The sequence below is a fragment of the Streptomyces sp. NPDC028910 genome (genome assembly GCF_055564955.1).
Genome location: NZ_JBVHVF010000010.1, coordinates 112,388 through 168,280, shown reverse-complemented (window position 1 = coordinate 168,280; position 55,893 = coordinate 112,388). Strand labels below are relative to the sequence as shown.

The window sequence follows — 55,893 nt, the reverse complement described above, 5'->3', positions numbered from 1 at the left end:
CCGGTGGGCCGACGCCGGCCGCACCCTGCCCGGCCGGCGCGACCCGGAGTGGTCCCGGCTCACGTCCTCCCCGGTCTGGCCCACCACCAGCAGCGGGCTGTACTAGCTAGGCCGCTCAGGACGGACGTGCTGCGTCAGGTCGTCCGGCGCAGGAGCAGGGTGACGAATCCGAGCGTGCCGCGGTAGCCGCCCAGCCACGCGCCGCGGTGGTCGCCCGCCGCGTCGAGGGCTGCGCCGCTGTCGGGGTGCTCGGGGTGCTCCAGGGCCCACCGGGACAGGCTTCCGGTCCAGGACCACTCGTAGTCGTCCCATTCCCGAAGGCTGCTGACGTGTCCGTAGAGGGGTGTCCAGCCATCGGCCACGATGCGGTCGACGGTGGTGGCGAGGTCGTCGTAGTCATCGACGGCGAAGCCGGCGTCGAGCGTCTTCTGGTCCGGTTCGCGTTCCCAGAAGCACGCGCCGAGGAGGATGCTGCCGCCCGGGGCGAGGTGCCGGCGCGCCGCTTCCAGCGTGGGCAGCAGGCCGCCGAAGGCGTGTGTGGCGCCGATGCTGAGGACGGTGTCGTAGAGGTGCGGGGAGGTGAACTCCCGGGCGTCCTGGGCATGGAGGGCGATCCGGTCACCGAGCCCCGCGTCGGCGGCGGTGGTCCGGGCCGCGGCTATGAGGCCGGCGTCGATGTCGACGCCGTCGGCGCGCAGACCGGGGCGAGCGGCCGACGCGCGCGCGATCCAGGTGCCTGCCCCGCATCCGAGGTCGAGGAGTCGTGCGTCTGCGCGCGGGAGGGCCCGGTCGAGGAGTGCACGCACGGAGTCGTCGCTGAGCGGAGCGGCGATGGGGTGGTCGGTGTGGGCGATGGCACTGATCTGTCTGCGGTCCATGGGGGCATCGTGCCCGCCGCCGGCCCCGTGGGTCTCCCGATTTCTGCCCGTGCGGCGGCCGCCGCCACGAGGGATCGCCCCCGCCGGGCCCGCCTGGGTCCCCGTTCGGCACACCGTCCGAGCCGCACGGGCGGCCGGTGGAACCACGCTCGCTGGAGGCCGGTCGCCGGCGGCGCCGAGTTCCTCGACGCGCTTGACGTCCGCCGCTCGACGGCCATCGTCCGGCCCGGGAGCCCCCGGCCCGGGCCGTCCGCACGGGCGGCGTGCCGGTGGAACCACGCCCGCTCGCGGGCCCGGCGCCGGGCGGCACCGGCTTCGGGCGGCACCGGATCCGGCGACGTCCTCGACGTCGGCCGTCCGGCCCGGGAGCCGATACCGCCCGGGCCCCGGCTGCCACCGCGGACTGCCGTCAGCGCGTTTCCGGACCCGCCAGGTGGCGGGCGATGACCATGCGCTGGATCTGGTTGGTGCCCTCCACGATCTGGAGCACCTTCGCCTCGCGCATCAGGCGTTCGACGGGGAAGTCCGCCGTGTAGCCGTAGCCGCCCAGGACCTGCACCGCGTCGGTGGTGACGGCCATCGCCGCGTCCGTGCAGAACAGCTTGGCCATCGCCGCCTGCCGGGAGAACGGCTTGCCCGCGTCCCGCAGCCGCGCCGCCGCGAGGTACAGCGCCCGGCCCGCCTCGATCTTGGTGGCCATGTCGGCCAGCATGAAGCGCAGACCCTGGAAGTCCGCGATCGGGTGCCCGAACTGCTTGCGGTCCAGCGCGTACGTCAGCGCCTCGTCCAGCGCAGCCTGGGCGACGCCGATGGCGCAGGCGGCGATGCCCAGGCGCCCCGCGTCCAGCGCGGCCAGGGCGATGGTGAAGCCCTGGCCCTCCTCGCCGATGCGGCGGGCGTCCGGCACCCGTACGCCGTCGAAGTGCAGCTGGGCGGTGGGCGAGCCCTTCATGCCCATCTTCTTCTCGGGCACGGCCGCGCTCAGGCCCGCCGCATCCCCGGGCACCAGGAAGGCCGTGATGCCCTTGGGGCCCTCGGCGCCAGTACGGGCGAGAACGGTGTAGAAGTCGGCGACCCCGCCGTGGGTGATCCAGGCCTTGGTGCCGGTGATGATCCAGTCGTCGCCGTCGCGCACCGCCTTGGTGCTGAGCGAGGCGGCGTCGGAGCCGGCGGCCGGCTCGGAGAGGCAGTAGGCGCCCAGCAGGCCGCCGCCGAGCATCGCGGGCAGGTGGGCGCCCTGCTGCTCCTTGGTGCCGTAGCCGGCGAGGCCGTGGCAGGCCAGGGAGTGCACGCTGACGCCGAGGCCGACGGTCAGGCGGGCCGCCGCCAGCTCTTCCAGGACCTGGAGGTAGACCTCGTACGGCTGCTCGCCGCCGCCGAATTCCCCGGGGTACGGGAGACCGAGCAGCCCGGCCTCGGAGAGCAGGGTGAAGACCTCTCGGGGGAAGCGTCCGGAGTCCTCCTCCTCGGCTGCCCGGGGGCGGATCTCCCGCTGGGCGATCTCGCGTACGAGCGCGAGGAGGTCGCGGGACTCCTCGGTGGGCAGCTGTCGGTCCACCGGCTGCGGGGCGCGGTCGTTCATGGCGGCGCTCTCCTCCATCTCGGGCACGGCGGCGACGCGCGAGGTGTGGGACGCGCCGCCGGGTCTCGGGCTCTCACAGCCGATGCTGCCCTTCCGGGTCACGAAAGGGGCTGTTCAGCGGCTGCGGCGGCTTGAGTATGCCCGATCAGGGGCTTCCCGTCACCGGGGCAAGATCATCGAGCTGGTCGAACGGCTCTTCGGCGGCAGGAGGTGCCGGACACTCCGGGACGAACTCCTCGATCACCGTCAAGGTCGCCCGCAGCTGGCGCACCAGCAGGGCCCCGAGTTCGGCGCGCCCCGGCTGGTCCGGGGCGTGCAGGCCGCCGATCCATTCCAGGGTGATCCCTTCGACCCCGGAGAGCCAGCCGACGAGGGCGAGCCGGGCGATCGGCGGGAGTGCGCGGTGCCCGTACGCGCCCTCGGCGATGGTGGCAACCAGTTCCTCGCGTACGGCGTCGCGGATGGCGAGCACCTCGGCGTCGGATCCGACGCCCCCGGTGACGATGGTGCGGTAGGCGGCGTGGTGGTGTTCGGCGTAGTGCAGGTAGCCGTCGATGGTGCGGCGGACCCGCTCCGCGTCGGGGAGGTCGCTCTCGCCGCCGGCCCGGGCGACGAGCTCGGCCACGGAGTCCTCGACGATGGCGAGGTAGTAGCCGCGCTTGCTCTTGAAGTAGTAGTAGATCAACCCCTTGGCTACGCCCGCCTGTTTGGCGATGTCGTCCATGGAGAGCGCGTCGTACGAGGTGTCGGCGAACAACTTGCGCCCGGTCGCTATGAGTTCGGCCCTGCGAACCTGCGATCGCCCGGTCGTTCCGCGCTGTTGACTAATATTCAAATTCAGCCCTAGCCTCGAACTGCCACAGGATGCCCGCAGTATGGCAGACCTGCGTGCCGAGCTCGTTTCGCACTTCCCCTGCGCACTGGACGACGTACGGGAGGAACAACATGCCCACCGGCAAGAGCATCGGACGGCCCGCCGAGGGCCGGGTCCACTGGAAGAAGGCGGCAGCCGTCGCCATGCCCGCGGTCGTCGCCGTCGGCGCGCTGGCCATGGTCATGGCGCAGGGCGCGCTCGCCGCCTCCTTCGCCGTCTCGGGGACCAGTTTCCAGGTCTCCTCCTCCAAGCTGAGCAGCAAGGGCCTGGCCTCCTACGTGCAGACGGACCGCTCCGTCGACGGCAAGGGGCATCCGGTCGCACTGCTCGGCATCGGCGAGGCCACCCTCACCGACATCTGCCAAGCCGCCGAGGTGGGCACCCCGCTCGGCACGGTGGTCTTCAAGCTGACCGCCGGCGGCCCGGCCGGGGAGGTCACGGCCAGCAATCTGGTGATCGACGGCGAGGACCTCGACGGCGACGCCACCTTCGGCACGGCCCAGATCGGCCGGGACGCCTCGACCCTGGACCAGGTCGAGGGGGTCAAGGGCGAACCGGGCAAGTTCGGCCTCCAGGCCGGGAACATCGAGGTGGTGGGCGTGAAGTCGCACGCCTGGTCCGCGACCGGCGGCAACTTCCGGCTCAAGGGCATGAAGCTGGACGTCAGCCTGGACGGCGAGAAGTGCTTCTAGGCGCGGGAAGCGCACGGAGCGCGGGCCTGGGCAGCGCGCGGAGCCTACGAGGCATACAGAGCTGCCTGCTCCGGCAGCGGCGGCTGCCGCTGCCGGAGCACCGGCGGCGGCTGCGCGTCTGGCGCCGGACCCGGCCGTTCTGGGGCGGACTGCTGGTGATGGCGGGCGGGACCGAGCTGCTGCTGGTCCCGCTCTCCCCGCTGACCGTGCTGGTCAGCCTGGGCCTCGGCGGGATCGCGGCCATCGGGATCGGCGTCGCGCTGATCCTGGCGGGTCTGTTCCTGTGGTTCCTGCCGCAGGCCAGGGCGTACGTCTCGCTGCACGCCCTGCTGCTGTCGGTGCTGTCCTTCGTGGCCACCAACCTGGGCGGGTTCCTGGTCGGGATGGCTCTCGGCATCGCGGGGAGCGCACTGGCCTTCGGCTGGACGCCGCTGCCCGGGGAGGACGCGGGCGAGGACGACGCGGACGAGGGCCCGTACCGGCGGAGCCCGGACGGCGGCGGCCCGCGGACGCTGGCCGCCGCGCTGCCGGTGGTGCTGGTGGCGGCGCTGGCGACGGGCGCCCCGCCGGCGAAGGCCGCGCCGGCCGCGGGGTCCGCGCCGGCGAGCTCCCCGGCCGTCGGCCCCCCGGTCCCGATGGCCGCCCGCACTCCCCCGACCGTCACCACCTCGCTCTTCGCGCCCCAGGGCTTCGCCCTCGCGGGCGTCACCCAGGTCCCCACCGTGGACGGCCCGCTGAAGGTGCTGGTGCTGAAGATGCGCGCGGCCTCCCTCCACGACTACCGGCTGCGCACCCGCGACGGCCGGGACGAGTACGGGCTCGCCGCCGACTCCCTCGATCTGCGCGGGGACGTGACCTTGTACCTGACGAGGTTCAGCGGCTGCATCGAGGGACTGCTGTGCGTCACCTTCAGCCCCGAGAGACTGCCCGCTCCCCCGGTCATCCCGCCGTTCGTCTTCATGACCCGGGTCACCGCGGAGCAGGCGCTGGTGACCTCCGACGTGATCGTCACCGACGGACTGCGGCTGGAGGCCTCGTGATCCCGGTGCAGGCGGCGCCCCTGTGGGCCTACGGCATCGGCGCTACCTTCGCGGTGGCGGCCGGGCGCCAGCTCCAGTGGTGGGCGCGCACGGTCCGCGACGAGACCGCCTCCTCAGGGTCACGCTCATGGCCACGCTCGTGGTCACGTCGTACGAGGAGCCGCGCGGCCGATCCGTACCTGACGCTCACCGTGCTCTACGCGGCCCTGCTGCTCGCCCCGACCGGAATGTACCTGCTCTGGCAGAATCCGGCCTGGGCCACCATGCACGTGGCCCGCGGCCACGGCGGAGTCTGGGCCGGCTTCGCGCTCTTCCACACGGGCTCGGTGGTGGTGGGCGCACTGCTCGGGTTTCTGGCGGCCCGGCCGTTCGTGCTGGTGGGAGCCGGGTACTGGGGCTACCTCCAGGCCGTGGCCGGGTACTTCCTGCTGTTCTTCACCCTGATCCACGGGTGGGACGGCACCGGGTACCGACGGCTGCTGAGCGCCGATCCGGGCACCTTCACGGGCTGGTCCGCGGACCGCGTGGTCAACCGCTGCCTGGACTTCGCGACCTCGGGGACCTTCCTGGCGCTCGTGGTCTTCGGCACGGCCGTGATCGGCACGATGCTGCTCGCCGAGATCGGCTGGCTGGTGGAGGGCTGGCGGCTGCCGGGTGCGGCGGCGGACCTCAAGGTGCCCCGGGCGGTCGCGGTGGTGATCGCGGGGGCGGGGGTGTACGGGCTGCCGTGCGCGGGGGCGCTGGGCGCGAGCGTCCTCGTACGGGTGCTGGGGTGGTGGCTCGGGCTCGGCCTGTTCGCCCTGCTGGCCGGGGTGGTGCTGCTGCCCGCGCGCTCGCCCGTACGCAGGTTGTACGGGCTGGTGGGCGTTCCGGACCGGCACTGGCGGGCGGAGCCGGAGGCGGGTCAGGAGGGAGCTAGAGCCAGCCGACCTGGGTGACGAACATGGCGACGACGACCACGAGGGTCCAGCCGAGCACGTGCTCCAGCCAGGAGGAGCCGTCCTCGGGGCCCCCGGTGCGAACGAGGCCGCGGGCGGCGGGGGCGGTGGGGGCGGCGCTGTCGGCAGTCATGGTGACCAATGTGCCAGCGTTCGCGGCCTTCGCGGTAGAGACGAGGGTCACTGGTGGCGCGCGTCACGCCGCCGGGCCCCGACGGTGGAGTCGGGGCCCGGCGGCCGGTTCGGGAACGGGTCAGACGCGGGACTCGCGGTTGCGTCCGGCCATCGCCGCCATGGCGAGGCCGAGGCACAGGGCGACGGCTCCGGTGATCACGTTGCTGACCACCGTACGAGTCGTGTCCATCTCACCGGCGATGACCCACGGGGCGACAATGGTCCACGCGCCGAGGGCGACCGCCGTCCACGCCATCGCGTGGGTGCGCTCGTAGGCGGAACCCAGACCGCCCATGCACAGGCAGAACGCCAGGCCGGCGATCAGGTTGTTGATGGCCAGTGGAGTCAGGAAGCTGAATCCTGCGATCCACGGCGAGGCCGCCAGGTACAGGCCCGTGACCAGGGCCAGTGCCTCCACGGCCTGCGCGGCTGGGGTGCTGGTCACCCGCTCGAACCGAGTGCGCATCTCGGCAAGGTCGGGGTGGTGCTCGATGCTGCTGGGATGAGTGGTCATGGTGGGCTGCCTCCTATGAGAAGCCTTATATGCCCTTTATGCCCATATTCCGCCGTTTAAGCCACTCCTACCAGCGGAGCTTTCTCAGCACACGCCGACCGCCCTCAGCGCCGCGATCTGCGCCGGGCTCGGGAGGGCCGGGACGTAGAGGTAGCAGATGCCTCCGGTGCCCGAGGTGACCTTGCCGGCGGCGCCCAGGCGCTTGGTCCGCAGCCAGATGTTCTCCCACTCGGCGCGCCGGTAGACGCGGCGGACGGAGGGGTTGTCGGGCGAGTGGGGGTCGTTGGCGATCACGTCCCCGGCGGCGGTGAAGCCGACGACGGTCATCAGGTGGCCGGTCGTGCCGTAGCCCGCTCCGGTGAGCTCCTCCGCACGGAAGGACTGGGAGGTGATGGCCGGGATGCCGGCCCTGACCAGGGTCTCCAGGTCGGTCAGGGAGGTGAGGCGGGTGACGACGCCGGCGAGCTCTCGGTAGGTGGCGGCGTACGCGGCGTTGAAGGGCCAGTTGCCGCAGCCCTTGTAGGCGGCGTCGTAGGTGGAGCGGGCCGCGTGGCAGACCTGCGGGTCGGAGTACCTCGGATTCACCCAGGCCAGGGCCGCGGCGCTCGCCTTGCGGCCCCAGTACTCGATGACCATCTGGGAGGAGGTGGGGCTGCACCAGGCCTCGCCGCCGTTGTCGTACTCGGGGTACCGGCCGGCGTGGGTCTCCTGCGAGTAGCGCGGGACCTTCAGCTCGTGGGCGGTGCCGGAAGGCGTGGAGGCGGGGACGGTGAACCGGTCCGGGACGTCGGAGGCCATGGCGCCCGCCAGCCACACGGTGGGGCCGCGGTCGGCGCCCGGCCGGCGGTGGAGCGTCAGACGCAGCTGCCAGCCCGCGATGCGCAGGCCGCCGGCCGCGGCCGGGGCGTCGACGGCCAGGGTGTCGGTCCAGACGGTGGACCTTCCGTCGGTCTGGCCGTCCACCGAGGTGCGGCGGATGTCGCCGTCGCCGGAGGCCCAGCGGCCCATCACGTACCAGGGGGTGGTGGCGCCGTCGGTGTAGATGCCGCGCAGTTCGATCTGGATCCAGGTGCCGGCCGGGGTGCGGGCGTTCCAGGAGGCGATGGCCTCGGTGGCGGGCACGGTGGAGCGGTGCACCGGGGAGGTCCAGGTGGCGTACTCCCAGGTGCTCTTCTTCCCGGTGTGCGGGTCGGCGTACTCGGTGCGGCCGGTGGCCGTTCCGATCTCCAGGCCGGGGCGGACGCCGGCGACGGCGGTGGTGCCCCGGTGGGTGCCGGCCAGCCAGTGGCCGTACGAGAACCAGAAGCGGTTGTCGACGGTGCGGCCGGCCGCCCGGGGGGCGGGCGGGGTGGCCGCCGAGGCGCTGCCCCCGGAGACGGTGGCCGCGGTGGCCGCGGTGGCGACCGCGAGTGCGGCGGCGAGTAGGGCCCGGCGTGGCGTGGGTGCGGTCATCGCGAGGTTCCCCCAGGGTGGGTCGGCGCTTCGGTGGCTTCACCCTTCCAGTTCCCGGCGGTCGTACGCCGAAGCCACGGGTCGTGTCGGGCTTGTCTACGCTGGTCGGGTGGAGCCGCACCAGTCACTTGAGTCACTCGCACGGGAGCTCGCCGCCTTGCCGCGCTCCCTCGGCCCGGTGCGCCTGATCGGGATCGACGGGCACGCCGGCTCCGGGAAGAGCACCTTCGCGGGGCGGCTCGCCGAGGCCTTGGGCGCTGCGCCCGTACTGCATCTGGACGAGGTGGCCAGCCACGAGGAGCTGTTCGGCTGGGAGGAGCGGCTGCGCGCGCAGGTGCTGGAGCCGCTCACCGCCGGGCGGCCCGCGCACTGGGCCCCGTACGACTGGGTGGAGCGCCGCTTCGGGCCGCGGCGGGTGCTGGAGCCGGCGCCGGTCATCCTGGTCGAGGGGGTCGGAGCCGGGCGGCGGGCGTTGCGCCCGCATCTGGCGAGGCTGCTGTGGATGGAGACGCCGCGCGCGCAAGCCTGGCTGCGCGGGCGAAACAGGGACGGGCGTGAACTTTCCGACTTCTGGGACGGATGGGAGCGCGCGGAGCGCGCGCACTTCTCCAGCGACCCTTCGCGCCCCTTCGCCGACACCCTGGTACGCCAGAGCGGTACGGGATACGAGTGGTCTTCCGGGACCGGTGCGACGGCGGGAACCGGCGCTTCTGTCACCGACGGTGACGGACTCCCCCGGGCCTGACCGGCGCCGGAAATCCGCTCCCCCGGGGCCTCGACCGACCTGCTTGACCGGGGGCCCGCACCGGCCTTACGTTCTCAATGCGCGGCCTTCACCGGCCGCCGCGGACACGAAGCCCCCGATTGTTCCCCCGTGATCGGGGGCTTCGTTCTGCCCGGGAAGGCCCTGCGCACCCGTGTCCCGGAGGCCGGTCCGCCCCGATCCTTCACCCTGAGTCACCGGGTGGGCGTGGGGCGCACACGCGAACCGGCCCCGTCGCGCCCTACGTAAGGTGTGAAACCGCAGGTACGATGCAGCCCTGATTTCAGCGACGCCAGCGGGGCACCGGACAACTCGCGCGCTCGACGCGGGAGTTGCCGCGCACCACGGGGGCAGGCTTGTGGGGGACGTGATGGATTTCGGCACGCCGGGCAGCATGCACGCCCCGGCCGAACTCGCCTGGCTGCGCGGAGTCGACGCCTGCACCATGGGCGCCTATCCGCAGGCCGAGGAGGAGTTCCGGGCGGCCGTACGGTTCGATCCCTCGATGGCCGACGCATGGCTGGGCCTGCACGCGCTGCGGGTCGACACCAGCAATGCCTTACTCCGGATGTACGCGCACCGGGACCGCTTCGGCGAACAGCGGGCCCGGCACCGGCGGACGCTGAACTCCTGGTACTGGCTGGGCTGGTGGGTGCAGCCGGTGCTGGAGAGCAGGCGGGACCTGCTCCTCGCCCACGCCTCGCACTGGCTGGACGGCCGCCACGTGCCCGAGCTGGACCAGGCCCTCGCCGCGCTGCCGCCGGTGGACACCGATACGCAGGTGCGGTTCCTGCACGCCTGCCGGGCCTATCTGGTCAAGGACTGGGAGCAGCTGGTCCGGCACACCGAGCCGCTGGTGAACGATCCGCTGCTGGGGATCGAGGCCGGCCTGTTCGGCGGGATGGCCCGGGTCCGGCTGGAGATGTACGGACAGGCCGAGCCGATGCTGTCGGCGGCGCTGATGCGGTGTCGCAGCGAACAGCCCCAGCGCAAGGAGCTGCGGTACTGGCTGGCGCGGGCGCACGAGGGCACCGGCCGCAGCGCGGCGGCGCTGCCGCTGTACCGGGCGGTGCACCGGGTGGATCCCTCGTTCATGGACACCGCGGCCCGGCTGACGGCCATCGAGGACGGCGACGACACCGACGGCATGGCCGATCTGGCGGGTCTGGCCGGGTACTCCGGGTACGGGGCCTACGGCGGGCACGGTCCGTCCCCGGCCGGCGGGGACTTCGCGGCGGTCGCGCTGGGCGGCGGGCCCGTCCAGGACATCGCGGCGGACGGCCAGGTGGAGCCCGATCCGCTGGCTCCGCCCACGCCCCCGGGGGGCCGGGTGGAGGGCGCCCGGCGCAAGGTGACCGTCCCGCCGCAGGGCGCCCCCGAGGGGCTGCCGGCCGGGCCGGCCGACCCGGCGGCGCTCGCCGAGGCCCTTGCGGAGCTGGAGCGGATGGTGGGCCTGGAGCCGGTCAAGCGGCAGGTGAAGGCGCTCTCCGCGCAGCTGCACATGGCGCGGCTGCGGGCGGGGCAGGGCCTGCCGGTGCAGCCGCCGAAACGCCACTTCGTGTTCTCCGGGCCCTCGGGCACCGGCAAGACGACGGTGGCCCGGATCCTGGGCCGGGTCTTCTACGCGCTGGGCCTGCTCGGCGGCGACCATCTGGTGGAGGCCCAACGGGCCGACCTCGTGGGCGAGTTCCTCGGGCAGACCGCGGTGAAGGCGAACGAGCTGATCGATTCCGCGATCGGCGGGGTGCTGTTCGTGGACGAGGCGTACTCCCTGTCGAATTCGGGCTACAGCAAGGGCGACGCGTACGGCGACGAGGCCCTGCAGGTACTGCTCAAGCGGGCCGAGGACAACCGGGACCACCTGGTGGTGATCCTGGCCGGCTACCCGGCCGGGATGGACCGGCTGCTGGCCGCCAATCCGGGGCTGTCCTCGCGGTTCACCACCCGGGTGGACTTCCCCAGCTACCGGCCGCTGGAGCTGACCGCGATCGGCGGGGTGCTGGCGGACGCGAACGGGGACCGCTGGGACGAGGAGGCCCTGGAGGAGCTGCGCAGCATCAGCGGGCACGTCGTGGAGCAGGGCTGGATCGACGAGCTCGGCAACGGCCGCTTCCTGCGCACCCTGTACGAGAAGAGCTGCGCGTACCGGGACCTGCGGCTGGCGGGCTTCGCGGGCGAGCCGTCGCGGGACGACCTGGCCACGCTGCGGCTGCCGGACCTGATGCAGGCCTACGGCGAGGTCCTGTCGGGCCGCGGCCCCCAGGAACGGCCCGAGCCGCCGGCGTTGTGACGCTGCGCGGGCCGCCGTAGCCGCTGCGCGGGGCTCACTGGGGCTCCGCCCCAGACCCCGCGCCTCAAACGCCGGCGAGGCTGGAACTGGCTGATGCCGTCCGTCCGGCGCGGCTGGCTTGCCGCGCAGCGGCACATTTCAGCCCCGCCGGCGTTTGAGGCGCGGGGGTCCGGGGGCGGAGCCCCCGCAAAGGCGCCGCAGGGCCGCGGCTACGCGCCGCGCACGTACGCCCGGTGTGAGGGGTCGCGGACCTCTCCGACCAGCATTTCGAGGACGTCCTCCAGGGCCACCAGGCCGAGGACCCGGCCTCCCGGATCCGCGACCTGCGCCAGGTGGGTGGCGTCGCGGCGCATGACGCCGAGGGCGTCATCCAGCGGGACGTCGGCGCACAGCGTGGTCATCCGGCGCCAGACCCGCTGCGGCACGGCCCGCTCCCGGTCCTCCAGGTCCAGTACGTCCTTGACGTGCAGGTAGCCCATGAAGGCGCCGCTGTCGGCACGGACGGGGAAACGGGAGTAGCCGGTGCGCACGGTCAGCTGCTCGATCTGCCGCGGGGTCACGCCGGGGCCGACCGTGACCAGGCGGTCCCGGTCGAGGAGGACGTCGGTGACGGGACGGCTGCCCAGTTCCAGGGCGTCCTCGAGCCGCTCCTGCTCGACCGGCTCCAGGAACCCGGCCTGCCGGGAGTCCTTGAGGAGCCGGCCCAGCTGGGCGGAGGTGTAGACGGCCTCGACCTCGTCCTTGGGTTCGACCTTGAAGAGCTTCAGGACGAGCTTGGCGCAGGCGCCGAGCGCGGTGGTCACCGGCCCGCAGAGACGGGCGAAGGCGACCAGGCCGGGGCTGAACCACAGGGCGGTCTTCTCGGGGGCGGCCATGGCGAGGTTCTTGGGGACCATCTCGCCGATGACCAGGTGCAGGAAGACCACGGCGGCGAGCGCGATGGCGTAGCCGAGGGGGTGGATCAGGCCTTCGGGTACGTGGACGGCGTGGAAGACGGGCTCCAGCAGCCGGGCCACCGTGGGCTCGGCGACCGCGCCGAGGGTGAGGGAGCAGATGGTGATGCCGAACTGGGCGGCGGCCATCATGCGGGGGAGGTTCTCCAGGCCGTGGAGCACCTGGCGGGCCCGCTTCGAGTCGGCCGCGAGGGGCTCGATCTGGCTGCGGCGTACGGACACGAGGGCGAACTCGGCGCCGACGAAGAAGCCGTTCGCGAGGACCAGGAGCAGGGCGAAGAGGAGCTGGAGCACGTTCACCGGGCGGCGCCTTCCAGCTGGGCCGGCTGGGACGGCTGGGCCGGCCGGGCGGCCGGGTCGCCGGGGCGGCCGGAGCCGAGCACGGCGGCGGTGTCGGCCCCGGAGGCCTGCCGGTACGGGCCGACCGCGGGCACCGCCGTCAGCCGGACCAGGCGCACCCGCTCCGCGCGGTTGCGGCCGACGCGGCGGACGGACAGCTTCCAGCCGGGGAGCTCCGCGCGGTCCCCGGGGGCGGGGATCCTGCCGAGCAGGTCGGCGACGAGGCCGGCGACGGTCTCGTACGGGCCTTCGGGCACTTCCAGGCCTATCCGGCGCAGGGTCTGGACCCGGCAGCTGCCGTCGGCCTCCCAGGAGGGGCGGCCGTCCTCGGCCGGTACGGCGGCCAGCTCGGGGGTCTCGTCCTCGGCGAGGTCGTGCTCGTCGCGCACCTCTCCGACGAGTTCCTCCACGATGTCCTCCAGCGTGACCACGCCGGCGGTGCCGCCGTACTCGTCGACGACCACGGCCATCGGCTGTTCGCTGCGCAGCCGCTCCAGCAGCGGCTGCACCGGCAGGGAGCCGGGCACCAGCAGCGGGGGGACGCAGATCCGGCTCACGGAGGTGCGGTCGCGTGCGGATTCGGGCACGGCGAGGGCGTCCTTGAGGTGGACCACGCCGGTGATCTCGTCGATGCGCTCGCGGTAGACCGGGAAGCGGGACAGGCCCGTGGCACGGGTCAGGTTGAGCACGTCGGCCGCGGTGGCCGTGTGCTGCAGGGCGCTGACCTTCACCCGGGGGGTCATGACGTGCTGGGCCGTGAGCTCGCCCAGCGAGAGGGTCCGTACGAAGAGGTCGGCGGTGTCCTGTTCGAGGGCGCCGGCCTGAGCCGAATGGCGGACCAGGGAGACCAGTTCGCCGGGGGTGCGGGCCGAGGCCATTTCCTCCGTCGGCTCCACGCCGAGCGCCCGGACGAGCCGGTTGGCGACGGCGTTGAGGCCGGAGATGACCGGTCGGAAGACGCGGGAGAAGGCGTGCTGGGGGCCGGCGACGAAGCGGGCCACCTGGAGCGGCCGGGAGACCGCCCAGTTCTTCGGGACGAGCTCGCCGACGACCATCTGGACGGCGGAGGCGAGCAGCATGCCGATGACGACGGCGGCGCCGGGGACGGCGCCCCGCGGGAGGCCGGTCGCGGCGAGCGGCCCGGCCAGCAGTGCGGCGAGGGCGGGCTCGGCGAGCATGCCGACCACGAGGGAGGTGATGGTGATGCCGAGCTGGGTGCCGGAGAGCTGGAAGGACAGCTCCCGCAGGGCCTTGACGACCGTACGGGCACGGCGGTCACCGTCGGCTGCGGCGCGCTCGGCCTCGGGACGCTCCACGGTGACGAGGCCGAACTCGGCTGCCACGAAGAAGCCGTTGGCGAGGATCAGGGTGAAAGCCGCCGCGAGCAGGAGTAGCGGGATGGTCATGCCGCCGCCCACGTGGGGAGGGCGGCGCGGGTATTACCGGACGATCCGTCCATTGCTGGAGGGAGTCACTCCTCAGGTAGCAGGTCACCCGCAGGCCCGGGGGGCCCCGGGGCAAGTGGGAGGGCGCACGGCTGCGCCCCGCCACCAGGGTAGTCATTGAGATCGCCGCCGCAACGGTACGCAGCGACGAGGTTCGGCCGCCTCAGTGGTCCTTCGTGCCGGTTCCCCGGGCCTCGGCGAGGGCGCGCAGGGCGCGGGCGTCGCCGATCGCCTGCTGCTTGGCGACACCCGGCTGGATGCCGAGGGCGGGCAGGCTGGTGCCGTCACTGAGGTCCAGGAACACCCACGGGTCGCCGGGGCGGAGGTTGACGCGCAGGATCTGCGCCCACTCCAGACGGCGGGTGGTGGTCAGGTTGACGACGGTGACGCCGGCCTCGTCCGCGACCACCTTGGGGCGGCTGAGCAGGACGAGGACGGAGGTCAGCAGGACCGCGGTGAAGACGAAGCTGATCCGCTCCCCCGTGCTGAGGGTCTCCAGCAGGAGCGCGATCGTCGTGATGGTGGCGAACATGGCGAGCCCGACGCTCAGCAGGACCGCCCGGGTGCGGGTCGGCCGGAAGGTGACCGGCAGGGCGGGCGGTGCGGGCGGGGCGGCGGGCTCGGTCATGAGGTGCGCTCGGTTCTGCGAGAGGGGGATCAGAGACGGCAGGCGTGGATCGACGTGGTGAGGATCGCGCGCGCGCCGAGTTCGTACAGGTCGTCCATGATCCGCTGGGCTTCCTTGGCCGGGACCATGGCGCGGACCGCGACCCAGCCCTCGTTGTGCAGCGGGGAGATGGTCGGCGACTCCAGGCCCGGGGTGAGGGCGACCGCGCGCTCCAGGTGCTCGGCGCGGCAGTCGTAGTCCATCATCACGTAGCTGCGGGCCACCAGGACGCCCTGCAGGCGGCGCAGGAACTGCTGGGCCTGCGGGTCGTCGGCGTCGGTGCCGTTGCCGCGGATGACGACGGCCTCGGAGGTGAGGATCGGCTCGCCGATGACCTCCAGGCCGGCGTTGCGCAGGCTGGTGCCGGTCTCGACGACGTCCGCGATGATCTGGGCGACGCCGAGCTGGATGGCGGTCTCGACCGCGCCGTCCAGGTGCACGACGGAGGCGTCGATCCCCTTCTCGGCGAGGTGCTTGGCGACGATTCCCTCGTACGAGGTCGCGATCGTCATCCCGTGGAAGTCCTCGGGGCCCTTCGCCGTACCGGGCTTGGTGGCGTAGCGGAAGGTGGAGCGGCCGAAGTTCAGCGGAAGGATCTCCTCGGCGCTGGCGCCGGAGTCGAGCAGCAGGTCACGGCCGGTGATGCCGATGTCGAGCTTGCCCGAGGAGACGTAGATCGCGATGTCCTTGGGGCGGAGGTAGAAGAACTCCACCCCGTTCTCGGGGTCGACGACCACGAGCTCCTTGGACTCCTTGCGCTGGCGGTAGCCGGCCTCATGGAGCATCGCCGACGCCGGTCCGGAGAGTGAACCCTTGTTGGGGACGGCGATGCGCAGCATGGGGCTTCCTTTGGTGCGTGGATTACGTGAATGCGGGCGGGGTGTGCGTGCCGGGGATCAGAGGTGCGCGTAGACGTCGTCGAGGGAGATCCCGCGCGCCACCATCATCACCTGGACGTGGTAGAGCAGCTGGGAGATCTCCTCGGCGGCGGCTTCCTTGCCCTCGTATTCGGCGGCCATCCAGACCTCGGCGGCCTCCTCGACGACCTTCTTGCCGATGGCATGGACGCCCTTGTGGACGAGCTCGGCGGTGCGGGAGGTGCTGGGGTCGCCGTTGGCGGCCTTGAGCTGGAGCTCCGTGAAGAGCTCTTCGAAGCTCTTGGAGGGTTTGTTCGCCATGATGGTCCTCAGAATACGGGGTTCCCCCACGCCACTCAGCGCCAGGGTTCGCTGACGGTCCGCAGGGTCATGGCGGTGGAGACGGCGGCGGTGACCGCTTCGTGCCCCTTGTCCTCGTTCGACCCCTCGAGCCCGGCGCGGTCCAGCGCCTGCTCGTCGTTGTCGCAGGTCAGGACACCGAAGCCGACGGGGACTCCGGTGTCGATCGACACCTGTACCAGGCCCTGGGTGACGCCCTGGCAGACGTAGTCGAAGTGCGGGGTGCCGCCGCGGATGACCACTCCGAGGGCGACGATGGCATCGTAACCGCGACCGGCCAGTACCTTCGCCACGACCGGGAGCTCGAAGCTGCCGGGGACGCGCAGCAGGGTGGGCTCGTCGATGCCCAGCTCGTGCAGGGCCCGCAGGGCGCCGTCGACCAGTCCGTCCATGACCTTCTCGTGCCACTGGGCCGCGATCACGGCGACCCGGAGGTCTCCGCAGTTCTTCACGCTCAGTTCGGGTGCGCCCTTGCCGCTCACAGCTCTGCTCCTCGGTGGTTCGTGGATGTTCGGGTGGATGTACGGGTGGATGTACGAGTGGACGTACGGGTGGTGCGTGCTTACTGGTTGCCGCAGGTGGTGGTCACGGTCCCGTCCAGCCAGGGCAGGTCGTGGCCCATCCGGTCCCGCTTGGTGCGCAGGTACCGCAGGTTGTGCTCGCCGGCCTCCACCGGCATCGGCTCCCGGCTGGTGACCGTGATGCCGTGCCGGACCAGCGCGGACGCCTTGTCCGGGTTGTTGGTCAGCAGCCGGACGCTGCGCACGCCGAGGTCGGCGAGCATCTGCGCGCCGGCCGCGTAGTCGCGGGCATCGGCGGGCAGGCCGAGCTCCAGGTTGGCGTCGAGGGTGTCACGGCCGCGCTCCTGGAGCTCGTACGCGCGCAGCTTGGACAGCAGTCCGATGCCGCGGCCCTCGTGGCCGCGCAGGTAGACGACGACGCCGCGGCCCTCGGTCTTGATCTGCTCCATGGAGGCGTGCAGCTGGGGTCCGCAGTCGCAGCGCTGCGAGGCGAAGATGTCGCCGGTCAGGCACTCGGAGTGCAGCCGGACCAGGACGTCCGCGCCCTCCCCGATCTCGCCGTGGACGAGGGCGACGTGCTCGACCCCGTCCACGGTGGAGCGGTAGCCGTACGCCGTGAAGTCGCCGAAGGCGGTCGGCAGGCTGACCTCGGCCTCGCGGCGCACGGTGGGCTCGGCGGAGCGGCGGTAGGCGATCAGGTCCTCGATGGAGATGATCGTCAGGCCGTGCTTGCGGGCGAAGGGGATCAGCTCGGGCAGGCGCAGCATGACGCCGTCCTCGCCGGCGATCTCCACGATGGCGCCGGCCGGGCGCAGACCCGCGAGGCGGGCGAGGTCGACGGCGGCCTCGGTGTGGCCGTTGCGGACCAGGACGCCGCCGGGCTTGGCGCGCAGCGGGAAGATGTGGCCGGGGCGGACGAGGTCGCCGGGCTCGCAGGTCCCGGAGGCGAGCAGCCGCAGGGTGGTGGCGCGGTCGGCGGCCGAGATCCCGGTGGAGACGCCGTGCGCGGCGCTCGCGTCGACGGAGACGGTGAAGGCGGTCTTCATCGACTCGGTGTTGTTCCGGACCATCTGGGGCAGTTCGAGCCGGTCCAGCTCGGGGCCCTCCATGGGGGCGCAGATCAGCCCGCGGCACTCGCTCATCATGAAGGCGATGATCTCGGGGGTGGCCTTCTCCGCGGCGATGACGAGGTCGCCCTCGTTCTCGCGGTCCTCGTCGTCGACGACGACGATGGGCCGGCCCGCCGCGATGTCGCGGATGGCCTGCTCGACGGGGTCGAGGCGGAAGGTCTCTTCGAACTCGATGCCGGGCACGGGCTTGAGGCTGGTCATGCCGTGGCTCCTTCCAGGGCGGGGGCGGGCGTGGTGCGCGAGCGCTGGTACCAGTCGTAGGCGCCCCACAGGACGAGGGCGAAGTACACGACGTAGACGAGGCCGGAGAAGGCCAGGCCGTTGCTGAAGGCGAGGGGCACGCCGACCAGGTCGACGAGGAGCCAGGCGAACCAGAACTCGACGAGGCCGCGGGCCTGGGCGACCATCGCGACGATGGTGCCGACGAAGATGTACGCGTCCGCCCACGGGCTCCAGGACAGGTCCGGGAAGAGCGTGAACAGGCCGCCGACGGCGAGGGTGCCCAGCGCCGCTCCGGCGACGAGCAGTCCGCGCTCCTTCCAGGTGGCGGTGCGCACGGCGATGGAGCCGTCCTGGGCCTGCTGCCTGCCGAGCTGCCAGGCGCGCCAGCCCCACGCGGCCACGCCGATGACCAGGAGCTGTTTGCCGACTCCGCCGGCGAGGTGGGCGGAGGCGTAGGCGGCGATGAGGATCAGGCCGGAGAGGAGCTGAGCGGGCCAGGTCCATATGGAGCGGCGCCAGCCGAGGGCGAGGGCGGCCAGGCCCATCAGGTTGCCGATCATGTCCGACCAGATGACCTTCTGGCCGAAGACGGTGAAGGCCTCCGCGTTGAGCCAGGTCAGGGCGCTCACTGCTCGTCTCCCGTCGCGTGCAGCGGGTCCACGCCGGCGGCCAGCAGGCGCTCGACGTACTTCGCGAGGACGTCGACTTCCAGGTTGACCGGGTCGCCGGGCTGCTTGATGCCGAGCGTGGTCAGCGCGAGGGTGGTGGGGATCAGGCTGATGGTGAACCAGTCGGCGGCGGCCTCGACCACGGTGAGGCTGACGCCGTCGACGGTGATGGAGCCCTTCTCGACGACGTAGCGCGCGAGGTTCGCCGGGAGGGCGATCTTGACGATCTCCCAGTGCTCCGAGGGGGTGCGGGAGAGGATCTCGCCGGTGCCGTCCACATGCCCCTGGACCAGGTGGCCGCCGAGCCGTCCGCCCAGCGCCATCGGGCGCTCCAGGTTGACCCGGGAGCCCGCGGTCAGGGCGCCGAGGCTGGAGCGGTTGAGGGTCTCCTGCATGACGTCGGCGGTGAACTCGCCGTCGGCGGTGTCCACGACGGTCAGGCAGACGCCGTTGACGGCGATGGAGTCGCCGTGCTTGGCACCCTCGGTGACGAGGGGGCCGCGCAGCCGGAAGCGGGAGGCTTCCTCCAGCTGCTCGACGGCCGTGACCTCGCCCAGTTCTTCGACGATTCCGGTGAACACTCAGTGCTCCTTGAGGGCTGTGGGGACGGGCGGCGCCGTGGGCACGGCGGTGATGCGGATGTCTGTTCCGATGCGGACGGTCTCGGTGATCCGGAGCCGGAGCGCTTCGGTGAGGGTGCCGATGCCGGCGTCGGCGAGGGCGGTGGGGCCCGCGCCGAGGAGGACCGGGGCGAGGTAGCCGACGACCTTGTCGACGGCGCCCGCGGCGACGAAGGCGCCGGCCAGGGTCGGGCCGCCTTCGAGCAGGACGGAGCGGACCTCGCGCCGGTGCAGCTCGCCGAGGAGGGCGTCCACGGAGATCCCGTCCTTGTCGTACGGGAGCCGGGCCAGCTCCACGCCGGCGAGGTGGCGGGTGGCCGCCTCGTCCAGGTCCTCGGCCACGGCGATCAGGGTGGGGGCGGCCCCGTCGAGGACGCGGGCGGCGGGCCGGACGGTGGCGCGGGTGTCCAGGACCACGCGCAGGGGCTGGCGGGCGCCCTCGATGCCGCGGACCGCCAGGTGGGGGTCGTCGGCGCGCAGGGTGCCGGAGCCGACCACGACGGCGTCGGCCTCGGCGCGCAGCCGGTGGACGTCGGCGCGGGACTCCGGAGAGCTGATCCAGCGGCTGGTGCCGTCGGCGGCGGCGATCCTGCCGTCGAGGGTGGCGGCGTACTTCCACAGGACGTAGGGGCGCCCCAGGCGTACGGAGGTCAGCCAGGCGGCATTGCCCTCCTCGGCCTCGTCCGCGAGCAGCCCGGCCTCGGTGTCGACCCCGGCGGCGCGCAGCGTGGCGGCCCCGCCGCCGGCCTGCGGGTTCGGGTCGGAGACGGCGTAGACCACGCGGGCGACCCCGGCCTCGATGAGGGCGCGGGAGCAGGGGCCCGTACGGCCGGTGTGGTCGCAGGGCTCCAGGGTGACGTAGGCGGTGGCGCCGCGGGCGGCCTCGCCCGCTGCGCGCAGGGCGTGGACCTCGGCGTGCGGGCCGCCGGCCCGTTCGTGCCAGCCCTCGCCGACGACCGTGCCCGAGGCGTCGGTGATGACGCAGCCGACGACCGGGTTGGGGCTGGTGGAGCCGAGTCCGCGGGCCGCGAGCTCGATGGCTCGGCGCATGGCGCGGGTGCCCGCGTCGGGTGCTGCGTGCGCGGCGTGTGTCGCCACCGGGTCCTCCTGCCTCATCGGGCACGGACTCCGGGGCCTGTCGGGATACGACAGATGAAGCGGTCCAGCTCACAGGGGGACGCCGAGGCCGGAAGAACGGTCCGATCGGACACATCCACGGGGATATGCCGATGAACCGCCGACGGCGGCGTACCGGTGACTGGCCCGCCGCGCACTGCCTCCCATCCGGACTTTAACCGTCGGTCCAGGAATCTCACCTGGTCAACCGGCCGCTGGCTGCGGACGGGTCGCGGACTATAACCGCCGGTTCGGAATTACACCGACCCCGGAGTGCGCTGCTTACTGGTACTGCAGCCAGTTTGCCACGGGCGATCGAAGGCCATGCGAGGGACGGGGTGTGGCCTGGCTCACAGGGGTGGGCCGATGGGGACTTCATCAAGCGGCCGCGGATGGGGCCGGGGATTGAGCCGGGGATTGGTCCAGACCTATTGACGGTTTGGTCTAGTCCTCTTAACGTTCCCTTCAACTTCCGGGAACAGCCCGTCAGATGTGCGCACATCACGGGCCAACACGCTTCTGCCTCAGTCACGTTGCTTCATGTCGTGTCCAGATGTGTCCTGCATCCTCCCCTCCCCAGGAGGCACAATGCTGTCCCCCACACGTACGAGAGTGATGCTCCTGGCATCCGGCGCCGCGATCGCCGGACTGCTGGTGGGCGGGCTCTCGGCGGGCGTCTCGCACGCGGCCGACCACGAGAGCTGTCGCCCCGACGGGCTGTACAAGACGGCCGGCGTCGACGTCCCGTACTGCTCGGTCTACGACTTCGAGGGCCGCGAGAAGATGGGCGCCGACCACCAGCGCCGCGTCATCGGATACTTCACCGGCTGGCGCACCGGCAAGGACGGCGCCCCCGCCTACCTCGCCCACGACATCCCGTGGTCCAAGGTCACCCACCTGAACTACGCCTTCGCCCACGTCGGCGCGGACAACAAGATCTCGGTCGGCACGGACAACGCGAACAACGCCGCCACCGGAATGACGTGGCCCGGGGTCGCGGGCGCCGAGATGGACCCGGCCCTCCCCTACAAGGGCCACTTCAACCAGCTGACGAAGTTCAAGAAGCAGTACCCGGGCGTCAAGACGCTGATCTCGGTCGGCGGCTGGGCGGAGACCGGCGGCCACTTCGGGGACGACGGCAACCGGGTCGCCTCCGGCGGCTTCTATTCGATGGCCACGAACGCCGACGGCTCGGTCAACCAGGCCGGCATCGACACCTTCGCCGACTCCTCGGTCGAGTTCATCCGCACGTACGGCTTCAACGGCGTCGACATCGACTACGAATACCCGACGACCATGAAGGACGCGGGCAACCCGCTGGACTGGCAGCTGTCCAACGCCCGCCGCGCCGGTCTGGTCAAGGGCTACGCGGCCCTGATGAAGTCCCTGCGCGAGAAGCTCGACCGCGCGGGCGCCGCCGACGGCAAGCACTACCTGCTCTCCGTCGCCGCCCCCTCCTCCGGCTACCTGCTGCGGGGCATGGAGACGTTCCAGATGCAGAAGTACCTGGACTACGTCAACATCATGTCCTACGACCTGCACGGGGCCTGGAACGAGTACGTCGGCCCCAACGCCTCGCTCTTCGACGACGGCAAGGACGGCGAGCTGGCCGCCGCGGGCGTCTACTCCACCTCCCAGTACGGCGGCATCGGCTACCTCAACACCGACTGGGCGTACCACTACTTCCGCGGCTCGATGCCGGGCGGCCGCATCAACATCGGCCTGCCCTACTACACCCGTGGCTTCAAGAACGTGCAGGGCGGCACCGACGGCCTGTGGGGCAAGGCCCCCGCGACCACCTGCCCGGCCGGTGCGGGCCTGACCAAGTGCGGTGACGGCGCGGTCGGCATCGACAACCTGTGGCACGACAAGGACACCAACGGGGTCGAGTCCCCGGCGGGCTCCAACCCCATGTGGCACGCCAAGAACCTGGAGAAGGGGGTCGTCGGCGACTACGTCACCCGGTACGGCTTCCCGGCCGGCACCACGCTGACCGGCACCTACGTCCGCAAGTACGACTCCACCCTGGTGGCGCCGTGGCTGTGGAACGCCCAGAAGAAGGTCTTCCTCTCGACGGAGGACGAGCAGTCGGTCAACGCCAAGGCCGACTACGTGGTGAACAAGGGCATCGGCGGCACGATGGTCTGGGAGCTCGCGGGCGACTACGAGTACAACGCGGCCAAGGGCCAGTACGAGATGGGCGACACGCTCACCGACGCGATGTACCAGAAGTTCAAGTCGGCGCCGCCGTACGCTGCCAAGCGCGCGACGATCACCATGCCGGCCGAGGTGATCAAGGTGGACACGGAGTTCGGGCAGTTCCCGCTCGGCGACTCCAACTACCCGATCAGCCCGAAGCTGAAGATCACCAACAACACCACGGCGACCCTGCCGGGCGGTACGGAGTTCCAGTTCGACTACTCCTCCTCCGCGCCCGGCAACGCCAAGGACCAGTCCGGCTGGAACACCACGATCATCCGCAGCGACCACACCGGCAACAACGTGGGCGGGCTGAAGGGCGACTACAACCGGGTCTCGCTCAAGCTGCCGGCCTGGCAGTCCCTGGCCCCGGGCGCCTCGGTCGAGCTGGACTTCGTCTACTACCTGCCGACCTCGACCCCCTCCAACTGGACGGTGAGCTTCGGCGGGAAGACGTACGGCATCACCGGCGACCTGGCCCGCGGCACGACTTTGGTGGAGCCGGGCGGCCCGACGACCCCGCCGACCACCACTCCCCCGACCACCACTCCCCCGACGACGACGCCTCCGACCACGCCGCCCGCGACGGGCGGTGCGTGCACGGGCCCGGCGTACGTGGCGGGGCAGGTCTACAACGCCGGCAACGTCGTCTCGCACAAGGGCCGCACCTGGAAGGCCCAGTGGTGGACGCAGAACGAGGAGCCCGGCACCACGGGTGAATGGGGTGTCTGGAGGGACCAGGGCGCCTGCTGACGACGGTTCGGGATGTGTGAGGACCCGGTGGCCCGGCGGCCACCGGGTCCTCACGCGTTCCGCCCGCACCCGGCCCTCGTAGGCTGGTCCGGTGAGCAGCCATGTCACCGCGGCCGTCGCGGACTTCGAGGAACACCGGACCCGGATGTTCGGCATCGCCTACCGCATGCTCGGCTCCGCCGCGGAGGCCGAGGACACCGTGCAGGACGCGTACCTGCGCTGGGCCTCGGCGGACCGCGGGGACATCGAGCACCCGGGGGCCTGGCTCGCCAAGGTCGTCACGAACCTGTGCCTGAACCAGCTCACCTCGGCGCGGGCCCGGCGCGAGGAGTACGTCGGCCCCTGGCTCCCGGAGCCGGTCCTCACCGGGGACGGGACGCTCGGCCCGCTGGAGTCGGCGGAGCAGCGCGACAGCGTGTCCATGGCGCTGCTGGTGCTGCTGGAGCAGCTCACGCCCGTGGAGCGGGCGGTGTACGTGCTGCGCGAGGCCTTCGCGTACAGCCACCGGGAGATCGCCGGGGTCCTGGACCTCTCCGAGGCCAACTGCCGCCAGCTCTACCGGCGGGCGGCGGGCCGGGTGGCGGCGGGCCGGGCGGCCGCGCCGGAGCAGCGCTTCGAGGCGGATCCCGAGCGGTGGCAGGGCCTCGTGGAGACCTTCCTGACGGCGGCGCGGGGCGGGGACCTGGCCCGGCTGGAGGGCTTGCTGACGGCCGACGTGCGGTACGTGTCGGACGGCGGCGGCGTGGTCGGCGCGGCGCGGCGGCCGATCCTGGGGCGGGACAAGGTGGCCCGCTTCGCGGTCGGGGTGCTGGAGAAGTACGTGGCGGGCCTGCCGGTCAGCGTCGCGGAGGTCAACGGATCGCCCGCGGTGCTCTTCGGCGAGGTGGCGGTCCTCCTCGTGGAATTCGAGAACGGGCTGGTCAGCGGCATGAGCGCGGTGGTCAACCCGGAGAAGCTGGGATTCCTGCGGCGACAGCTGTCACGTTCCTGAGGGCTGTCCGGTCTCAGCTGCCGAAGAGACGTTCCCTGCGAAAGGCGGACCCCATGAGCACCATCCTCGTCACCGGAGGCACCGGCACCCTCGGCGTCCTGGTCGTCGCCCGGCTGCGGGAGGCGGGCCACGAGGTCCGCGTACTGAGCCGGCACGCCCCGGACCACCCGGTCGACCTGCGGGACGGCAGCGGGCTGGACGCGGCGATGGCGGGCGCGGAGGTCATCGTGCACTGCGCGAGCAACACGCGCGGCGGGGGGAAGGGCGACGAGGTGGCCGCCGGACACCTGATCGCGGCGGCCCGGCGGGCGGGGACGGTCACGAACATCGTCTACATCTCGATCGTGGGCGTGGACGTGGTCCCCCTCGGCTACTACCGGACGAAGCTGAGGGTGGAGCGGCTGCTGGAGGAGTCCGGGCTGGGCGTGACGATTCTGCGCACGACGCAGTTCCACGACCTGGTGGCGCAGGTGGTGGGCATGGCGGCGAAGCTGCCGGTCGTGCCGGTGCCGAGCGGGGTGCGGGTGCAGCCGATCGCCGTCGGCGAGGTCGCGGACCGGCTGGCGGAACTGGCGGTCCCGACCCCGTCGGGCCGGGTTCCGGACATGGGCGGCCCGGAGATCCGTACCCTGCCGGAGCTGGCCCGCACCTACCTGTCGGCGACGGGCCGCCGCCGACGGGTGATCCCCCTGCCCTTGGCGGGCAAGGCGTACGCGGGCTTCAAGCGGGGCGGCAATCTGACACCGTCGCACGCGGTGGGCCGGGGAACGTTCGCGGATTTCCTGACGCACCGGCCCCGGTAGCCGGGCGCGCCGCCGCCGCCGCGCTTTCAGCCCCGCCTGTGTTTGAGGCGCGGGCACGCCGCCGCTGCCGGGGGCCAGCCCCCGGACCACCGCGCCTCAAACGCCGGCGAGGCTGAATCTGCGGAGCCCCAGGGAACCGCGCCGGCGCCGTTCAGCCCCCGAACAGCACCGCCTGCGCCGCCTCCCTCGCGGCCAGTCGCGCCCCCGCCAGGACCGCCGGGTCCCCCAGCATCGTGGCGCGGACCTCCGTAGGGACCGGGGTCAGCCGCGCCAGGTGGTGGGCGACCCGGGACGCCAGGGCGGGGCCTCCCGCGCGGCCGAGTTCGCCCGCCAGGACCACGCAGCCCGGGTCGAGGATCGCCGCGGCCGCCGCCGCGCCCAGTGCGAGCCGCTCTGCCAGGGCTTCGAGGAACGGCTCCCCCGCGGCTCCCGCCACCGCCTCCTCCGCCGGGCCCGCGAAGCCGTGCTCGCGCGCCAGCGCGGTCACGGCGTCCCGGCCCGCCAGGGCGTGGAATCCGCCCCCGCAGTCGGCGGCCGAGGGCAGGCCGCCCGTGCCCGGCACCGGTAGGAAGCCGATCTCGCCCGCCCCGCCGGAGGCGCCCCGGCGCAGTCGCCCGTCCAGCACCACGGCCGCGCCCACGCCCGCGCCGAGCCACAGCAGTACGAAGGAGTCCAGGTCGCGCGCCACGCCGAGGCGTTGCTCGGCGAGGGCGGCCAGGTTGGTCTCGTTCTCGACGACCACCACGGCGGGCAGCTTCCGCTGCAGGGCCGTCACCAGGTCCCGGTGCCAGGCCGGCAGGCCGATGGTGTCGCGGAGTTCGCCGGTGGCCGGAGCGACCAGGCCCGGGGCGCCTATGACGACGGTGTGCAGTGCGGCCGCGCCGGCCTCGCGGGCCAGGCGCAGCAGGGCCGCCACCGCGTCCTCGGGCGCGCCGACGGGCAGGGCGGCCTCGGCCAGCGTACGGCCGAGCAGGTCGGTGACGACGGCGGTGACCCGGTCCATGCGCACGTCCAGGGCGGCCAGGTGGGCACGGCGGGCGACGATCCCGTACAGCTTGGCGTTGGGGCCGCGCCGCTGCTCGCCCGACTCCCCGACGACCTCGATGAGCCCGGCTCCGGTGAGCCGGTCGACGAGGTCGGCGACCGAGGGGCGTGAGAGGCCGGTCATCGTCTTGAGCTGATGGGCCGTCAGCGGGCCGGACTCCTGGAGGAGTTCCAGGGCGAGGCGGTCGTTGATGGCCCGTGCCGTGCTGGGTGAGGCGGGGGACGGTACCGGGCTGAGGGCAGGAGTCACGGCGCCATCCTAGGGAGTCACGGCCAATATCTATCAGGCAGGCTCCCTGATAGTTTATTGGCCATGACCGGGGACACACATCTCGGCCCGGCGCGCCTGCGCCGGGCCCGTTACGCCATCGCCGCCGTCTTCTGCGCCCACGGTGCCGTCACCGGCTCCTTCGCCACCCGCATCCCCTGGATCCAGGACCACGCCCAGCTCAGCGCGGGCACCCTCGGGCTCGCCCTCGCCTTCCCGGCCCTGGGCGCGGCGCTCGCGATGCCGCTGGCGGGGCGGATCAACCACCGTTTCGGTGCCCGCTCCGCGCTGCGGGGGCTGCTGGCGATGTGGACCCTCTCCCTGATCCTCCCGAGCCTCGCCCCGAACCTGCCCGCCCTCTGCCTCGCGCTCTTCGTCTACGGTGCCACCTCCGGCATGTCGGACGTGGCGATGAACGCGCTGGGCGTGGAGACCGAGAACCGGCTGCGCCGCTCGATCATGTCCTCGCTGCACGGCATGTGGAGCGTGGGCGCCCTGCTCGGCTCGGCCGCGGGCACGGTCGCCGCGCACACCGGGGCCGACGCCCGGCCGCACCACCTGATCGCCGCGCTCGTCCTCACCGCGGCCGGGCTGGTCGCCGTACGGGGCGTGCTGGACCTGAAGGGTGATCAGGAGGCGCAGGCACCGCCGCACTTCGCGCTGCCCCCGAAGTCCGCGCTGCTCATCGGCGCCATCGGCTTCTGCGCGGTCTTCGCCGAGGGCGCGAGCCTGGACTGGTCGGCGGTCTACCTGCGGGACGTCCTGCACACTGACGCGGGCCTGGCGGCCGCCTCCACCACCGCCTTCGCGCTCACCATGGCCGTGGCCCGGCTCGCCGGCGACCGGGTGGTGGACCGCTTCGGGCCGGTGCGCACGGTCCGCGTGGGCGGCGTACTGGCCACCGCGGGCGGACTGCTCGTGGTCGGGGCGCGGCATCCGGCGGGGGCGCTGGCCGGCTTCGGGATGATCGGGCTCGGCATCGCGGTGGTGGTCCCGCTGGCCTTCGCGGCCGCGGCGCGCAGCGGGCCGGCCCCGGCGCAGGCCATCGCGGGCGTCGCGACGATCACCTACACCTCGAGCCTGATCGCGCCGTCGGCGATCGGCGCGGTGGCCGACGCGACCTCGTTGGTGGTGTCGTTCGGACTGGTCACCCTGCTGGCCTTCGCGCTGGTCGTGGGTGCCGCGGTACTGCGCCCGCAGGCGCCGGTGGGGCAAGCTGGGGCCGAACCCGCCGCAACCAGCGGGAAGGCCGGTCCGGGCGACCGGGACGAACCTGCCGATATACGGCCGTAACATATCGACGGGCCGCAGCAGCACCCCCGTGCGCTGCGGCCTCGATCTGTGAGTGGCCGGAGCCGTGCTCGTCCGGAGAAGAGGAGTGGAACATGGGCCTCGGCGTGGGCTGGACCCTGCACGGAGACGGGCGGACTCCCGCCCCCGGCGCGGTGGTCCGGCCGGAGGAGCGGCTGTCGTGGCCGCGGACCGCCGGGCTGGGCGCCCAGCACGTCGTGGCGATGTTCGGCGCGAGTTTCGTCGCGCCGGTGCTGATGGGTCTGGACCCGAACCTGGCGATCATGATGTCCGGCGTCGCGACGGTGATCTTCCTCCTCGCGACGCGCGGCCGCGTCCCCTCCTACCTGGGCTGCTCGCTGTCCTTCGTCGGCGTCGCGGCGGCGATCCGGGCCTCGGGCGGGGACAGCGCGGTCGTCACCGGCGCCGTCTTCGTCGTCGGTGCGGCGCTCTTCCTGTCCGGGCTCGCCGTCCAGCGCTTCGGCGCCCGCATCATCCACGCGGCGATGCCGCCGGTGGTGACGGGCGCGGTGGTGATGCTGATCGGCTTCAACCTGGCGCCGGTGACGGCGAGCACGTACTTCCCGCAGGACCAGTGGACGGCGCTGCTGGTGATGCTGTTCACCGGGCTGGCCGTGGTGTGCCTGCGCGGCTTCTGGTCGCGCATCGCGATCTTCCTCGGCCTGCTCTTCGGGTACGGGATCTCCTGGGTCTTCGACCGGATCTTCGGCAGGATCCACTCCCCGATGGGCGGGGCCGAGGCCGTGGACCACTGGCGGCTGGACCTCTCCCGGGTCGCCGAGGCCGACTGGATCGGGCTGCCGTCCTTCCACGCGCCGGCCTTCGAGTGGTCGGCGATCCTGATCGCCCTGCCCGTGGTGATCGCGCTGATCGCCGAGAACGCCGGGCACATCAAGGCCGTCGGCGAGATGACCGGGGACCCCCTCGACGACGAGCTGGGCACGGCCATCGCCGCGGACGGAGCCGCGTCCATGCTGTCCACGGCGGTCGGCGGCCCGCCGAACACCACGTACTCCGAGAACATCGGCGTCATGGCGGCCACCCGGGTCTACTCCACGGCGGCGTACTGGGCGGCGGCGGGCTTCGCGCTGCTCTTCGGACTGTGCCCCAAGTTCGGCGCGGTCGTCGCCGCGATCCCGGGCGGGGTGCTCGGCGGCATCACCGTCATCCTCTACGGCATGATCGGCCTGCTCGGCGCCCAGATCTGGATCAACGGCCGGGTGGATCTGCGCAATCCGCTGAACCTGGTGCCGGCCGCGGCGGGCATCATCATCGGCGTCGGCGGCGTCACCCTGCACATCACCGACAGCTTCGAGCTGGGCGGCATCGCGCTGGGCACGATCGTGGTGATCACGGGCTACCACGCGCTGCGGTACTTCGCCCCCGCGCACCTGAAGCAGCAGGAGCCCCTGCTCGACGCGGGCGCCTCCGCCTACGACGACGCCGGAGAGCCGCAGGACAAGCCCCATTGACGGAGTTTCGCCCGAACCGGGGAAGCGTACGGCCAAGTTCCCCGGATCCGCGCCGGCGCCTGCGACCCTGCCTCCCATGGAAGCGGTGCTGGCGCGGATGCGCGCCCTGGACGAGCGGCTCCCGCCGCAGGACGGTGTCGCCGTCTTCAACCGGGTCTACCTGACGGTGACGGAGACCCTGCACCGGCGGATCGAGCACGGGGGGTTCCCGGCGCCGCGGCGGGCGCAGACGCTCAGCGTGCGGTTCGCGGAGCGGTACCTGGCGGCGGTGGAGGCGGAGCGGGCTCCGGCGTGCTGGCGCCCGCTGTTCCAGTACCGCCGCCACCCGGGCGTGCGTCCGCTGCAGCACGCGCTGGCCGGGATCAACGCGCACATCGGCCACGACCTGGCGGTGGCGGTGGTGTCCACCTGCCGCGTGCTGGACTGCGCCCCGTCCGCCCTGGAGGCCGACTTCGACCGGGTCGGCGACACCCTGGTCTCCCTGGAGGAACGCATCCGGGAGGACCTGATGCCGGGGCCGGACCTCCTGGAGGTCGCCGACCCGCTGACCCATCTGGTCGGCTCGTGGAGCCTGGAGCGCGCCCGCGCGGGCGCCTGGGCGGCGGCCCGCCTGCTGTGGACCCTGCGCCGCTCCCCCGAACTGGCCGAGGACTTCCGGCAATCCCTGGACGCGGGAGTAGGCCTGGTCGGCCGCTGCCTGCTGACCCCCGTCGGGCAGAAAGCCGGGGGCGACCCGCGCGTACGCCCCGTCAGCCTGGCCCGGTGACCAGCTCCGCCACGCACCGCCTCCGGGCGGAGACGTGAGAACGGGCCGCCGCCGCGCTCGTGCGCGGGGGCGGCCCGTGGTCACGGGGTTCCCGGGGAGGTCAGTCCTCCGGGAGTTCGACCGGGGCGATGTCGTCGTAGACGTCGCCCGGGCCCGGGTTGGTGGCGTCCGTGGAGCCGCCGAGGTGGTGCATGACGCCCCAGACGGCGTTGAGGGCGGTCTGGACCGCGCCCTCGGCCCAGCCGGCCGTCCAGGAGATGTCGTCGCCCGCGAGGAAGATGCCGCGCTTGTCCTCGGGGAGGCGGTCCTGCATGAAGTGGGTGAACAGGCGGCGCTGGTAGCGGTAGTGGCCGGGGAGGTTGGCCTTGAACGCGCCCATGAAGTAGGGCTCGTTCTCCCAGGACACGGTCACCGGGTTGCCGATGATGTGGCGGCGGATGTCGACCTTCGGGTAGATCTCGCCGAGGGACTTCAGCATGACCTCCATCCGCTCGTTCGCGGACAGCGGCAGCCACTTCAGGCTGTCGTCGCACCAGGTGTAGGAGAGGCAGATGACGGCGGGCTGGTCCGGACCGTTGTCCAGAAGGTAGGTGCCGCGGGTCATCCGGTCGGTCAGGGTCATCGACATGACGTCGCGGCCCGTCTCCTCGTCCTTGTCGAGCCAGAAGGGGCGGTCGACCGGGATGAAGAGCTTGCTGGACTCCATGTAGTGGGTGCGCTCGATCGCCGTCCAGTGATCGATCGGGAAGAGCGTGTCGTCGCACTCGATCTTCGACAGGAGCATCCAGGACTGGGCCGTGAAGATCGCGGCCCGGTACGTGCGGATGTCGCCGGAGGAGTCGGTGACCGTGATGCGGTTGCCCGCCGTGCGGTGCAGACGGGTCACCGCCGGGCGCGGGGCGCCCTCGTGCAGGGCGGACAGCGAGGTGCCCTGGGCCCAGTGCACGATCTTCTCGGGCTCGCGCTCCCACAGGCGCAGCGGGAGCTGCTGCGAGCCGCCCACGATGCCGCGGTGGTGGTCGTCGGCCTCGGTGTAGACGACGCGCAGGATCTCCAGGATGGAGTTCGGGAAGTCGGTGTCCCAGCCGCCCGTGCCGAAGCCGACCTGGCCGAAGATCTCGCGCTTGCGGAAGGACTGGAAGGCCTCGGACTTGCAGAGGAAGCCGTAGAAGGTCTCGTCGTCGAGCTTCTCGACGAGCTTGGCCCAGATCTCGCGGATGCGCGGGACGTCCCGCTCGCGCATCGCGGTGTTCATGTCGGAGAAGTCGGCGCCCTCGTCGAGGCAGGCGTTCCACGCGGCGGCGACGTCGCGGTAGACCTGCGGGAGGTCGGCGATGGTCTCGGCGTAGTGCGTCTCGCCCTTGAGGTCCACGACCGTGGAGGGGGTGGCCTCGGCCAGCGGGTTCGGGAAGGGCTCGGTGACCAGGCCGACGAGGTCGATGTAGTGCTGCAGGGCCGTGGAGGACGGCGGGAAGCGCATGGCGCCCATCTCCGCGGTCAGCCCCTCCGTGCCGGCGCCCTCGAAACCGACGGTGCGCAGCCGGCCGCCGATCTGGTCGGCCTCGTACACGACGGGCTTGAGGCCCATCTTCATCAGCTCGTACGCCGAGATGATGCCGGACAGCCCGCCGCCGATGACGGCGACCTCGGTGCCGAGTTCGGTCGCGGGTATCTGACCGAGGCCCGCCGGGTGGGCGAGGAAGTCGTCGTACGCGTACGGGAAGTCCGGGCCGAACATGGTGATCGGCGGCTGTCCGTCGCTGTGCGGGACGGCGGTGGTGGGCACCGTGGACGTCATGGGGCTACGTCTCCTTGCGGCAGGGCTGAGGGGGAGGAAGAGGGCTTAGACGAGGGAGGCGTAGAGCCCGGGGCGGCGGTCGCGCAGGTAGGGGTTGTTCTCGCGCGAGGCGGCCAGCAGCTCGGGATCGGCCTCGCCGAACACCAGCTCCTCGCCGCGGCCGGCCCGGGTCCGGGTGACCCCGTCGGGGCTCGCCAGGCAGCTGAGTCCGATGAACTCGAATTCGCCTTCCGGGCCGGTGCGGTTGACGTACGCGATGTACATCTGGTTCTCGAAGGCCCGTACGGGGACGAGCTGTTCGGCGACGAACTGGAACGGGTGCATCTGCGCGGTCGGCACCAGGAGGAGGTCGGTGCCGGCCAGTGCGTGGGCCCGGACGTTCTCGGGGAATTCCACGTCGTAGCAGATCATGATGCCGATGCGGAGGCCGCCGAGGTCCGCCTGGACGACGGGGATGTCGCCGGGGGTGAAGGCGTCCTGCTCGAAGCAGCCGAAGAGGTGGGTCTTGCGGTAGTTCGCGAGCGGGACCCCGTCGGGGCCGATGAGCTGCGCCGCGTTGTAGACGGCGTCGCCCGCCCGCTCCGGGTAGCCGTACAGGACGGCGACGCCGTGGCGGCGGGCGATCCCGGCGATGGCGTGCGCGGATTCGCCGTCGGCCGGCTCGGCGAGGCCGGCGATGTCCTCGACGTCCAGCGCGTAGCCGGTCAGGAACATCTCCGAGGTCACGAGGAGCCCGGCCCCGCTCTGTGCGGCGCGCGCCGCGGCCTCGTCGAGCGCCTTGAGGTTCTCGGCGGTGTCACCGAGAGCTCCGGAGCTCTGGAGGAGGGCGGTGCGCAGCGGGGGCATGGGCGGTCCTCTGTGACGGGTGGGGTGGGGTCGTAAAACGGTACGTTTACGCCTTCGACCGGGACAAGCCGTGACCGTTGCGCTCCGAGCATCGATTCGTTGCGTGTTCTGCCGCCCGTACGGCGATTCGTTGCGCGGGGGCGCGGCTGGGCGGGCGGGGGTGCACCTGAAGGACCTGGGGCCCGGCCTCGAGCGGTCAGGCGGGCGCGCCAGAGGTGAAGCGGCGGAGCAGGGGCGAGAGGACGAGGACCGACTTGGTGCGTTCCACGAAGGGCTCGCCCGCGATGCGCTCCAGCACCCGCTCGAAGTGCCGCATGTCGGAGGCGAACACCTGGACGAGGGCGTCCGCGTCGCCGGTGACGGTCGACGCGGACACCACCTCGGGGTAGCGCTCCAGTCCTCGCCGGATGTCGTCCGGCGAGGTGTTGTGGCGGCAGTAGATCTCGATGAAGCCCTCGGTCTCCCAGCCCATGGCGGCCGGGTCCACGCGGACGGTGAAGCCCGTGATGGCGCCTTCGGCGCGCAGCCGGTCCACGCGCCGCTTCACGGCGGGGGCGGAGAGCCCGACCTCGGAGCCGATGTCCGCGAAGGAGCGGCGGGCGTCCTCGGCGAGGGCGTGCACGATGCGTTCGTCGAGATCGTTCAGTCGCACGGGGGGTGAATCACTTCTGTTCAGCGGCCTCCGGGGCCGAGGGGGCCACGGCGGCCACAGTGGCCAGGCTGGAGCGGCGCATGCCGTAGAAGAAGTAGATCACGAGCCCGAGCGCCATCCAGCCACCGAAAGCGACCCACGTGGCGACCGGCAGGCTGTACATCATGTAGCCGCAGGCGAGGAAGCCGAGGATCGGGGTGACGGGGAAGAGCGCCACCTTGAAGGTGCGGGGCATGTCGGGCTTGGTGCGGCGCAGGATCACGACCGCCACGTTGACCAGGCCGAAGGCGAAGAGCGTGCCGATGCTGGTGGCGTTGGCCAGCTCACCCAGCGGGATGAAGGCCGCGAGGGCTCCGCAGAAGAGCGAGACGATCAGCACGTTGACGCGGGGCACGCCGGTCTTCGCGTCGACCTTGGCGAAGGCCTTGGGGACGAGGCCGTCGCGGGACATCGCGAAGAGGATGCGGGTCTGTCCGTAGAGGACGGCGAAGACGACGGAGGCGATGGCGACGACCGCGCCGGCCGCGAGGACGACGCCCCAGAAGCTGTGGCCGGTGACGTCGGTCATGATCTGGGCGAGCGCCGCCTCGGTGCCCTCGAAGTCCTGCCAGGGCATGGCGCCGACGGCGACGAAGGCGACGAGCACGTACAGGACGGTGACGATGCCGAGCGAGAGCATGATCGCGCGCGGCAGGTCCCGCTTGGGGTTCTTGGCTTCCTCACCGGCGGTGGAGGCTGCGTCGAAGCCGATGTACGAGAAGAAGAGCGTGGAGGCGGCGGCGCTGATGCCGGTGATGCCGAGCGGGGCGAGCGGGGCGTAGTTGCCGGCCTTGATGCCCATGACGCCGATGCCGATGAAGAGCAGCAGCGTGACGACCTTCACCGCGACCATGATCGTGTTGATCCGGGCGCTCTCCTTGGCGCCGCGCATCAGGAAGACCATCGCGAGCAGGACGACGACCAGCGAGGGCAGGTTGATCCAGCCGCCCTCGCCCAGCGGGGCGGAGAGGCCCTCGGGAATGGTGAAGCCCAGGGTCCCGTCGAGGAGCTCGTTGAGGTACTGGCCCCAGCCGACGGCGACGGCCGCGACCGACACGGCGTACTCCAGGACCAGGCACCAGCCGCAGACCCAGGCTATGAGCTCGCCCATGGTGGCGTAGGTGTACGAGTACGAGGAGCCGGAGACCGGGACGGAGCCGGCGAGCTCGGCGTAGGACAGGGCCGAGAACAGCGCGGTCAGGCCCGCGATGATGAACGAGATCGTCACGGCCGGGCCGGCCTTGGGGGCGGCTTCGCCGAGGACGACGAAGATGCCGGTGCCCAGGGTCGCGCCGATGCTGATCATCGTCAGCTGCCACATGGTGAGCGAGCGGCGCAGCGTGCCGCCCTCGCCCTGGCCGCCCTCGGCGACCAGCTGCTCGACCGGCTTGCGGCGGAGCAGCGGGTGGGCGGGCCTGCGGGGCTCGGTCGTGGCGGGTGGCGCCTGGCCGTGGTCGAGCACGGGGGGACTCCTTCTTCGCTGCGGGTGGGGGTTCAGGCGTCGACCGCGGCGATCCGGAGCAGGAGCAGGCGAGCAGGAGCCCGCCTGGGCATGGGGGGACCGCCGAGCAGGCGGTCCGCGCCACTCCACGTACAGCGAGTGAGCCTACGAGCTGAGTGATACCGCCCGTAATGCACCATCCTTGCACATTGCCGCACGATCGTTGCGCGGATCTGCCCCAGATGGTCCTTTGTTGCGCGTGGATGATCGATCGCTGCATAACGGACCTTGACCGGCATTCTTGACAGCTCGTCAGACATCCCGCAGCGTGCCGCCATGGACCTCGATCTGTGGCAGGACCCCGGGCCGTTCCTGCGCGGGGTCGCCTGGCTGGACCAGGGGCGCCCGGTGCGGGCCGACCCGGCGGACACCATGCGCCTGCCCTGGGACACCGGCGAGCGGTCCACCCTGCCCATCGGGGTCCGGCTGGAGTTCACCACCGAGACCGCGCGGGCGGTGGAGATCCGCTACCGGGCGACCGTGCCCGGCCCCACCGACGCCCTGCGCGACCTCGCGCACGGCTTCGCGCTGTGGGACCGGCACGGGGTGGTCGCCGAGGTGTTCACCGAACCGGCCGCGGAGGCGGTCGTACGGATCGAGCTGGGCGGGGGCCACGGGCCGTTCACCATCCACCCGCCCGAGACCCAGTCCCCGCTGGTCCTCGGTCTGCGCGGGATCGGCGGCCCCCTCGCCCCGGCGCCGCCCGCCCCGCGCTGGGTGGTGCACGGCGACTCGATCACCGAGGGCTGGTGGTCCACCCGCCCCGCGCACGGCTGGCCCGCCGTCACCGGCCGGGCGCTCGGCTGGGACACGGTCAACCTCGGCTACGCGGGCGCCGCGCGCGGCGAGCTCACCACCGCCGAACAGCTCGCGGGCCTGCCCGCCGACGTCCTCACGCTCGCCTTCGGCACCAATTGCTGGTCGCGGGTGCCCTTCTCGGCGCCCCTGCTGTACGAGACCACGCGCGCGTTCCTCGAACTGGTCCGGCAGGGGCACCCGCGGACCCCGCTGCTCCTGGTCTCCCCCGTACTGCGGCCCGACGCCGAGCGCACCCCGAACAAGCTCGGCGCCACCCTGGGCGCCCTGCGGGACGCGATGGAGCGCGCCGCGCGGGACCGGATCGCCGCCGGGGACGACCGCCTCGCCGTGCTCCCCGGCCGGGACCTGCTCGGTCCCGAACACCTGGCGGACGGGCTGCACCCCAACGACAGCGGACACCAGGTCCTCGGCCTCGCTGTGGCCACGGCTCTGCGGCGCACCGGGTTCGGCGCGCGGTGAGTGAAACAGCCCACACCGGACGCGGTGAACGGATCTCGTCCACCGCGGCGTGTCCTGAGCACAGTTGACGCCGCCACGGTGGCGGACACGACGCACACCACACGTGGGAGAGATCAAGATGGGCATCAAGCGCGGAACCACCCTGGCCGCGGCCGCGATCGCCGTCGTCCTCGCGGCGACGGCCTGCGGCCCCGGCGACGACACGGCCGGCGACACGACCAAGCCGGCCGGGGCCGCCTCCCAGGCCCCCGCGCAGGCCCCGGCCGCCGCCGCCGGGGGATCGGGTGCCGAGCCCGCCGGGCAGCTGGCGATCGCCGGCAACGACCAGCTCGGCCCGGTCCTCACCGACAGCGCCGGGCTCACCCTCTACCGCTTCGACAAGGACACCGCCAAGCCGTCGAAGTCGAACTGCGACGGGGACTGCGAGAAGGCCTGGCCGGTGGTCGCCGCGGGCGATGCCACCGCCGCGGCGGGCATGGACCCGGCACTGCTGGGCGAGGTGGTGCGCAGCGACGGCAGCAAGCAGCTGACGGTGGCGGGCTGGCCCGCGTACCGCTTCGCCAAGGACGCCAAGGCGGGCGACATCAACGGCCAGGGCGTCGGCGGCGTGTGGTTCGCGTTCGCGCCGGACGGCAAGAAGGCCGCGAAGGCGGCGCCGGCCGCCGGCGGTGCGGCCCAGGCGGGCGCGGCGCTGTCCGTGGTCAAGGACCCCAAGCTGGGCGACCACATCGTCGACGGCAAGGGCATGACCGTCTACCGGTTCAAGCCGGACACCGCGTGGCCGATGGTCTCCAAGTGCGTCGGTGACTGCCTGACCAAGTGGCCGGTCGTCCCCCCGGTGGACAAGGCCGACGCCAAGGGGATCACCGAGCGCAACTACCTGGTCCTGGACCGCCCGGACGGCAAGAAGCAGCAGACCGTCGACTGCTGGCCCGTCTACACCTTCGCCGGTGACAAGAAGCCCGGCGACATCAACGGCCAGGGCGTGGGCGGCACGTGGTACGCCGTCGCCCCCGACGGCAAGCTCATCACCGTCCAGTAGACCCCTGTCCCCCCCACCACGGTTCGCGCGGCCCCGCCCTCCTCCCCCGGAGCGGGGCCGCGCCCCGTTCCGCCCCGGCGCGCTCGTCCCTAGACTCGGCCCATGCTGCGCGTACTGGCCGTCGACGACGAGAAGCCGCTCCTTGAGGAACTGCTCTACCTGCTGCGCTCGGACCCCCGGGTGCTCAGCGCGGAGGGTGCCTCGGACGCCACCGAGGCCCTGCGCCGGGTCACCCGGGCACTGGAGTCCGGCCCGGACGGGGCCGACGGCATCGACGTGGTCTTCCTCGACATCCACATGGCCGGGCTGACCGGGCTCGACATCGCCCGGCTGCTGGCCGGGTTCGCACGCCCGCCGCTGATCGTGTTCGTCACCGCCCACGAGGGGTTCGCCGTACAGGCCTTCGACCTCAAGGCCGTGGACTACGTGCTCAAGCCCGTGCGCCCGGAGCGGCTGGCCGAGGCCGTCCGGCGCGCCTGCGCGCAACTGGGCCGGCCCGAGGAGGCGCCGTCGCCCGCCGAGGCGGTGGCGAGCCCGCCGGCAGCGGCGCCGCCCCGCCGGCCGGCCGCCGAGGTCACCGTCGCCGACCGCGCCCCGGACCAGATCGCCGTCGAACTGGGCGGGGTCACCCGCTTCGTGCCGATCGCCGACATCGCCTACGTGGAGGCGCAGGGCGACTACGCCCGCCTGCACACCGACGAGGGCAGCCACCTGGTCCGGATCCCCGTGTCCACGCTGGAGGAGCGCTGGGGGCCGCGCGGGTTCGTGCGGATCCACCGCCGCCATCTGGTGGCGCTGTCCCGGATCGACGAGATCCGGCTGGACGCGGGGAGCACCAGTGTCCGGGTCGGGTCGGCGGAACTCCAGGTCAGCCGCAGGCACGCGCGGGAGCTGCGGGACCTCCTGATGCGTCAGGCCACTGGCTGAAACCGGACCGCCGGTCGGACCCGGACGCCCGCCCGCGGCCGACCGTCCGGCGCGCGCGGGCGCCGTTCGTCGCGCCGGGAGGGACGTACGGCGATCCACGGGAGCCGCCGGCCGCACGGCCGGCGTCAACGGACCGCCGGTGCCGTCGCCCCTGCGTATCGTGGATCTTCCGGCGCGGGAGGAGCGAGATGTCCGAGATCCAGGCGCTGGTCGACGCCCTGAACGGACTGCCCCGCACCCGGCCCGCCGGGCCCGCCGAGGCCGAGGCACTGCTGGCCCGGCTCCGCAGTGCGGCCGCCCGCTGGGCCGACATCCTGTACGAGGCCGGCGAGGGCGTCCGCGAGCAGGTGCCGCCGCGCGCGGAGGCGGCCCTGACGCTGGCCTTCCGGCGCGCGGAGGAATCGTACGTGGAGCTGGAGATCGCCCTGCGCGACTGCGCGGAACACCGCGACCCGGTGATCTGACCGGGCTGGCCCCGGCCGCCCCCGGCCTGGTCCGAATCGCGCCTGTCGCCCGGTCAGGGGGCGTGCATAGACTCCGGTCAGCCCTCCTCTGCTCCAGCCGAAGGACCGACCGGTGAACCAGACGTACGCGCTGACCGCGGTCGCCGTCGTCGTCCTGGTCACGATCCTGGTCGGCGCGCTGGGCCTGCGGATATCCCGGACCACTTCCGACTTCTACGTCGCCTCGCGCACGGTGGGGCCCCGGCTGAACGCGGCGGCCATCAGCGGGGAGTACCTCTCCGCCGCGTCCTTCCTCGGGGTGGCCGGGCTGGTGCTGCTCCAGGGGCCCGACATGCTCTGGTACCCCGTGGGCTACACCGCCGGGTACGTGGTGCTGCTGGTGCTGGTGGCGGCCCCGCTGCGCCGCTCCGGCGCGTACACGCTGCCCGACTTCGCCGAGGCCCGGCTGGAGTCCCAGGCGGTGCGCCGGATCGCGGTGCTGTTCGTGGTCGGGGTCGGCTGGCTGTACCTGCTGCCGCAGTTGCAGGGGGCCGGGCTGACCCTGGAGATCCTCACCGGAGCCCCGCACTGGGTCGGGGGGCTGGTCGTCGCCTGCGTGGTGAGCGCGGCGGTGGCCGCCGGCGGGATGCGCAGCATCACCTTCGTGCAGGCCTTCCAGTACTGGCTCAAACTCACCGCCCTGCTGGTCCCCGCCTTCTTCCTGATCGCAGCCTGGGCCGGCGACGGCGCGCCGCGGGCCACCTTCGACGCCCCGGCCGTCTTCCGGGAGCACACCACCGTCACGCTCGCGCACGACGTGCGGCTGTCCGTGGAGAAGCCGCTGACCCTGACGGTGACCGGGCAGGTGGACGGCCGCAGCTACGTCTCGGTCCCACTGACCCTGGCCGCCGGCCAGCATTCCGTACGGGCCCACGCGCGGCTGGAGTTCGCCCCGGACACGCCCGTACCGGCCACCGGGGCGGAGCCGGGGCTCGGCGTGTCCAGCTGGTCGGAGCCGGTGTCCGGGGACCGGCCGCAGTACCGGCTGTACGCCACCTACGGGCTGGTCCTGGCCACCTTCCTCGGCACGATGGGCCTGCCGCACGTCGCGGTGCGGTTCTACACCAGCCCCAACGGGCGGGCCGCGCGGCGCACCACGCTGGTCGTGCTCGGGCTGGTCGGCGTCTTCTACCTGCTGCCGCCCGTGTACGGGGCGCTGGGCCGGATCTACGCCCCCGAGCTGGCCCTCACCGGCGACGCGGACGCGGCGGTGCTGGTGCTGCCCGAGCGGATGCTCGGCGGGCTGCTCGGCGAGCTGCTGGGGGCGCTGCTGGCCGGGGGCGCCTTCGCGGCGTTCCTGTCGACGGCCTCGGGGCTGACGATGGCGGTGGCCGGGGTGCTGCACCAGGACGTGCTGCCGGCGCGCGGGGTACGGAGCTTCCGCTCGGCGGCGCTCGTGGCGATCCTGGTGCCGCTGGGCGGGAGCGTGGCGGCCACGGAGGTGCCGGTGGCGGACGCGGTGGGCCTGGCCTTCGCCGTGTCGGCCTCCTCGTTCTGCCCGCTGCTGGTGCTCGGCATCTGGTGGCGCGGGCTGACCCCGCCGGGTGCGGTGGCCGGGCTGGTCACGGGCGGCGGGGCGGCGCTGAGCGCGGTGCTGGCGACCCGGGCCGGCCTCGCTCCGGCGGGCTGGATGCACACCCTGCTGGCGTGGCCGGCGGCGTGGTCGGTGCCGCTCGGCTTCCTCACGATGGTGACGGTGTCGCTGGCCACCCGGTCGCGGATCCCGGCCGGGACGGCGGCCACCCTGACCCGGCTGCACCTGCCGGAGATCGTGGCCGGGGCCCGGACGGGAGGTCCCCGGTGACGGCGGCGTTGCCGGCGGTGCTGGCGGTGGCGGGTGCGGCCCTGCTGCTGGGCGCGGGCTGGGCGGCGGGCCGGTGGCATGCCCGGCGCGGCGAACGGGCGGCCGGGCTGGACCTCGGGACACCGGTGGAGCGGGCCACCTTCCACACCCTGCACACCGCTTCGCTGGCCGCTCCCCCGCTGCGCGCCGGACTGACGGAGGACGCCGCCCGCAAGGCCGCCCGGCGGCTGCGGTCGCTGCTCGGCACCGAGGCGCTGTGCCTCACCGACCGGGAGTCGGTGCTGGCCTGGGACGGCCCGGGCGCCGACCACCACCAGCGGCGGGCGATGGCCCGGGTGGCGGTGATGCTGGAGTCGGGGCGCAGTCAGAGCGTGCGGACCGAGTGCCAGCGTCCCGACTGTCCGCTGAAGTGGGCGGTAGTGGCCCCGCTGACCGGCGAGGACGGGATGCTGGGGGCGCTGGTGGCGTACGGGTCGCGGGAGTCCGCGGTGCTGGTGCGGGCCGCGACGGAGGTCGCGCGGTGGGTGTCCGTCCAGCTGGAACTCTCCGAGCTGGACCGCTCGCGGACCCGGCTGATGGAGGCGGAGATCAAGGCGCTGCGGGCGCAGATATCCCCGCATTTCATCTTCAACTCCCTGGCGGCGATCGCCTCGTTCGTCCGGACCGATCCGGAGCGGGCCCGGGAGCTGCTGCTGGAGTTCGCGGACTTCACCCGGTACTCCTTCCGGCGCCACGGTGATTTCACCACCCTCGCCGAGGAGTTGCGCTCCATCCAGCAGTATCTGGCGCTGGCCGGTGCCCGGTTCGGCGACCGGCTGAAGGTGACCCTGCAGGTGGCGCCGGAGGTGCTGCCGGTGGCGCTGCCCTTCCTGTGCCTGCAGCCCCTCGTGGAGAACGCCGTCAAGCACGGGCTGGAGGACTCCACGCGGGAGTGCCGGATCACGATCACCGCGCAGGACGCGGGCGCGGAGGCGGTGATCACCGTCGAGGACAACGGGGTGGGCATGGATCCGGCCCTGCTGCGCCGGATCCTGGCCGGGGAACGCGGCGGTTCCTCCTCCGGCATCGGGCTGCCCAATGTCGACGAGCGGATCCGCCAGGTGTACGGGGACGAGTACGGCCCGGTCATCGAGACGGGCGTCGGCGCCGGCATGAAGGTCACCGTGCGCATTCCCAAATACCGCGCGGGCGTGCACAGTTCCCCGTCGGGACCTCATCTTCCCCGCGCCTGAACGACGCCGCGCCTCAAACGCCGGGCGGGCTGAGAAATCCAGCCCCGCCAGCGCTTGAGGCGCAGGGTTCGGGGTTCGGGGCGGAGCCCCGGCGGGCGGTGAGTGCCTAGCTCCAGCTGGCGTGCAGCGGCTTGCCCTCGGCGTAACCGGCGGCGGACTGGATGCCGACCACGGCCTTCTCCTCGAACTCCGCGAGAGACCCCGCACCGGCGTACGTGCACGAGGAACGCACACCCGCGATGATCGAGTCGATCAGGTCCTCCACACCCGGACGGGCCGGGTCGAGGAACATCCGCGAGGTGGAGATGCCCTCCTCGAACAGACCCTTGCGGGCCCGGTCGTAGGCCGACTCCTCGCTCGTGCGGTTCTGCACCGCGCGGGCGGAGGCCATGCCGAAGGACTCCTTGTAGAAGCGGCCGTCGGCGGACTGCTGCAGGTCGCCCGGGGACTCGTACGTCCCGGCGAACCAGGAGCCGATCATCACGTTGGACGCGCCGGCGGCCAGCGCCATCGCCACGTCACGCGGGTGACGGACGCCGCCGTCGGCCCACACGTGCTTGCCGTACTTCTTCGCCTCGGCCGCGCACTCCAGCACCGCGGAGAACTGCGGGCGGCCCACGCCGGTCATCATGCGGGTGGTGCACATGGCGCCGGGGCCCACACCGACCTTGATGATGTCCGCGCCGGCGTCGATCAGGTCCTTGACGCCCTCGGCGGCGACGATGTTGCCGGCCACGATCGGGACCTGCGGGTCCAGCGCGCGGACGGCCTTGATCGCGTTGATCATCGACTCCTGGTGGCCGTGCGCCGTGTCGATGACGAGCGTGTCCACGCCCGCGTCGAGCAGCTGCTTGGCCTTCTGCACGAAGTCGCCGTTGATCCCGACGGCCGCCGCGATGCGCAGCTTGCCGTTCGCGTCGGTGGCGGGCGTGTAGAGCGTCGCGCGCAGGGCGGCCTTGCGGGTGAGGATGCCGACGAGCTTGCCGTCCTTGTCGACGGCCGGGGCCAGCTTGCGGTGGCCGGCGTCGAGCTGGTTGAAGGCCTCGCCGGGGTCGATGTCGGCGTCGATGAGCAGCAGCTCCTTCGACATGACCTCGGAGAGCTGGGTGAAGCGGTCGACACCGCTCAGGTCGTGCTCGGTGACGACGCCGACCGGGCGGTCCTCGGCGTCGACGACGACACCGGCGCCGTGGGCGCGCTTGTGCAGCAGGGACAGCGCGTCGGCGACCGTCTGCGTGGGGACCAGCGTGATCGGCGTGTCGAGCACGAGGTGGCGGGTCTTCACCCAGGAGATGACGTCGGTGACGATCTCGATCGGGATGTCCTGCGGGATGACGACGAGGCCGCCGCGGCGGGCGACCGTCTCGGCCATCCGGCGGCCCGCGATGGCGGTCATGTTCGCCACGACCAGCGGAATGGTGGTGCCGGTGCCGTCGGGCGAGGAGAGGTCCACGCCCTGGCGGGAACCGACCGCGGAGCGGCTCGGCACCATGAACACATCGTCGTACGTCAGGTCGTACGGCGGCTTCAGGTCATTGAGGAAACGCACGTGCTGAACATCCCAGTCGATCGAAGGATCCTGCTAATGGCCCCGACGGGTGAGCCGAGGAAACGCACGTACTTCATTCTCCCATGACCTGGCGTTCACACGATCCGGTCCGATCGTCCAGGACATACCGGGCCCTCTGGTCGGTTCCTACGGGACCTTGCTCCCGGACGGCTCGGCGCGCCGGTGGACCGGTCCCTGGCGCCGGGCCAGCGGCAGCACGGATCCGCCGTGCCGGACCGCCGTGAATTCGGCGGCGATGGCCAGGGCCGTCTCCTCGGGGGTGCCGCCGCCGAGGTCGAGGCCGATGGGTGAGCGCAGCCGGGCCAGCGCGCAGTCCGCCACCCCCTCCTCCCGCAGCCGTCTCTCGCGTTCGGCGTGGGTGCGGCGCGATCCCATGGCTCCCACGTAGCCCAGCGGCAGCCGCAGGGCGAGCTCCAGCAGCGGTACGTCGAATTTGGCGTCGTGGGTGAGGACGCAGACGACGGTACGGGAGTCCAGGCGGCCCGCCTCCCATTGCGCGGCCAGGTGCCGGTGCGGCCAGTCGACGATCACCTCGTGGGCGTCGGGGAAGCGGGCCGGGGTCGCGAAGACGGGCCGGGCGTCACACACGGTGACCTGGTGGCCCAGGAAGGCGCCGATCCGGGCGAGGGCCGCGGCGAAGTCGATGGCCCCGTAGACGAGGAGCCGGGGCGGCTCGGCGGCCGACTCGACGAGCAGGGTCAGCGGCTCCCCGCACAGTCCGCCGGCCGTGCCGAGCTCCGCGGTGCCGGTGCGCCCGGCCAGCAGCAGCTCCCGTACCCGCCCGGCCGCGGCCCGGTCCAGGGCCGGGCCGCCGGCGAGCCCGCCCTCGTAGGAACCGTCGGCGTGGACGGCGAGCGCCCGGCCCAGCTGCCGCGGCGGGCCGGAGACAACCCGGGCGAGCGCGGCCCGTGCGCCCTCGGCGGCGGCGTCGAGCACCGAGCCGAGGACGGGCCGCACCGGGTCGTGCCCGCGCACCGGGGTGACCAGCACGTCCAGGACTCCCCCGCAGGTCAGGCCCACGGCGAAGGCGTCGTCGTCGCTGTAGCCGAAGCGGTGCAGGCCGCCTTCGCCGGAGGCGATCGCGTCGAGGCACAGCTCGTGCACGGCGGACTCCACGCAGCCACCGGAGAGGGAGCCAAGCGCGGTGCCCTTGTCGTCGACGGCGAGCGAGGCCCCGGGGCCCCTCGGCGCGCTCCCGCTGACGGCGACGACGGTGGCCAGCGCGAATTCCCGCTGCGCGGCGCACCACGCGCGCAGCTCGTCGGCTATGTCGAGCATCAGCGGATGTACTCGCGGCGCGGGGTCGGTCCGGGCAGGTGCGGGCGGGGCGGCAGCACGGCCGGGGTCGCCGACCGTGGTGCGGGGAGCCGGGCCGGCGCGACGGCCGGCCGGCTGACGGCGGAGCGGGTGGGTCCGGGGTATCCCTCGGGCACCTGTGGCCGCGAGCCGAGCAGTTTCGCGGCGTGGGCCACGCTCGCCAGGGTGGCGTGGTGGTGCCAGCCGCGGAAGGAGCGGCCCTCGAAGTCCCGGATGCCGACCGGTTCGCAGGTCTCCGTGAAGTCCAGGGAGACCCGGTCGGTGAGTTTCGCGAGCAGGAAGAGCTGGGCGAGCGGCCGGTCGCCGATGTTGGTGATCCAGAACTCGGAGGGCAGCAGGGCCGCTTCGGTCCAGGCCCCGACGAGCAGCAGCGGGATGGGCGGGGCGGTCATGGGCCGGTCCTCGCAGGGGGTGGCGAAGATCGGGGCCGAGGTCAGCAGGGTCACGGCGCCCTCGGCGCGGCCGTGCCGGGTCCATTCGACGGCGCGGCGCTGGGAGCGCAGGGAGTCGATGAGCTCGCGGGCGGGGGCGGTGTGCGGCCCGGGTTTGTGCCGGCCCGCGCCGCCGAAGGAGACGGGCAGCGAGCCGTCGACCTTGAAGACGAAGGGGATGTCCTGGAGGGTGAAGGACTCGATGCTCTGCGGCAGATCGCAGTTGGCGACCTCCATCACCACGGGCCGGCGCTGGAGTTGCCAGGTGGCGGCCATCCGCTGGACGGCGTGTACGGCGTCCTGGGCGGGGGTGAGGGAGCGGGCGGTGTCGGGGATGCCGGCCCGCCGGCGCCGCAGGAGTTCGCTGGTCCAGGGCCCGGGGAGGGTGAGGGTCCATTCGACGGGGAAGCTGGCTTCGCTGGAGGCGAGCCAGATCCCGCTGGCCTGCTGGCAGTTGGCGGTGCGGCCGAGCTGGGGGACGAACTGCCGGCCGACGCCGACCGAGCGGTCGCCGGCCTTCTCTATGACCATGGGCTGGAGCACCCAGGCCAGGGGACGCTGTGCGGTGCGTTCGAGGTGCTGCGCGAGGGAGCGGCGGACCGGGGTCCAGTCCCAGGGGGACTTGCTGATGAACTGCTGCAGGCTCTGTTCGACGGAACTGGCCCCTGTTCCGGCAATGTTACGGATTGTTTTCTTCCCGGTGGTCCGTACCAAGCCGTTCAGATAAACGCGGGCCCAGTTTCGCTGGTCCCGCCGGGGTAACGACTCGAAGAGCAGAGAGATCAGGACGTCGATCAATTCGGAGATTTCCTTCGTGGAATCCTCCGGCAGAACTACGCGAGCCATCTGGGCCTCCCCCGCGACCAGCTAGATCCGATACCCTACTTGACCCCGCAGAACGGCCGTAGGCCCCGGCGGCTACTTCCTGAGGTCGCTGGCAGTTTCGAGCCGCTCTTCCTCTACCACGAGGGGGATGGGGATCTGGTTCGCCGCATAGTAGATCGCGATCAGGAAGTGTGCGACAAGCGTGAGCGTCGCGGAGTAGAAGGCCAGCGCGACGGTGAGCGGGTAGGCGATGGCGCCGAGGCCGAAGCGTACCCGGGTGGCCCGGGCGCCGTCCTTGTCCACGTGCTCGTGGAAGAGGTGGCCGACCCGGGTGACGTACCACCAGAAGGCCAGGAACGCCAAGGCGTAGGCGACGGTGACGGCACTGTAGAGGACCGCGGCCGCGTTGGCCGAGCCGCCTTCCTCCACGAGGTGCTCGGCGAGGACGTTGGTGGTGTACGGAATCACCGAGACCACCATCAGCACCAGGAGATTCAGGAACAACAGGGGACGGTCGACCCTCTTGAGGTGACTGAAGATGGTGTGGTGGTTCACCCACATCACACCGATGATGAGGAAGCTCACCACGTAAGCGGCGTAATGGGGCCACTGTTCCCGCACTCCGTGCCAGAACTCGGACCCTGTTTCTTCCGGAACCTTCAATTCCAGAACGAGGATGGTGATGATGATGGCGAATACACCATCACTGAATGCCTCGATCCGCCCGGTTTCGTTTTCCATTGCCTCCCCTTTGCCACTTCTTGAATGAGCGCAGCGTGCCGCGCGCGGTATGAGACGCATACGGGGAGGGCGTTCCCCCGCCCTCCCCGCACACGCTACCCAGATTCGGGCCGTCAGCTGCCGAACCCGGCAGTCTGCCGCCAGATTCGGCCATCGCGGACGACAAGTGTCCCGAACGCGTGCTCCGGTTCACCGTTCAGGTTCATGATCGCGCGGTAGAAGATGGTGTCCTCGGTCTCGATGTACTCCTGGAGTTCGACGAGGGTGGGCTTCACGGTGAGATAGCCGGTGAACGTCTCGCGAACTGCTTCGATACCCACCGACGCCCCCTCGAAGCGCAGCAGTACGGCGTCATCGGTGTAGTTCTTCATCACCGCCTCGATGTCCAGGGCGGCCAGCGCGTCCATCTGGCGGACGAACACCGGGTGCAGCTTGGCGATGTCGTACGTGGCCATGTCGACTCCGTTTCAACTGGGGCAGGTCCCCACGGCGGGCTGCCGTGTCGGGTGTTGTGGCAGGTCAGGCGCAGGACCGGGCGCTGCCGGCGAAGGGCAGCCGGACCACCATCCGGGTCTCGCCGGGACGCGAGCGGGCGGTGATCGATCCGTGGTGGCGCTGGGTCACGATGCGGTAGCTCAGGTGCAGCCCCAGGCCCGTGCCCTTGCCCACGTCCTTGGTGGTGTAGAAGGGTTCGAAGATGCGCGGCAGGGACTCCTCCGGTATGCCGCGACCGGTGTCGGCGATCTCCACGACCATGCAGACGCCCTCGGCCCGGGCCCGCAGGGTCAGGGTGCCGGCGCCCTCCATGGCCTCGGCGGCGTTGTCGACCAGGTTGGTCCACACCTGGTTCAACTCGCTCGGATAGCCCGTCAGTTCGGGCAGGTCCGGCTCGTACGCGCGCACGATACTGATGCCCGCGAGCTTCGCACGCAGCACGACCAGCGTGTTCTCCAGCCCGTCGGTCACCGAGAAGCTCTGCTCGGGCGCCCGGTCGAGATTGGCGTAATCCCGGGTGGCGGCGACGAGTTGGGAGATCCTGGGACCCGCCGCCCGGAGCTCCGCGGCGAGCGACCGGATCTCCAGCAGCGCCGCCAGGTGGTCCAGGGCGCACGGCAGGGCGGGCTCGCCGACGCCCTCCAGCCGCTCCAGCAGCCAGCCCAGCTCCAGTCCGAGGTCCGAGACCCCCGAGCCGAGCAGGCCGGGCCCTTCGGTGCCCGCCTCCTCGGCCCAGTCGGCGATCTCCTCCTCGGCGTCGGCCTGGGCGAGCGGGTCGGTGGTCGCCGGTGGCGCCAGCTTGTCCAGCTCCTCGGCGAGCCGGTCGAAGACCGAGCGCTCCGCGCCCGTGGCGGCCGCCCCCCAGGCCTGGGCGGTACGGGTGAGCCGCTCCAGGGCGGGGGCCAGCTCCTGCGCGGCCCGCGCCACGGCGGCGGCCGGGTTGTTCAGCTCGTGCGCGAGTCCGGCGGCGAGGGTGCCGAGCGCTTCCACGGTGGCCCGTTTGCGGGCCTGCACCTCGGAGGACTTGATCCGCCAGGCCAGCACGGGGATCAGTACGGCGGCCACCCCGTGGCAGCGGGTCAGCATCTCGAAGAACACCGCCTTGGAGTACGCCACGACGGTGGTCGACGGTCCGCTCGCGGCCGCCGTCGCCACGTACGCGCCGTCGGTCAGCAGCGGCAGCTCGCCGGTGAACCGGTGGGCGGCCGACGGTTTGCCGTCGTGGTCCTCGGCGGCTGCGCTCTCCTCCTCGGTGGAGTGCCGGGTGAGCACCTCCTCCCGGCCGTCGACGACCTTGGTCACGACCAGCCCGCCCGAGAGCAGGACGTGGAAGCCCGTGGCCTCCTCGCCGTCCCGGAAGAGCACCTCACCATCGGCCAGGACCCGCGGCTCGGAGACCGAGACCAGCCAGTCCAGCTGTTCCTCGGTGATCCCGGCGAAGATCTCCAGCCCGCGCAGGGCGGACCTCAGCTCCCGTGGGCTCACACCGTGCTCCCCTCGGCCCTGGTGCGGGCGGCCAGCCGCAGGGTGGCCAGCAGGGCCAGCGCGCAGACCCCGGCGACGGCGGCCATGAAGCCGACCGAGGTGCGGTGCAGCCCGTGGATATTGGTGAGCATCCCGGCGAGGACCGCCGGCACGCTCATCGCGAGGTACGCGAAGACGTAGACGGCGGCGGTCAGTTCACCACGGTGCGCCGGTTCGGCGAGCCCGCTCAGCGCCCGGAAGGAGCCGAGGAAGGCTGCGCCCCAGCCACTGCCCAGGACCGCCGTGGCCACCAGGAACACGGCGGCCGAGCCCAGGCCGAGCGACAGCAGCACCAGGCCGAGCCCGGTGAGCAGACCGAACAGCCCGAGCACGGCGGTGCGCAGCGCCTCGGTGCGGCCGAGCACCAGCTGGGCGACGGTGGCGGCGCCCGCGAGCAGGGCGACCGTGGCCCCGCCGACGAGGTAGTTGGTGGACTGGAGCAGCGAGAGCGCCAGGTGCGGGCCCAGCGAGAGGTAGAAGCCGCCCACCGACCAGACGGCGACGATGGTCAGCACGAGGACGGCGAAGCGGCCGCGGGCGCCCGCCGGTACGTGGATCCGGTGCGGGACCACCCGGAAGCGGCCCCCGGCGCCCGGCGCGCTCTCCCGCATCCGGGCCACCCCCACCAGGGTCACGGCGAAGGCCCCGATCAGCAGCAGGTAGCTCAGCACCGTCGGCGCGGGCGCGTACTGGACGAGCAGTCCGGCCCCGATCCCGCCGAGCCCGATGCCCACGGTCGGGCCCGCGCTGTTGACCTGGGCGCCGAGCGCGGGCCGCGAGGGAGGGCTGAGTTCCAGCAGGGCCGCACCCATCGCCCCGGTGGCGAGGCCCACGGCCAGCCCCTGCACGGCGCGGGCGGCGAGCAGCAGCCCGAGCCCCTGGGCTCCGGCGAACAGGGCCATCGAGACGATCGCCAGGACCAGGCCGGCGGCCAGGACCGGGCGCCGGCCCAGGGTGTCGGAGAGCGAGCCGAACAGCAGCAGCCCCGCCAGCACGGTGACCGCGTACAGGGCGAAGACCACCGTGATGGTGCCGGAGGACAGCGCCCACTTCTGCTGGTAGAGCACGTAGAGGGCGGAGGGCACGGAGGAGGAGAGCATCAGCAGGACGAGGACCGCGCCCACCACCCAAAAGCCGGAGCCTCTGGGCGCACTGGCCGCATGGGCGGCTGGGTGCACGGTTACCCCCGTGATCGTCTTGGATGATTCGGCCACTGCTTCACTCAACTCCCCCGTGATGGGCCCCTGGTGGACCCGGTGATGAGCGGGTCAGGCGAGAGCCCGCTCGGCCCTCTGCAAGGCTCGGGCCGTGAGTACCCCCGCCAGGTGGCCGAGGTATTCGGCCGAGGTGCCGCGCCCCGGGACGAAGAGCTCCCGCGGCTCGGCCCGGAAGGCGGCCAGCACGGCGTCCGTGCCGTACGGGCCCCCGCGCAGCCGGTCTTCGACCCCGCGCAGCCGCAGCGCGCGGGAGGTGGCCCCGGTGACGGCGATGCGCGGGCCGGCGGGAGTGATCCGTACGGCGGTGGCGCACACCGGGTAGCGGGTGGCCCGGTCGGCGGTCTTCTCGAAGGCGGCGGCCCGGCCGGCGGCGGGCACCAGCAGGGCGGTCAGGACCGTGCCGGCGGGTGCGTCGCCCGCCGCGAACTCTTCGGCCGTCTGGGTCGACCGGCCGCCGGGGCCGGCCAGTTCGACCACGGCGTCGGCGGCGATGGCGGCGACCGGCAGGTCGGTGGCCCGTCCGGCGGCGGCGAGGTTCCCGCCGACGGTGCCGAGGTTGCGGACCTGCGGGTCGCCGTTGGAGCGGGCCGCGGCCGCCAGTTCGGGCGCCTCGGCGAGCACCAGCGGGTCCGCGGCGAGCTCGGCGAGCGTGGTGACGGCCCCGATCCGCAGCTGCCGGCCGCCGGGAGTGCGCCCGATGCCGCGCAGTTCTTCCAGCTGCCGGATGTCGACCAGCAGCCGGGCGCATTCGGCTCCGGTGCGCAGGTCGGGCAGCAGGCTCTGCCCCCCGGCCAGTACCCGGGCCCCGCGCGTCCCGGACAGCAGGGCCAGCGCCTCGTCGAGGCCGGCGGGCCGGACGTAGTCGAAGTCGGTGAGGATCACTGGGCTTCCCCTCTCAGGCGGCGCCAGACCTTCTCGGGGGTGACCGGCATGTCGATGTGCTGGACGCCCAGGTCGGAGAGGGCGTCGACGACCGCGTTGACGACGGCGGCGGCGGGCGGGACGGTGGCGATCTCGCCCGCGCCCTTGGCACCGAGCGGGTTGTGCGGGCTGGGCGTGACGGTCTTGTCGAGCGCGAAGAAGGGCACGTCGGCGGCGCGCGGGAGGGCGTAGTGGCCCAGGTCGGCGCTGACGAGCCCCCCGTTCTCGTCGTATTCGGCGACCTCCATCAGGGCCTGGCCGAGGCCGTGGACGATGCTGCCCTCGATCTGGCCGAGGACGATCTTCGGGTTGCCGATGTTCCCGGCGTCGTCGACGGCGGTGTAGGCCACCACCTCGGTCTCGCCGGTCAGTTCGTCGATCTCGACGACGGCGACGTGCGTCCCGAAGGGGTAGTTGAAGTCCGGCGGGTCGAAGTGGGTGGTCTCGTCGAGGGCCGGCTCGATCTCCGGGGGCAGCCCCCAGCCGTACCACATGGCCATCGCCAGCTCGGCGAAGGTCTTGGCGTTCTCCTCGTTGCCCTCTTCGTGGACCTTGCCGTCCGCGTAGACCACCTTGTCCTCGGGAACGCCCAGGAAGACGGCGCCGGCCCGGACCAGCTTGCTCTTGATCTTCCGGGCCGTGAGGGCGACGGCGGGCGCGGCCATGCTGTAGGAGCGGGAGCCGTAGGTGCCCTGCCCGTACGGGGCCTTTTGCGTGTCGCCTTCGAGGACCTGGACGGTGTCCGGGTCGATGCCGAGCTCGTCGGCGGCGACCTGCGCGAAGACGGTGCCGTGGCTCTGGCCGGTGGAGGCGGAGCCCACGGTGACGGTGACCTCGCCGGTGGGGTGGACGCGGATGTTGGCGCTCTCCCAGGTGCCGCCGAGCATGCCCTCCTGGGACATCCGGGTGGAGGGGCCGACCCCGCAGATGGCGACGTAGGTGGCGAGGCCGACGCCGAGGCGCTTGCCGCGGGTGCGGGCCTCGGCCTTGCGGGCGGGCATGTCGGCGTAGCCCGACAGCTCGATCGCCCGGTCGAAGTTCAGCTGGTAGTTCCCGGAGTCGTAGGTCCAGCCGAGGCCGTTGTCGTACGGGAACTTCTCCTTCGGCACCAGGTTCTTGCGCCGCACGGCCGCCGGGTCCATGCCGATCTCGGAGGCGTACCGGTCGACCAGGCGCTCCATGAGGAAGGCGGCCTCGGCGCGCCCGCTGCCGCGCTGGGCGCCGAGCGAGACGGTGTTGGTGAAGGCGGCGTAGACCTCGCAGAAGGCCGCGTCGATGTCGTACATCCCGCTGATGGAGCGGCCCATCAGGGCGGTGGCGACACCCGGGCCGATCGTCGAGGGGTACGCGCCGAGGTTGGCGTAGCTGGTGCAGCGCACGGCGGTGATGCGGCCGTCGCGGGTGCCGGCGAGGGTGACGTGCTGGCGGTGGTCGCGGCCCTGGACGGTGGAGTTCATCAGTCCGGTGCGGGTGTCCACCCACTTCACGGGGCGCCCGAGGGCCTTGGAGAGCAGCAGGACCAGGGGCATGTCGGGGTAGAGGTAGCCCTTGGTGCCGAAGCTGCCGCCGACGGTCGGGGCGATCACCCGGAGTTTGTTGAAGGGGATGCCGAGGACCAGCGCGGAGAGCAGGAAGCGGTGGTTGTGCGGGCCCTGGGTGGAGGCGTAGAGCGTGTACTCGCCGGTGGCGGCGTTGTAGTCGCCGACCGCGCCGCGCGGCTCGATGGGGCTGTTGATCGTGCGCTGGTTCACGAGGTCGAGCTCGACCGTGACCTCGGCCTCGGCGATGGCCGCGTCGGTGCGGTCCTTGTCGCCGCAGGTCCAGTACGCGTTCAGGTTGCCCGGGACGGCCTCGTGCAGCTGGGGCGCGCCGTCGGCGAGCGCCTCGTCGGCCCGGGTGACCACGGGCAGCGGCTCGTACTCGACGGAGATGGCGGCCAGCGCCGCGGCGGCCTGGCGCGGGGTCTCGGCGACGACCACGGCGATGGGGTCGCCGACGTGCCGCACGGTGTCGCCGGTGAGGACCGGGCGGGCGCCCGGAAGTCCGTAGGGGTGCGGCGGGAAGTGGCTCTCGACCCCGCCGGGTATCCAGATGCAGGGCAGCGGCATGACGTCGGTGAAGTCGGCCGCGGTGGCCACCTTCAGCACGCCGGGCAACTGCTCGGCGGCCTTGGTCTCGATGGAGAGGATCTTCGCGTGGGCCACGGTGCTGCCGAGGATGGCCATGTGGGCGGTGCCGGGCAGGTCGATGTCCGCCACGTACGTCGCCTCGCCGCGCAGCAGCTGCGGATCCTCACGGCTGTCCAGGGGGCGGCCGAGCACGCCGTCGCCGGGGAGGGCGCTCTCCCCCGTCATTGCGGTCATGTCCCTCACGCCTCCTGTCCGGCAGCGGTGGATGCGGCGGCGGTGCCGGACGCGGAGAGACCGGCGGGCACCTCGGCGCGGGAGGCCGCGCAGGCGCGCTGCACTCCCCGTACGACGCTGTGGTAGCCGGTGCAGCGGCACAGGTTGCCCGTGAGCCACTCGCGGATCTCGGGCTCGGTGGGGGCCTCGCCGTCGGCGGTGGAGTCGACGAGCTCGCCGAGGGCCATGACCATGCCGGGGGTGCAGAAGCCGCACTGGGTGCCGTGCTCCTGGCGCAGCGCCTCCTGGAGACCGGACAGTTCACCGCCGGGGGTGGTGACGCCCTCGATGGTGGCCACCTCGCGGCCGGCGGCCGCGGCGGTGAGGACCAGGCAGCTCTTGACCGACCGGCCGTCGAGCCGGACGACGCAGGAGCCGCACTGGCCGGTGTCGCAGCCGACCTTGGTACCGGTCAGTCCGAGGCCGTCGCGGAGCCGTTCCACGAGCAGTTCGTTCGGCTGCGCCGAGAATTGCTCAGGTCTTCCGTTCACGTTCAGTGTGATATCCATGCCAGCGCCTGCGCTTCCGTGAGCGGCCGGTTGAAGAGGGGCCCGCCGGGCTGTTGGAGAATTCCTCCGGAATGCAGCGGGCCGGTGTCGACGGGCGCGAATCCCAGATCCGTGATGATTCCCGCGACGATTTCCTTCGCTTTCACGTCGTCGCCCGCGGTGAAATGTGCCAGGCGCTCTCCGGGTGCGGTGCCCGCGACGGCGAGGGTTTCGAAATGCATGGTGTTCAGGGATTTCACGACCTGGGCGGCGGGATACCACTCGGCGACCAGGTCGCTGGAGCCGCGCCCGCCGAGGTCGGCGGGCGCGCCGGGGCCGCTGAACGCGTTCGTGGCGTCCACCAGCACCTTGTCCTGCACGACGTGCGGCGGGAGCAGTCCCCGCACCCTGTCGAAGGGCACCATCAGCACCAGGAGTTCGGCCTGGCCGGCGGCCTCGGCGGGGTGCGCCGCCGAGGCCGCCCGTCCCAGCTCGGCCACGAGCGGGCCGAGGGTCTGCGGGCCCCGGGCGTTGGCGAGGACGACCTGGTGGCCTGCCGCCACGAGGATCCTGGCCAGGGTCGAGCCGATCCGCCCGGTGCCGATGATGCCTGTCCGCATTGACGCTCCTCGGGAAGGGGTCTCCGTACGTGCCGGTCTCAGTCCAGGCCGATCCAGACGGACTTGGTCTGGGTGTAGCTCTCCATCGACTCGGGGCCGCATTCGCGGCCGTAGCCGGAGGCCTTGTAGCCGCCGTAGGGCACGGAGGGGTCGTACTGGTTGTAGCAATTGACCCAGACCGTGCCGGCCTTGATCTGCGAGGCGACCCGGTGGGCCCGCCGCAGGTCCTTGGTGTGGACGCCGGCGGCGAGGCCGTACGCGCTGTCGTTGGCGATGCGTACGGCGTCCTCCTCGGTGTCGAAGGGGATGATCGACAGGACCGGGCCGAAGATCTCCTCCTGGGCGATCCGCATCCCGTTGTCGACGCCGGTGAAGACGGTGGGCAGGAAGTACAGGCCCTGGCTGGAGGCGCCCTCGGGGGTCCAGCCGGTGCCGCCGGTGCGCAGCACGGCGCCTTCCTTCTCGCCCACCTCGATGTACGAGCTGACCTTGTCGAACTGGCCGCGGTGGGCCAGGGGCCCGAAGAGGGTGGCCGGGTCGCGCGGGTCGCCGGGCTTGAGGGCGGTGGCCCGGCGGACCAGGCGCTCGACCATCTCGTCGTGGATGGGGCGGTGCAGCAGCAGGCGGGAGCCGGCGGTGCAGATCTCGCCCTTGTTGTAGTAGATGCCGAAGAAGGCGAGTTCCTCGGCGGCGTCGAGGTCGGCGTCGGCGAAGACGATGTTGGCGGACTTGCCGCCGAGCTCCATCGTCACCTTCTTCAGGGTGCCGGCCGCCTTGCGGATGATGGACTGGCCGACCACGGTGGAGCCGGTGAAGGCGATCTTGTCGATGTCCGGGTGGTCGGTGAGGGTCTCCCCCAGTTCCACGCCGGGACCGGTGATCACGTTCAGCACCCCGTCCGGGATCTCCGCCTCCTGGAAGAGCTCGGCGATCTTCAGGGCGGTGAGCGGGGTCGCCGGTGACGGCTTGTGGACCACCGTGTTCCCCGCCGCGAGCGCCGGTGCGATCTTCGTCATCGACAGCAGCAGCGGGAAGTTGAACGGGGTGATCGCGCAGACCACGCCCAGCGGTTCGCGCAGGGTGTAGGCGAGCTGTCCGCCGGCCGGGGCCCGCGAGGAGCCGTCGACGCGGGTCACGGCCCCGGCGTAGTAGTGCATGAGCTGGGCGGCCATCGGGGCGTCGACCGTGCTGGAGAAGGCGAACGGCTTGCCCATGTCCACGGTCTCCAGCAGGGCGATCTCCTCCAGGTCGCGCTCGATGAGCTCACCGACCCGGTTCAGTCGCAGCGCGCGCTCCTGGGCGGAGAGTCTGCTCCACGGACCTTCCTCGTACGCCGTGCGGGCGGCGGCGACGGCCGCGTCCGCGTCGGCCGCGGTGGCCTGGGCCACCGGCACGATCTCCTGTCCGTCCACGGGGCTGATGTCGGGCTCGGTGCGGCCGTCCTGGGCCGGAACCCATTTGCCGCCGATGAACAGCTTCCCGGGATTGGCCAGGGGCTGGCCGCTCAGCTCACGCTTGGTCATGGCTGCCTTCCGGTGTCGAGTGCGGGGGGCGGGGGCGGTACTAGCCCTTCGTGAGCTGCCGTAAGAAGGTCTCGGCGAGGGCCTTGGAGGAGTACGGGTTCTGGCCGGTCGTCAGCTTGCGGTCCACGACCACGTGCGAGTCCCAGATCGCTTCGGCCTTCTCGTAGCGCGCGCCGAGCCGGGTGAGCTCGATCTCCAGGATCAGCGGGAGCCGGCCGGCCATGTTGGTGACCAGTTCCTCGCTGTGCGAGAAGGCCGTCATCCGGTAGCCCTCGAACGGCCAGCGGCCTTCGCCGTCGCGCAGCGCGAGCAGCGAGGTGTGGCCGTGGCAGACGGTGGCGAGGGGCTTGTCCTGGGCGATGACCCAGCGCAGGATCTGGGCGAGTTCGTCGGACTTGGGCAGGTCGCCGATGGCGCCGTGGCCGCCGCTGACGTACACGCCGTCGTAGTCGGCGATGTCCTTCTCGGTGAGGGACTCCAGTGCGAGGGGCGCCC

General features: G+C 72.3%; 52 protein-coding genes and 1 riboswitch (2 of these 53 only partly in view). Of the genes, 18 read left to right on the top strand and 34 right to left on the bottom strand.

The window, feature by feature from the left end; translation table 11 throughout:
- Positions 1 to 106, top strand: partial view of a hypothetical protein gene (locus ACZ4TV_RS15610; RefSeq protein WP_351157425.1) — the 3' portion only. 35 nt of this gene lie to the left of the window's left edge; 106 of the gene's 141 nt are visible here — the last part of the coding sequence; the start codon falls outside the window, past its left edge; the stop codon is at positions 104 to 106.
- A 28-nt stretch (positions 107 to 134) separates the two neighbouring features.
- Here the strand turns inward: ACZ4TV_RS15610 and ACZ4TV_RS15605 are convergent, their stop codons facing one another.
- From ACZ4TV_RS15605 to ACZ4TV_RS15595, 3 genes are all read right to left on the bottom strand, one after another.
- A complete protein-coding gene (locus tag ACZ4TV_RS15605; RefSeq protein ID WP_468134788.1) occupies positions 135 to 878 on the bottom strand; it encodes an SAM-dependent methyltransferase in 744 nt (247 codons plus the stop codon).
- A gap of 409 nt (positions 879 to 1,287) precedes the next feature.
- Positions 1,288 to 2,460, bottom strand: a complete 1,173-nt coding sequence (locus tag ACZ4TV_RS15600; protein WP_468134786.1) for an acyl-CoA dehydrogenase family protein — start codon at positions 2,458 to 2,460, stop codon at positions 1,288 to 1,290.
- A 145-nt stretch (positions 2,461 to 2,605) separates the two neighbouring features.
- Positions 2,606 to 3,295: a TetR/AcrR family transcriptional regulator gene (locus ACZ4TV_RS15595; protein WP_468134784.1), complete on the bottom strand. Its 690-nt coding sequence runs from the start codon at positions 3,293 to 3,295 to the stop codon at positions 2,606 to 2,608.
- Positions 3,296 to 3,477: 182 nt separating this feature from the next.
- Between ACZ4TV_RS15595 and ACZ4TV_RS15590 the strand changes: the two genes are divergently transcribed.
- From ACZ4TV_RS15590 to ACZ4TV_RS15580, 3 genes are read left to right on the top strand one after another with little or no spacing between them, the layout of a single operon-like run.
- The gene (locus ACZ4TV_RS15590) at positions 3,478 to 4,026 is read left to right on the top strand and encodes a DUF6230 family protein (RefSeq protein WP_468134862.1); all 549 of its coding nucleotides are present in this window, start codon (positions 3,478 to 3,480) and stop codon (positions 4,024 to 4,026) included.
- 53 nt (positions 4,027 to 4,079) lie between these two features.
- Entirely contained in the window at positions 4,080 to 5,066 is a 987-nt protein-coding gene (locus tag ACZ4TV_RS15585; protein WP_468134860.1) for a DUF6114 domain-containing protein, read from the top strand.
- Positions 5,063 to 6,004: a hypothetical protein gene (locus ACZ4TV_RS15580; RefSeq protein WP_468134782.1), complete on the top strand. Its 942-nt coding sequence runs from the start codon at positions 5,063 to 5,065 to the stop codon at positions 6,002 to 6,004. The genes ACZ4TV_RS15585 and ACZ4TV_RS15580 overlap by 4 nt, the downstream gene beginning before the upstream one ends.
- On the opposite strand, the gene ACZ4TV_RS15575 is transcribed toward ACZ4TV_RS15580, so the two are convergent.
- The 3 genes from ACZ4TV_RS15575 to ACZ4TV_RS15565 all read right to left on the bottom strand — a co-directional run bounded on the left by ACZ4TV_RS15575 (position 5,982) and on the right by ACZ4TV_RS15565 (position 8,144).
- Positions 5,982 to 6,137: an SCO1431 family membrane protein gene (locus tag ACZ4TV_RS15575; RefSeq protein ID WP_468134780.1), complete on the bottom strand. Its 156-nt coding sequence runs from the start codon at positions 6,135 to 6,137 to the stop codon at positions 5,982 to 5,984. The genes ACZ4TV_RS15580 and ACZ4TV_RS15575 overlap by 23 nt on opposite strands.
- A gap of 120 nt (positions 6,138 to 6,257) precedes the next feature.
- Entirely contained in the window at positions 6,258 to 6,692 is a 435-nt protein-coding gene (locus ACZ4TV_RS15570; protein WP_468134778.1) for an SPW repeat protein, read from the bottom strand.
- Between the two features lie 84 nt (positions 6,693 to 6,776).
- Positions 6,777 to 8,144, bottom strand: a complete 1,368-nt coding sequence (locus tag ACZ4TV_RS15565) for a peptidase C39 family protein (protein WP_468134776.1) — start codon at positions 8,142 to 8,144, stop codon at positions 6,777 to 6,779.
- Between the two features lie 109 nt (positions 8,145 to 8,253).
- Between ACZ4TV_RS15565 and ACZ4TV_RS15560 the strand changes: the two genes are divergently transcribed.
- Both ACZ4TV_RS15560 and ACZ4TV_RS15555 read left to right on the top strand, forming a co-directional pair.
- Positions 8,254 to 8,889, top strand: a complete 636-nt coding sequence (locus ACZ4TV_RS15560; protein WP_468134774.1) for a uridine kinase family protein — start codon at positions 8,254 to 8,256, stop codon at positions 8,887 to 8,889.
- Between the two features lie 388 nt (positions 8,890 to 9,277).
- Positions 9,278 to 11,197 (top strand): AAA family ATPase, encoded by a 1,920-nt coding sequence (locus ACZ4TV_RS15555; protein ID WP_468134772.1) that lies wholly within the window; start codon positions 9,278 to 9,280, stop codon positions 11,195 to 11,197.
- 209 nt (positions 11,198 to 11,406) lie between these two features.
- Here the strand turns inward: ACZ4TV_RS15555 and ACZ4TV_RS15550 are convergent, their stop codons facing one another.
- From ACZ4TV_RS15550 to ribD, 10 genes are all read right to left on the bottom strand, one after another.
- Positions 11,407 to 12,450 (bottom strand): hemolysin family protein, encoded by a 1,044-nt coding sequence (locus ACZ4TV_RS15550; RefSeq protein ID WP_468134770.1) that lies wholly within the window; start codon positions 12,448 to 12,450, stop codon positions 11,407 to 11,409.
- Positions 12,447 to 13,895, bottom strand: coding sequence for a hemolysin family protein (locus ACZ4TV_RS15545; RefSeq protein WP_468134768.1), 1,449 nt, complete (start codon positions 13,893 to 13,895; stop codon positions 12,447 to 12,449). The genes ACZ4TV_RS15550 and ACZ4TV_RS15545 overlap by 4 nt, the downstream gene beginning before the upstream one ends.
- Before the next feature lie 202 nt (positions 13,896 to 14,097).
- Complete coding sequence (locus ACZ4TV_RS15540; RefSeq protein ID WP_468134766.1) at positions 14,098 to 14,562, bottom strand: PH domain-containing protein; 465 nt, start codon at positions 14,560 to 14,562, stop codon at positions 14,098 to 14,100.
- A gap of 29 nt (positions 14,563 to 14,591) precedes the next feature.
- The gene (gene hisG, locus ACZ4TV_RS15535; protein ID WP_214944002.1) at positions 14,592 to 15,440 is read right to left on the bottom strand and encodes an ATP phosphoribosyltransferase; all 849 of its coding nucleotides are present in this window, start codon (positions 15,438 to 15,440) and stop codon (positions 14,592 to 14,594) included.
- Positions 15,441 to 15,497: 57 nt separating this feature from the next.
- A complete protein-coding gene (locus tag ACZ4TV_RS15530) occupies positions 15,498 to 15,779 on the bottom strand; it encodes a phosphoribosyl-ATP diphosphatase (protein WP_468134764.1) in 282 nt (93 codons plus the stop codon).
- Positions 15,780 to 15,814: 35 nt separating this feature from the next.
- Entirely contained in the window at positions 15,815 to 16,300 is a 486-nt protein-coding gene (gene ribH / locus ACZ4TV_RS15525) for a 6,7-dimethyl-8-ribityllumazine synthase (protein ID WP_007262951.1), read from the bottom strand.
- Between the two features lie 80 nt (positions 16,301 to 16,380).
- Complete coding sequence (locus tag ACZ4TV_RS15520) at positions 16,381 to 17,670, bottom strand: bifunctional 3,4-dihydroxy-2-butanone-4-phosphate synthase/GTP cyclohydrolase II (RefSeq protein WP_468134762.1); 1,290 nt, start codon at positions 17,668 to 17,670, stop codon at positions 16,381 to 16,383.
- The gene (locus ACZ4TV_RS15515; protein WP_468134760.1) at positions 17,667 to 18,320 is read right to left on the bottom strand and encodes a nicotinamide mononucleotide transporter family protein; all 654 of its coding nucleotides are present in this window, start codon (positions 18,318 to 18,320) and stop codon (positions 17,667 to 17,669) included. The genes ACZ4TV_RS15520 and ACZ4TV_RS15515 overlap by 4 nt, the downstream gene beginning before the upstream one ends.
- The gene (locus ACZ4TV_RS15510) at positions 18,317 to 18,940 is read right to left on the bottom strand and encodes a riboflavin synthase (protein ID WP_468134758.1); all 624 of its coding nucleotides are present in this window, start codon (positions 18,938 to 18,940) and stop codon (positions 18,317 to 18,319) included. The genes ACZ4TV_RS15515 and ACZ4TV_RS15510 overlap by 4 nt, the downstream gene beginning before the upstream one ends.
- On the bottom strand, positions 18,941 to 20,095 hold the full coding sequence (gene ribD / locus ACZ4TV_RS15505) for a bifunctional diaminohydroxyphosphoribosylaminopyrimidine deaminase/5-amino-6-(5-phosphoribosylamino)uracil reductase RibD (RefSeq protein ID WP_468134757.1): 1,155 nt from the start codon (positions 20,093 to 20,095) through the stop codon (positions 18,941 to 18,943).
- A gap of 150 nt (positions 20,096 to 20,245) precedes the next feature.
- Positions 20,246 to 20,376, bottom strand: a riboswitch (FMN riboswitch).
- Between the two features lie 307 nt (positions 20,377 to 20,683).
- On the opposite strand from ribD, the gene ACZ4TV_RS15500 reads away from it, so the two are divergent.
- From ACZ4TV_RS15500 to ACZ4TV_RS15490, 3 genes are all read left to right on the top strand, one after another.
- On the top strand, positions 20,684 to 23,047 hold the full coding sequence (locus ACZ4TV_RS15500; protein WP_468134755.1) for a chitinase C-terminal domain-containing protein: 2,364 nt from the start codon (positions 20,684 to 20,686) through the stop codon (positions 23,045 to 23,047).
- A gap of 91 nt (positions 23,048 to 23,138) precedes the next feature.
- Positions 23,139 to 24,038, top strand: a complete 900-nt coding sequence (locus tag ACZ4TV_RS15495) for an RNA polymerase sigma-70 factor (protein ID WP_468134753.1) — start codon at positions 23,139 to 23,141, stop codon at positions 24,036 to 24,038.
- A gap of 53 nt (positions 24,039 to 24,091) precedes the next feature.
- The gene (locus tag ACZ4TV_RS15490; protein ID WP_468134751.1) at positions 24,092 to 24,841 is read left to right on the top strand and encodes an SDR family oxidoreductase; all 750 of its coding nucleotides are present in this window, start codon (positions 24,092 to 24,094) and stop codon (positions 24,839 to 24,841) included.
- 151 nt (positions 24,842 to 24,992) lie between these two features.
- Here ACZ4TV_RS15490 and ACZ4TV_RS15485 read toward each other — a convergent pair whose 3' ends face one another.
- Positions 24,993 to 26,135, bottom strand: a complete 1,143-nt coding sequence (locus ACZ4TV_RS15485) for an ROK family transcriptional regulator (RefSeq protein ID WP_468134749.1) — start codon at positions 26,133 to 26,135, stop codon at positions 24,993 to 24,995.
- A gap of 63 nt (positions 26,136 to 26,198) precedes the next feature.
- Here ACZ4TV_RS15485 and ACZ4TV_RS15480 point away from each other — a divergent pair, with 63 nt between their 5' ends.
- The 3 genes from ACZ4TV_RS15480 (at position 26,199) to ACZ4TV_RS15470 (ending at position 29,702) form a co-directional block, all read left to right on the top strand.
- The gene (locus ACZ4TV_RS15480; protein WP_468134747.1) at positions 26,199 to 27,446 is read left to right on the top strand and encodes an MFS transporter; all 1,248 of its coding nucleotides are present in this window, start codon (positions 26,199 to 26,201) and stop codon (positions 27,444 to 27,446) included.
- 92 nt (positions 27,447 to 27,538) lie between these two features.
- Positions 27,539 to 28,936, top strand: a complete 1,398-nt coding sequence (locus ACZ4TV_RS15475) for a uracil-xanthine permease family protein (RefSeq protein ID WP_468134745.1) — start codon at positions 27,539 to 27,541, stop codon at positions 28,934 to 28,936.
- Between the two features lie 76 nt (positions 28,937 to 29,012).
- Positions 29,013 to 29,702: a DUF5995 family protein gene (locus ACZ4TV_RS15470; protein WP_468134743.1), complete on the top strand. Its 690-nt coding sequence runs from the start codon at positions 29,013 to 29,015 to the stop codon at positions 29,700 to 29,702.
- 100 nt (positions 29,703 to 29,802) lie between these two features.
- Here ACZ4TV_RS15470 and ACZ4TV_RS15465 read toward each other — a convergent pair whose 3' ends face one another.
- From ACZ4TV_RS15465 to ACZ4TV_RS15450, 4 genes are all read right to left on the bottom strand, one after another.
- The gene (locus ACZ4TV_RS15465; RefSeq protein WP_468134741.1) at positions 29,803 to 31,500 is read right to left on the bottom strand and encodes a flavin monoamine oxidase family protein; all 1,698 of its coding nucleotides are present in this window, start codon (positions 31,498 to 31,500) and stop codon (positions 29,803 to 29,805) included.
- 45 nt (positions 31,501 to 31,545) lie between these two features.
- Positions 31,546 to 32,346 carry a carbon-nitrogen hydrolase family protein gene (locus ACZ4TV_RS15460; RefSeq protein WP_468134739.1) on the bottom strand — a complete coding sequence of 267 codons (801 nt, stop codon included), beginning with the start codon at positions 32,344 to 32,346 and terminating at the stop codon, positions 31,546 to 31,548.
- A 196-nt stretch (positions 32,347 to 32,542) separates the two neighbouring features.
- A complete protein-coding gene (locus tag ACZ4TV_RS15455; protein WP_468134737.1) occupies positions 32,543 to 32,998 on the bottom strand; it encodes an Lrp/AsnC family transcriptional regulator in 456 nt (151 codons plus the stop codon).
- 10 nt (positions 32,999 to 33,008) lie between these two features.
- Positions 33,009 to 34,499, bottom strand: a complete 1,491-nt coding sequence (locus tag ACZ4TV_RS15450) for an amino acid permease (RefSeq protein ID WP_468134735.1) — start codon at positions 34,497 to 34,499, stop codon at positions 33,009 to 33,011.
- 315 nt (positions 34,500 to 34,814) lie between these two features.
- On the opposite strand from ACZ4TV_RS15450, the gene ACZ4TV_RS15445 reads away from it, so the two are divergent.
- The 6 genes from ACZ4TV_RS15445 to ACZ4TV_RS15420 all read left to right on the top strand — a co-directional run bounded on the left by ACZ4TV_RS15445 (position 34,815) and on the right by ACZ4TV_RS15420 (position 41,324).
- Positions 34,815 to 35,816, top strand: a complete 1,002-nt coding sequence (locus ACZ4TV_RS15445; protein WP_468134733.1) for a GDSL-type esterase/lipase family protein — start codon at positions 34,815 to 34,817, stop codon at positions 35,814 to 35,816.
- A gap of 118 nt (positions 35,817 to 35,934) precedes the next feature.
- Positions 35,935 to 36,858: an SCO0930 family lipoprotein gene (locus ACZ4TV_RS15440; protein ID WP_468134731.1), complete on the top strand. Its 924-nt coding sequence runs from the start codon at positions 35,935 to 35,937 to the stop codon at positions 36,856 to 36,858.
- A 102-nt stretch (positions 36,859 to 36,960) separates the two neighbouring features.
- The gene (locus ACZ4TV_RS15435; RefSeq protein ID WP_468134729.1) at positions 36,961 to 37,785 is read left to right on the top strand and encodes a LytR/AlgR family response regulator transcription factor; all 825 of its coding nucleotides are present in this window, start codon (positions 36,961 to 36,963) and stop codon (positions 37,783 to 37,785) included.
- Between the two features lie 188 nt (positions 37,786 to 37,973).
- Complete coding sequence (locus tag ACZ4TV_RS15430; RefSeq protein ID WP_468134727.1) at positions 37,974 to 38,249, top strand: hypothetical protein; 276 nt, start codon at positions 37,974 to 37,976, stop codon at positions 38,247 to 38,249.
- A 112-nt stretch (positions 38,250 to 38,361) separates the two neighbouring features.
- Positions 38,362 to 40,092, top strand: coding sequence for a sodium/solute symporter (locus ACZ4TV_RS15425; protein WP_468134725.1), 1,731 nt, complete (start codon positions 38,362 to 38,364; stop codon positions 40,090 to 40,092).
- Positions 40,089 to 41,324, top strand: coding sequence for a sensor histidine kinase (locus ACZ4TV_RS15420; RefSeq protein ID WP_468134723.1), 1,236 nt, complete (start codon positions 40,089 to 40,091; stop codon positions 41,322 to 41,324). The genes ACZ4TV_RS15425 and ACZ4TV_RS15420 overlap by 4 nt, the downstream gene beginning before the upstream one ends.
- A 106-nt stretch (positions 41,325 to 41,430) precedes the next feature.
- Here ACZ4TV_RS15420 and ACZ4TV_RS15415 read toward each other — a convergent pair whose 3' ends face one another.
- The 13 genes from ACZ4TV_RS15415 to ACZ4TV_RS15355 form a co-directional block, all read right to left on the bottom strand.
- Complete coding sequence (locus ACZ4TV_RS15415; RefSeq protein WP_468134721.1) at positions 41,431 to 42,873, bottom strand: GuaB1 family IMP dehydrogenase-related protein; 1,443 nt, start codon at positions 42,871 to 42,873, stop codon at positions 41,431 to 41,433.
- A gap of 147 nt (positions 42,874 to 43,020) precedes the next feature.
- On the bottom strand, positions 43,021 to 44,172 hold the full coding sequence (locus ACZ4TV_RS15410) for an XdhC family protein (RefSeq protein ID WP_468134719.1): 1,152 nt from the start codon (positions 44,170 to 44,172) through the stop codon (positions 43,021 to 43,023).
- The gene (locus ACZ4TV_RS15405) at positions 44,172 to 45,488 is read right to left on the bottom strand and encodes an IS701 family transposase (RefSeq protein ID WP_468134717.1); all 1,317 of its coding nucleotides are present in this window, start codon (positions 45,486 to 45,488) and stop codon (positions 44,172 to 44,174) included. Before ACZ4TV_RS15405 ends, ACZ4TV_RS15410 begins: the two co-directional genes overlap by 1 nt.
- A gap of 72 nt (positions 45,489 to 45,560) precedes the next feature.
- On the bottom strand, positions 45,561 to 46,208 hold the full coding sequence (locus tag ACZ4TV_RS15400; RefSeq protein WP_468134716.1) for a TMEM175 family protein: 648 nt from the start codon (positions 46,206 to 46,208) through the stop codon (positions 45,561 to 45,563).
- A gap of 113 nt (positions 46,209 to 46,321) precedes the next feature.
- Positions 46,322 to 46,663 (bottom strand): nuclear transport factor 2 family protein, encoded by a 342-nt coding sequence (locus tag ACZ4TV_RS15395; RefSeq protein WP_468134714.1) that lies wholly within the window; start codon positions 46,661 to 46,663, stop codon positions 46,322 to 46,324.
- A gap of 64 nt (positions 46,664 to 46,727) precedes the next feature.
- Complete coding sequence (locus ACZ4TV_RS15390) at positions 46,728 to 48,188, bottom strand: ATP-binding protein (RefSeq protein WP_468134712.1); 1,461 nt, start codon at positions 48,186 to 48,188, stop codon at positions 46,728 to 46,730.
- The gene (locus tag ACZ4TV_RS15385) at positions 48,185 to 49,354 is read right to left on the bottom strand and encodes an MFS transporter (protein ID WP_468134710.1); all 1,170 of its coding nucleotides are present in this window, start codon (positions 49,352 to 49,354) and stop codon (positions 48,185 to 48,187) included. Before ACZ4TV_RS15385 ends, ACZ4TV_RS15390 begins: the two co-directional genes overlap by 4 nt.
- A gap of 141 nt (positions 49,355 to 49,495) precedes the next feature.
- The gene (locus tag ACZ4TV_RS15380) at positions 49,496 to 50,326 is read right to left on the bottom strand and encodes an FAD binding domain-containing protein (RefSeq protein WP_468134708.1); all 831 of its coding nucleotides are present in this window, start codon (positions 50,324 to 50,326) and stop codon (positions 49,496 to 49,498) included.
- Complete coding sequence (locus tag ACZ4TV_RS15375) at positions 50,323 to 52,728, bottom strand: xanthine dehydrogenase family protein molybdopterin-binding subunit (RefSeq protein WP_468134706.1); 2,406 nt, start codon at positions 52,726 to 52,728, stop codon at positions 50,323 to 50,325. The genes ACZ4TV_RS15380 and ACZ4TV_RS15375 overlap by 4 nt, the downstream gene beginning before the upstream one ends.
- A 5-nt stretch (positions 52,729 to 52,733) precedes the next feature.
- Positions 52,734 to 53,258, bottom strand: coding sequence for a (2Fe-2S)-binding protein (locus tag ACZ4TV_RS15370; protein WP_468134704.1), 525 nt, complete (start codon positions 53,256 to 53,258; stop codon positions 52,734 to 52,736).
- Positions 53,259 to 53,260: 2 nt separating this feature from the next.
- Positions 53,261 to 53,977 (bottom strand): NADPH-dependent F420 reductase, encoded by a 717-nt coding sequence (locus tag ACZ4TV_RS15365; RefSeq protein WP_468134702.1) that lies wholly within the window; start codon positions 53,975 to 53,977, stop codon positions 53,261 to 53,263.
- A complete protein-coding gene (locus ACZ4TV_RS15360) occupies positions 53,914 to 55,398 on the bottom strand; it encodes an aldehyde dehydrogenase family protein (RefSeq protein ID WP_468134700.1) in 1,485 nt (494 codons plus the stop codon). Before ACZ4TV_RS15360 ends, ACZ4TV_RS15365 begins: the two co-directional genes overlap by 64 nt.
- A gap of 40 nt (positions 55,399 to 55,438) precedes the next feature.
- Positions 55,439 to 55,893, bottom strand: the 3' portion of a protein-coding gene (locus tag ACZ4TV_RS15355; RefSeq protein ID WP_468134698.1) for a type 1 glutamine amidotransferase domain-containing protein. It continues 286 nt past the right edge of the window; the window shows 455 of its 741 coding nt (coding positions 287-741); the start codon falls outside the window, past its right edge — the gene reads right to left on this strand; the stop codon is at positions 55,439 to 55,441.

Excerpts from the sequence above, each read along its gene's own strand:
- ACZ4TV_RS15470 (WP_468134743.1), top strand. The coding sequence starts at position 29,013 with ATGGAAGCGGTGCTGGCGCGGATGCGCGCCCTGGACGAGCGGCTCCCG.
- ACZ4TV_RS15490 (WP_468134751.1), top strand. The coding sequence starts at position 24,092 with ATGAGCACCATCCTCGTCACCGGAGGCACCGGCACCCTCGGCGTCCTG.
- ACZ4TV_RS15540 (WP_468134766.1), bottom strand. The coding sequence starts at position 14,562 with ATGACCGAGCCCGCCGCCCCGCCCGCACCGCCCGCCCTGCCGGTCACC.
- ACZ4TV_RS15400 (WP_468134716.1), bottom strand. The coding sequence starts at position 46,208 with ATGGAAAACGAAACCGGGCGGATCGAGGCATTCAGTGATGGTGTATTC.
- ACZ4TV_RS15605 (WP_468134788.1), bottom strand. The coding sequence starts at position 878 with ATGGACCGCAGACAGATCAGTGCCATCGCCCACACCGACCACCCCATC.
- ACZ4TV_RS15570 (WP_468134778.1), bottom strand. The coding sequence starts at position 6,692 with ATGACCACTCATCCCAGCAGCATCGAGCACCACCCCGACCTTGCCGAG.
- ACZ4TV_RS15360 (WP_468134700.1), bottom strand. The coding sequence starts at position 55,398 with ATGACCAAGCGTGAGCTGAGCGGCCAGCCCCTGGCCAATCCCGGGAAG.
- ACZ4TV_RS15565 (WP_468134776.1), bottom strand. The coding sequence starts at position 8,144 with ATGACCGCACCCACGCCACGCCGGGCCCTACTCGCCGCCGCACTCGCG.
- ACZ4TV_RS15460 (WP_468134739.1), bottom strand. The coding sequence starts at position 32,346 with ATGCCCCCGCTGCGCACCGCCCTCCTCCAGAGCTCCGGAGCTCTCGGT.
- ACZ4TV_RS15590 (WP_468134862.1), top strand. The coding sequence starts at position 3,478 with ATGCCCGCGGTCGTCGCCGTCGGCGCGCTGGCCATGGTCATGGCGCAG.
- ACZ4TV_RS15555 (WP_468134772.1), top strand. The coding sequence starts at position 9,278 with ATGGATTTCGGCACGCCGGGCAGCATGCACGCCCCGGCCGAACTCGCC.
- ACZ4TV_RS15440 (WP_468134731.1), top strand. The coding sequence starts at position 35,935 with ATGGGCATCAAGCGCGGAACCACCCTGGCCGCGGCCGCGATCGCCGTC.
- ACZ4TV_RS15375 (WP_468134706.1), bottom strand. The coding sequence starts at position 52,728 with ATGACCGCAATGACGGGGGAGAGCGCCCTCCCCGGCGACGGCGTGCTC.
- ACZ4TV_RS15500 (WP_468134755.1), top strand. The coding sequence starts at position 20,684 with ATGCTGTCCCCCACACGTACGAGAGTGATGCTCCTGGCATCCGGCGCC.
- ACZ4TV_RS15475 (WP_468134745.1), top strand. The coding sequence starts at position 27,539 with ATGGGCCTCGGCGTGGGCTGGACCCTGCACGGAGACGGGCGGACTCCC.
- ACZ4TV_RS15395 (WP_468134714.1), bottom strand. The coding sequence starts at position 46,663 with ATGGCCACGTACGACATCGCCAAGCTGCACCCGGTGTTCGTCCGCCAG.
- ribD (WP_468134757.1), bottom strand. The coding sequence starts at position 20,095 with ATGAGGCAGGAGGACCCGGTGGCGACACACGCCGCGCACGCAGCACCC.
- ACZ4TV_RS15480 (WP_468134747.1), top strand. The coding sequence starts at position 26,199 with ATGACCGGGGACACACATCTCGGCCCGGCGCGCCTGCGCCGGGCCCGT.
- ACZ4TV_RS15405 (WP_468134717.1), bottom strand. The coding sequence starts at position 45,488 with ATGGCTCGCGTAGTTCTGCCGGAGGATTCCACGAAGGAAATCTCCGAA.
- ACZ4TV_RS15545 (WP_468134768.1), bottom strand. The coding sequence starts at position 13,895 with ATGACCATCCCGCTACTCCTGCTCGCGGCGGCTTTCACCCTGATCCTC.
- ACZ4TV_RS15575 (WP_468134780.1), bottom strand. The coding sequence starts at position 6,137 with ATGACTGCCGACAGCGCCGCCCCCACCGCCCCCGCCGCCCGCGGCCTC.
- ACZ4TV_RS15410 (WP_468134719.1), bottom strand. The coding sequence starts at position 44,172 with ATGCTCGACATAGCCGACGAGCTGCGCGCGTGGTGCGCCGCGCAGCGG.
- hisG (WP_214944002.1), bottom strand. The coding sequence starts at position 15,440 with ATGCTGCGCATCGCCGTCCCCAACAAGGGTTCACTCTCCGGACCGGCG.
- ACZ4TV_RS15520 (WP_468134762.1), bottom strand. The coding sequence starts at position 17,670 with ATGACCAGCCTCAAGCCCGTGCCCGGCATCGAGTTCGAAGAGACCTTC.
- ACZ4TV_RS15365 (WP_468134702.1), bottom strand. The coding sequence starts at position 53,977 with ATGCGGCCCCGAGTCGATGGAGAGCTACACCCAGACCAAGTCCGTCTG.
- ACZ4TV_RS15465 (WP_468134741.1), bottom strand. The coding sequence starts at position 31,500 with ATGACGTCCACGGTGCCCACCACCGCCGTCCCGCACAGCGACGGACAG.
- ACZ4TV_RS15430 (WP_468134727.1), top strand. The coding sequence starts at position 37,974 with ATGTCCGAGATCCAGGCGCTGGTCGACGCCCTGAACGGACTGCCCCGC.
- ACZ4TV_RS15600 (WP_468134786.1), bottom strand. The coding sequence starts at position 2,460 with ATGAACGACCGCGCCCCGCAGCCGGTGGACCGACAGCTGCCCACCGAG.
- ACZ4TV_RS15530 (WP_468134764.1), bottom strand. The coding sequence starts at position 15,779 with ATGGCGAACAAACCCTCCAAGAGCTTCGAAGAGCTCTTCACGGAGCTC.
- ACZ4TV_RS15435 (WP_468134729.1), top strand. The coding sequence starts at position 36,961 with ATGCTGCGCGTACTGGCCGTCGACGACGAGAAGCCGCTCCTTGAGGAA.
- ACZ4TV_RS15445 (WP_468134733.1), top strand. The coding sequence starts at position 34,815 with ATGGACCTCGATCTGTGGCAGGACCCCGGGCCGTTCCTGCGCGGGGTC.